The following is a 57,671-nucleotide window of genomic DNA, read 5'->3' on the forward strand; positions in this document are numbered from 1 at the left end:
TTTTTAGTACTTTCCATAGTAGGTTTAGTATCTATATTTGTTTCGGTAAACTATGTAGAAGTTTCTAGTTTTATTAAATCTTATCTAACCGAAGCTCAAATTCAATTTGTAAGAGACTTTGTATCTAATATAACTAACGGCTCAGGCGTAGCCGTATTCGTACAGACAATAACTTCTCAAATAGTAGTAGCTCTAAGCATCTCTACGCTTGCGTATTCGCTTAGGGCTATTACATATTATATTAACTTTGTTTTTAAAAAGGTATCTTATCTTATTTCTATCAAACTCAAATCTATTTCTTCTTTCGTATCTTTAACCAAACGCAATCTTCAATTTAGTCGTTTCAATCAATAAACTTTCTTAATTTAATTTAATCACATCTTTGTATCACAATTAGAATTTACTTGTTAAAGTTCTCTTTTTTGCGTTATGCAAAATTTGACTTAATATAAGTTCTATTTGTCGTTACTTATAAAAAAACACCACTAAGATATCTAAACCATATCTTAGTTAAAAATATAATTTATTTTTAAGGAGGATAAATAATGAAACAAAAAAGGAAAGGCTTTACCCTTGTCGAACTAATTGTAGTAATAGTAATTATTGCAATTCTTGCCGGCGTACTTATTCCTACGTTTGGTATGGTAATAGAGCGAGCTAGGGTTAGCAACGACACAACCAACGTTAAAAATATGAACCAGTATTTGGCTCTTGCTGCGCTTGACTACAAGGTCTCGCACTTCACAGCCGATGAAGTTAAGAATATTTTAATCGAATTTGATTTAAAAGCGGAGCAGAAAGGTAAATCGCTTTGGTATGACAGAGCTAACAACAAAATGGTAATTGACGACGACACTACCACGCTAAATCCGGTGGGCGCAAAAGTAAATGATAGTCATTTTAATGCTTTAAATAATATAAGTTCGGCATACGCCGAACCAGCCCAACCAAAGGCGAAGATTTTGAACTTTCCCTCGGCTCTTGAAGCAGTTGGAAACAATACGGCTTGGTTATATATGGACTCAAATAATAACAAGCCCGTTGGAAAGGCAATTAATACTATTAAAAATTTAATAGAAGAAACTAAAAAAGCCAACAAGAATAGCGTAGGTCGTAGCACTCTGTTAGCTACGTTTAACACTGCCATTGCAACTTTAAATCCTAACGTAAAGGAAGTATTACAAAATTTTTCACCTGCAACAACATTATATATTGCTAGCGATGGCTTCTATTCTTCGATAGAAAACCCAAAAACGGACATTAGCTTGGTTCAGGTATTAAACTTTACAAATGTTGTTTTTATTGATGGATTAAAGACTTTGCCGGTCTCTGATTTTAAGACATATCAGCCTGATATAAAAATAAGAGTTGTAAATCCAATAATTATACCTTGCACAATTTCAAGCTTATCTGTAACAGCTGAAAAACCAGGAACATTTGTAAATTTAACAAATGACACCGTAGTGTCGGCAACCGTACCTAGCGTAATTACTTCTAATACTATTAATCCAAATATTGTAGTCGCTCAACCTAGCGTAAACAACAGTTTTAGAATTCAAGTTATGCTTATGTATCCAGTAAGTGAATCAAAACCCAATGACCCCAGAAAAATTGTTGCGTGTCCGCTAGACGGAACGATTATCTTTGTGCCGGTTGGGTCAAGTTTCTATATTGACATTACAACACAAGAAAGGGGGGCTATGGCAACGTTTAACGTTGATTATATTTCTTTCGGCAAATCCGCCGATGGGACTATTCGCAACGCTAGTGCCATTAGAATTACTTATTTCAACGCAGACGGTACAATATTAGCCTATGGCGAGGTCAATTATATAGAAACAGACGCAGTATTTCCACTCACAAATAAAATGGTTAAATAGTTAACTGTGCAATGGCAAAGTATGCCTGCATAATAAATAAAAATAATAAGGAGAAAAACAATGAAAAAAGTAACAAAATTAACAGCGTTAGTATTACTAATAGTTGTAATGACGTCACTGCTCGCTTCTTGTGGCGCAAGTAAGATTACCAAAGTTGAGCTTGTAACAGCGCCAAAAAGCGCAATTTTAGCCACTGAGAATTTAGGGACAGTAGCGCTTAAATTTACAGTAAAAGACGTAGCAGACCCAGTTAGCGTAACGCTTGACCTTACTGCTGGTCTTCCGGCAACTATCAAGGTTAACGCCCTAACTGTAAACATTACTTACACCGGTTCCGGCGTAGACGGAGCAAACTACAAGAAGGTAGTTGGTAATTATGAGATAATTGCTACATTTAAAGAAGGTAAAGAAATTGGCAAAATTACTTTTAATTATCGTGTAGTTACTGACCCAATCGACGCTAACTTTGCGACAGGCGCTGGTACGCAAACTGACCCATACCAAATAACAACTGCGCAAGAGCTCAACAATCTTAGAAATATGACAGCAGATGCAAATAAAGGTAACTACTACAAGATTATGAATGATATTGACCTTGCTAGCATTGCCAACTGGATACCTATCGGCGAAATTACAACACGTACTGTTGCCGATAAGATTGTAATTGAACCCGTTCCCAACAAAACATTTACCGGCAAGATTGATGGTAATAACAAATCTATTAAGAACCTTACAATTAATTCATCTGTTGATACCGAAGCTGGTTTTATTGGTTTGTTTACTTATCTTGGAGCAGGTAGCGAAATTAAAAACTTATCTTTCGTAAACGCTAACGTAACTGTTACGGGTCACCTTTACACATATTCCGCTATACTTGCCGGTAGCGCATCCAAAACTACTCTTACAAATATCAACATCGTTGGCGGTACGGTTACGGGCGGCAATAGAATAGCCAGTATTGTCTATGCTGTCAGCGGAACAAGCACGTACACGAACTGTGTGTCGTCTGCTACGCTTAACGTACAATGCAATTATAGGACTATCGCAGGCGGACTATTTGGAGAGCTTTGTGGCGAAGATGAAAGAGCTAACGCTAATATTATAGCTCGCACGCCTTCAATCTTTACCCTAACAAATTGCGAATTTAAGGGTCAAATGAACATCAAGGCGCTTAGTGCTCATTCTACATCGTTTAGATGGTTTGGTCAATTATTCGGTGGTACGTCGTATACAGCTGGCGCTCCCACTGGAACAGGCATTGACGTAGTCGTAAATAACTTTAAAGCAAACGGCAAGATTAATGTGCTTAAACACACCTCACTAACTAACGGTATTGACAGTTTGATACCTGTGGGCACGGCCGGCAACTTGTTTATCTATGTTGACACTTATGATGGCATTGCGGTAGACAAACTATTTAACAGCACCACTGATAACAAAGCTTCGGCTGGTAAACTTGGTAGAGTACACTGCAACTGCAAACTTATCATTAATGGCAGCGTAGTCGCTTAGAACATTAATTCTGCTACACAATATTAAACAATAAACTAAAAATATTATTTTAGCAACTACTGACTATAACAAATAACATTACTATTAGTAATTAAGTAAAACTTTACAATGAATTAAAATTATAGCACAAAAACTGAAACACACTTATTAATTTCAAATACTTAAATGGTCTTCTTCAAGACGCCTTCTGTTTGTTAAATACGGCAGAAGGCGTCTTTTTGCTAATTTTATAAAAAATATGAAATTCTATTGTAATTAAAGGCATTAATTGTTATAATAATATAGATTAAACAAATGTTAATCTATTGTTTTGTTTTTTTGCTTAATTAGCAACAAAATAATTAAAAGTAAAACAAATGAGGGAAAAATGAAGTTAAAACCAAATAGAGATTATTCACGGTACGATTACTTGACGATTGCGATTAAGACCGACAAGCCTAACGAAATTTTATCGTGCTATAAAGATTTTTGTTGGGAAGTAATTGAGAGCGCCGACGACGACCAGTTTGACGATATCATTCACGTTTCTTTTCGACGCAAACACAAAATAGCTAACAAGGATAGGTTGCAACTTCTTCAAGTTAATATGGAAACCGCTCTTAATAAATTGGGCAAAATTTGCAAAAACAAACACTCTAAATCGGCTTGGTTAGGTATTCCTTTGGGTATTTGCGATTGCGGACTTGCAATAGGGGGTATTTTGCTCGTGCAATACGCCAAATCGTTATTAGGACTTCTTGGCGGAATTTTTGCCGTTTTGGGTAGCATAGTATTTTTAGCAATTTTGGGCATACAGATAAAAAAACTTTTTAAAACCGAGATTAAAAATTATATTAAGTTTTCGGACGACATCGATAGAGAAATAGCTATTATTTGCCAAGAGGCAAGGCAACTTGTTGGAGAAAAAGTATGAAAAGGGTTACTACGCTAAGGTCAAAGCGGTATGCTTTTAAGGTTCACTCTCGGGATACCAAAACTGTAAAAATTAAAACCGAAAATAATGGTTACGGCGTGTTTAAGACCGTTTTTGTTGTGTTTTTAATAGTTTGGCAACTTGCGAGTTTTCTTTTTTTATATTTTTTATTTTTGGCGGCTTACCGCTGGTACTTGATTATTTCATTTGCGCTTAGCTTAATTGCCTGTATTCACGTGCTTTCTACCGAGAAAAACGGACAGTCCAAGGCAGTTTGGATACTATTTTTAATTATTTGTTTTAGCTTTGCCTATATAATATACATTTTATCGGACGAGCATATCTTTTTTGCTCGTGCAAAAAGACGCTATAATGAAATATACAGCGCAACCGAGAATTTGCGAGGAGAATATGTTGCGCCCATAAACGCAAATACCGCCGTTAAGGAAGACGTTGAGTATTTGCATAATACGGGTTTGTTCATACCATATACCAATACAGATATTGTATATTTTCCTTCGGGCGCTCAACTTTTTGACGACGTTTTAGCTCGACTTGAAAAAGCTGAAAAGTTTATTTTTATGGAGTTTTTTATCATAGCCGACGGCGTTCTTCTTACTCGTTTGCTAGATTGTCTAGCCAAAAAGGCGAAAGAGGGCGTTGACATTCGTATAATTTATGACGATATGGGTAGCCACCGCACAATTCTTAACAGCACAAAAGAGCGAATAAAGAAAGACGGTATAAAAATATTTGCTTTTAACCGCTTAATTCCACGTTTTAACGTTGCCTTAAATTACCGTGACCACCGTAAAATAATAGTAGTAGACGGCAAAACCGCTTATACCGGCGGGTCTAACATCGCCGACGAATATATCAACGAAAAGCAGATGTACGGTTACTGGAAAGATACAGGCGTAAGACTCGACGGAACGGCTGTCGATGGTTTTACCTTAATTTTCTTGCGTCAATGGGAATTTTTAACCAAAACAAAACAAGACTATTTACCTTTTTTAAAACTAAATCAGCCTACTACAAATACTTCGGTAGTTATGCCTTACGCCGACGGACTTGACTATGCTTCGGCTATTGGCAAAAACACGTACTTAAATATAATGGCTTCGGCAAAAGAGAAGTTGTATATTATGAGTCCATATTTTATTCCCGACGACAGCATAATTAATATGCTAGCTAATAAGGCGCTTTCGGGAGTTGACGTGCGTATCATTTTGCCCGGCATACCCGATAAATCTTTGGTATACAGCGTTTCTAGAAATAATGCCGAAAGATTAATCGATAGCGGAGCAAAAATTTATTGTATGAAGAACAGTTTTGTGCATAGCAAACTTGTTTTAAGCGAAAATTCCGTAGTAATAGGTTCAATCAATATTGACTTACGCAGTTTTTACCAACAATTTGAGTCAGCCGTTTACACTAACGATGCCAAAGTTTTGAGTGATGTTTTGCAAGACTTTGACTTAACTTTTGAAGATTGCGAACAAATTACCAACAAAAATACTAAGCGTCGCAACATATTTAATCGCATCAAGGCAGGTATTCTTCAACTGTTTGCGCCATTAATGTAGCAAATTAGATTAACGTAATTGACAAGAAAAAATAAAAGCAAACCAAGTTTGGTTTGCTTTTTTGTATTAAAATTACAGTTAATGGGTGATAGCACGAATAAATACCTTTGGCTTAGAGTACTATGTATGTAATAATATTCTTAGCAAAACTTAGATTGGTTAACTAAATATTATTTAGCTTTGTTTTTCCTTTGGGGCGAAGTGGCAGTCATATTTTTCTAGAATATGACCTTTGCTTAACGCAAGTAAAATTGCAGGCACTAAGATAAGTTGTATTAATATTCCTAGCCAAGTATTTATAAATGCGCTTGTTAGCGAGGCAACAAGTATTGCGACAAATGTTATGTCCGGCGTTATTAGCGATAAGAGTATTACCCTAGCTATTACAAATACAATTCTACCTAGCGTCATAGCGCAAACAAGAGCTAGCAAATAGTTTATTTTTTTAGTTTTGTCTATTTGCGTAAAAATCTCCATAAATATGCCAGAGAATAAACCATAAGCGACAAGCTCAAATACCATTGGCACAAGGGCGTTTGGAAATGGTGGCATACCAAATATTAGAAAAGACATTGTCGGCGTAAGAAGTCCGCAAATTGCGCCCATAAGCCCTCCGCAAATAAGTCCGCATAAAAGCACAGGTATGTGCATTGGCGATAGTAGGGTTGCGGCGTTAGGTATAGCGTGCAGTATTTGTGGCATAAGCACGCCTATTGCAACTAACATAGCAGTCGTAGTCGATAGAAGTATTTTATTTTCTTTAATAAATCTAATTTTCATTTGTTTCCTCATTTTTTGTAGATAGGCTTATCTATTGAAGTATACCATCACTTAACTTATTAGTCAATGTCGAAATTATTTTTTTGTTTAGTATTATTTTTTAGCAATTTATTATTTTTCTTTTTAAGACGTTACAAACTTCATCGATGCTATTTGACAAGATATTTTATAAAAATATGTAACTCAAATGTGAAAACTAGGTTAAACTTAGGTTTTGTTAGGCGTCAAAAGCTAGACATTTAACATAATAAGTATTAATATAATCATTATATGTTACTAGAATACGAACAAATTTTTTGTTAAATAATTAATTAAATTTTGAAGATAACTAAATCAATACTATTATTTAATAGTCTATAATATTAGTAAATATTACTTAAAAGGAATGGCAAAATGCGTAAAAATAAAAAGACTCCGCTTAATGTAAGCGAACAAGACAAAGTTAATAACGGCGATAAGAGCGAACAAAGTAGCGTAGACAGCCAAGTTCAACTAGAAGAACAAAGTAGCGTAGGTAGCCAAGTTCAACTTGAAGAACAAAGTAGCCTAGACAGCCAAACTCAACCAGTTGGCGAAGAAAACAAGAAAAACGACCTCGAAACGCAGTCAATCGGCAAATTGATGTTAAAGCTTACTATTCCCGCCGTAGCCGCTCAAATTATAAATATGCTATATAATATTGTCGACCGTATTTATATCGGGCATATGTCTGTAAACGGCGACCTTGCGCTAACCGGCGTTGGCGTGTGTTTGCCTATAATTATGATTATTTCTGCTTTCGCCGCTCTTGTAAGTATGGGCGGAGCTCCCCGAGCCTCAATGTTTATGGGCAAAGGCGATTATAAATCGGCGCAAAAGACGCTAAGTAATTGTTTTTCGTTGCAAATAGTTGTTTCAGCTGTGCTTACGGTTATTCTTCTAATTTGGAATCGCCCAATTCTTTTAGCTTTTGGCGCAAGCGCAGAAACAATTCAATACGCAAGCGGATATATGTTTATTTACGCAATCGGCACAGTTTTTGTTCAGCTTACTTTGGGTATGAACGCTTTTATTACTGCGCAAGGTTTTGCAAAGATAAGTATGTTAACCGTCGTAGTTGGCGCAGTAGCTAACATTATACTTGATCCAATCTTCATTTATGGCTTTAATATGGGAGTAGAAGGGGCTGCGCTTGCAACAATTATTTCCCAAGCTATTTCTACTGCCTGGATAATATTCTTCCTTGTTGGAAAAAAGACTATTCTTAAATTAAATATTAAAAATATGATACCTACCCCAAAGATAATATTACCTTGTCTTGCGTTAGGACTTGCTCCATTTATTATGCAGGCAAGCGAAAGCATACTTTTTATTTGTTTTAATACTTCGTTATATCAATACGGCGGTAATATCGCTGTCGGCGCAATGACCATTCTAACTAGCGTAATGCAATTTACTATGTTACCGCTACAAGGCTTTTCGCAAGGGGCTCAACCAATCAGCAGTTACAATTTTGGCGCTCGCAATGGCGAAAGAGTTAAAAAGACCTTTTATTTATTGCTAAAAATATGCGTAATCTATTCGACCGTTCTTTGGGCGTTGATTATGCTTTTCCCACAAATGTTTGCAAAAATGTTTACGCCCGTGCCAGAATTAATAGAATACACCAAGTGGGCGCTACGAATTTATATGTCGGTTTCTTGCATTATGGGCATACAAATAGCCTGCCAAATGACTTTTATATCAATAGGCAACGCAACTTCTTCAATTATTGTCGCTTTGGTAAGAAAATTTGCAACGCTAATACCACTTATTTATATTTTACCACAAATAATAACCAACCAAGTAATGGCGGTTTACCTTGCCGAGCCTATCGCCGACGTAATAGCGATTACTTTTACGGTTTGTTTATTTGCCGTTCAATTTAAACGTGCCTTAAAGAAACTTGATATGCCCGAAAAACTTGCAAATTTAGACAACCCAAAAGTTGTTTAAAACAAAAATTTGCTTATTTTAAAAATAAAACTAAGTAAAAATAATTAAATAACTTAATAATCTAAATTACATTACAATTAGTAAGGATAAATTATGGACGAACAAATTATCAAAAATGAAAATACCGAAAATTTAACCGAACTTGCAGGACAAGTTAATCTTGCAGAGTTCTTAGAGTCTATTAAACCGTTTAGAGAAGTTATGATGCATTATGATTGCGCAATGGAGGAAGTTCGTACAAAAATAGTTGTGCTTGACCGAGAATTTGAAACTAAATATAAACGCAACCCTGTTGAAAACATAGTAACTCGTCTTAAAAAGCCAATTAGCATACTTAGAAAGCTAGAATTTCTACATTTGCCAGTAAATATCAATAATATTCAAAATGGTTTACACGATATTGCCGGCGTAAGAATTATTTGTTCATTTGTAAGCGATATATATGAAATTGCCAACCTTTTAACCAAACAAGACGATATAACGCTTATACAAACCAAAGATTACATTAAATCGCCAAAGCCAAATGGTTACCGCAGTTTGCATTTGCTAGTTAGCGTGCCAATTTTTCTTTCTAACGGTAAAATTCCAGTTTGCGTAGAAGTGCAAATTCGTACTGAGGCGATGGATAGTTGGGCAAGCGTCGAACACAAAATAAAATATAAAAAAGACATAGACAACACTCAAATTACCAAAAGATTAAAGTCTTGCGCCGAAAAGATGGCGCACATCGACCAAGAAATGCAAGAAATTAATCAGGTAATTGAAAATTTATCCTCAATATAAGTCAAAGTAACAGTTGTTATTTGAAACTTGTTTTATATAATAAGCTGTAATTACTTTAAGCTTTATTTTTTTAACGCTTCTAGTAGAAGTAAGTAGTTTAAAAACAAACTAAACCTCTCTCTAAGCAAAGATAATAGCTAAGTAAGGTCTAAGCGAAATAGAAAAGCCTTTATAAAATTATATTTATAAAGGCTTTAATTAATTTAGCAAATATTATTAATTGAAATTAATTTATTTTTAACTCAACTTTTTGTTTGTTTTAATGTACTTACCTTTTTTAATTCTTGCGTCGATAGGTTTTATCGCATTATCGGGTATGCCCCAATTAGCGCCCACTCTTTGAGCGCCATAAACTCGATTATCTTTGCATAGTATCGCAATTCTTCGTTGTGAAATTCCCCATTTTTGACTTATTTGTTTTGTTGATAATAACATATTAAAATTCTCCGCCTTCTTTACCGTAAAGTAAAACCATTTTTTGGTCGTTTGTCCAATTAATCGTTAGAGCGTTTACCTTTATCTCAGTTTTTCCGTCCTCGCTAGTGATAGTTAAGTCTTGTGTGTCGCCCTGTTTAATTTTTTCAACTAGACAGGTTTGACAAGGCGAATTTCTACCGCCCCTTAAAGTTTTAAAGCAGAACGAACCCATAATCGCAGAGGGGATTAAGGTCTTCATTTGCATATTTGTATATTCTATCGAATGTGTTCTAGGGTTGACAACGCAAATAAAGTCTGGCAAAACATCTAATATTTGAAGTCGTGTGCTTAAATTTGCAAGAACTACGGCCTCGGTTCTTTTTTTGTATAAGAATACGTCTATAATTTTAGACAAAAATGATAAATCTTCGATTTCTTCTAGCGTCCATACTCTATTTTTAATACAATCGTCAAAACCAATAAATCCGCTTATCTTTCCTTCGTTTATTATTGTGGTTTGTAGGGCGGACTTAATGCCTTGTTTTTCAAATAGTAAACGCATATAGCTAGGCAATCCCAGCGTATCTTTACAATATAATAAACCGTTACTATCAAAACTTTCAAGTATTGAACTGTTTTCAAAACTCATAGGCACATTTTGCATTATTTCTAATTGCGGAGGTATGCCTTTTTCGCACCATTCGTAGGTATTGCTTGTAAAAGTATTGTCTTCGTTATTTTCGTATATAGCCACTCTGCTTACGTGATATTCTTGTCCTATTGCGGCAAGCGCCATATTGATATTGATATTAAAGTCTTTTGAAGAATATAGTAATTCAAATATGCGTTCTTCTATGTTGTGCGACGTCCTTAGGTTGTGCAATTCTTCGTCGTTTGTGCGTTTAGTTTCAATAGAATAACTATCCGCCTCGCTTTCGTCATACAGCACAAACGTATCTTTACCACCTTGCTTTGCTTTATATAAGGCGGCGTCGGCCTTGCGATATAATGAGTCAAAAGATTCTAACTTATCTTCTATTACTATAACGCCCATACTACACGTTATTTTATAGTCGCCTTTTTCGCCCTGATATACTTGTCTAAGCATAGCCGAAGTAGCCGTTACTTTTTTAAGTATATTATTTGACGAAATAGCATCTTTCATAAGTATTGCGTATTCGTCGCCACCAATACGAGCTACGATATCGTCTTTATCAAAGAAATCTTTAAGTTTTGTAGCTACGTCAATTAGCACAAGGTCGCCAAAAGCGTGTCCCAAAGTATCGTTTATGCCCTTAAAATTATCAATGTCCAGAACAATAAGAGCGTATAAGCTATTAGTATTATTTTGCAAGGAGGCATTAGCCATTGTAGAACACGCCATTTTATTATATAAACCTGTCATTTGGTCTATTTGCGTTTTAGTTTCAAGGTAGTCAGCGTGTTTTTTGGTTTCGTCAATATCGCTTATTATACCAACTATTCGCCAAGGACGGTTAAGATTATCTTTGCATAGCGTTAAGTCAAATCTAGCCCAAATAAAGCTATTGTCGCCCCTTCTAATGCGAGCTTGATAACTTGTCGAGCCGGTTTCAAGCAGTTCTTCCATAGTATTGTTTGTAGCTATTAAATAATCGTCTGGGTGAAAGAAATAATGAGTAATTTTATCTATAAATTCGTTATAGGGCAGAGTCGAATAGGCAAGCGTATCGGCAAATATTTTTTCGGCTGAAACGCCAAATATTCTTTCGGCGTTTTCAAAGTGAGTATATATTTGCTTTTTTAAATCAAGTTCGAATAACGCTCCGTTTGACGAATTAATTGCCACCGTAAAACGTTCTTGACTAAGTCTAAGTTCTTCTTCTTGCTGTTTAACTAAGGTTATATCGGTTACAATAGTGTGATTGCGCAATTCTCCGTTATCTTCTACAAGGAAACCGTTGTCCATTACCCAAATAATATCGCCGTTCTTTTTATGTATGCGATAGGGCATTTTATATGTATTGCCAACTTGCAACTGTTTTAAATAGGTATCAAATACTTCTTGCCTATCTTCTTCAAGCATAACGTCTAAATACTTGCCATTAAATAGACTTTGTATATCTTCTAGCGTGTAGCCTGTCATATCGGTAAAACCTTGACTGGCGTAAAGAACGATGGTATTTTCGGGCGTTCTAGCGTGTTCGGTTACAATAACACCGCCGTTAATGTTACTAAGTAGTGATTGATATTTCTCGTTTGCCAGTACAATTTGCCTATTGTGCTTTTTGTAATTTAGCGCAATCCAAGTCAACAATATTAGCCCTGCAACAATTATTTGTAGCACAAGGGTAAGCACAAGGCTAGACATTTGTTTTTCTCGTTGTAACATAAACGAATCTGAGGTAAAACTAAGAGTGTACCAGTTGTTAATAAAGGAGGGCGTGAAGCTAACATATCTTCGGTTGCCATTATATTTGAAGGCAAAGCTTATTGAAGAACCTTTTTTCATAGCGGTTTTAATTTCTTCTAGCGATATATCTTTAAGCGTTGTTTTTGCAAGATAAGTAAATATATTGTTTTCGTCGCACATATTGTCTTCGTGTTGACTTTGCAATATAATATTGCCGTCAAGCGATACAATAAATCCGTAGCTTTCGCTAAAATATATCGTATTAAGTAGCAATTCGCCAGCCTTAGAAACGGGGTACGCTCCGCATAAAACGCCTATTACGGCGTCGTCATTTTTAATAGGAATAGTAATTGTTAGGGTTTTTTGTCCTTCTACAAGCGTGCTATCAAGTTCATTGACATTTTTAAATCCTTGCATAGCTTGTTTAAAATAGTCACGGTGACTAACATTTACCCTGTCGCCTATATTTGAAAAACTGTCTCCGTCCTCGTTGCAAACAATTAATCGAATAAATTCGCATTTATCGACAGCGCTTTGCAATATTATCTTAGTGTCTTGGCTAGACCAGTCAGGGATATCTTTAAGTAGGACGGATACCATTTCCATTATACTAAATTTACTATTAATTTTGTCTAAAAAGGCTTTGTTGTGATGTTGCGATATTTCATTTAATGTTTCATAAGTTTCTGTTGTAGAAGTATCAGTTAACTGTACAGAAAAACCCCACATTATACCAACCATAATCGCAATCATAACTAATGCAAATACCATATTAGCAATTATTCTTTTGCGCTTCATTTACCTAGCTCCTTTGTGATGCCAATTAAATTAATTGTATTCTACCGCCCGAACAAAGTCAAGTATATTTAGGCAATAACATACTGTTTGTCATAAACCCTTGGTATTGTTTTAACATAATTTTAGTTTATAAATTTACATAAAGTGTTGCATTTCTCTATTCAAATGTGATACAATCATAAAATATTGAAATATATCTAATAATTGTTAGCAAATAGGGTGAGATAAATGAAAAATTATTTTTATACAAAAGACCAATCAGCCGTTATAGAATATGAGGATACGGCTTACAATTCCCTAGTTGAAATAGTATTGTCTTTTAGTCAACAATTTGCCGAATTAGGACTAAAAATTGATTGCCAACGCAGTTATTATGATTTTTCGGACGGTACTACTACCCAAGAAAGACCGGAAGAGCAAGCCTATTATGATTTCTCATTCGTTTACAACATCATACCACTTGATAGCGACATAGCCGAGGCGACAAAGGTCGGCAAACTTATAGACAACTTTACTTCGCTTAGTTCCAAACGCAAAGGAAAGTTTTCTATGTTTACGCCCGATTTTATTCAAGAAATCAAGCAAAACGTAGCTACGACTTTGCAAGTCGCTTTAACAAAAATTACCGAATTAGGTTATGACCAATATCTAGCAGATTTTAAGGCAAACGACGAAGTAGAAGTCGCTAGGTTTACGGCAAAATTTAAACGCCTTAAAACCTTACTTATAGCTCTATTTCTTGCGGGAATTGTTGGCTTAGTCGCAATAATTATTTTTGCAACAAAATATTTCGGTTAGTATTTCAAAATGCAATATAAATCGTAATCGTTTATTGTCAATTAACTAAATAAATTTAATTTAGTATACAATAGATTAAAAAGGTTATAATTTTCTATGTAATTAAATTTAAGATTGCTAGCTTAGTTATAATTTTCTACTTGATAAATTGTAACTAATAGCACTTAAAAGATAAATATATCACGAATATATCACGTAATAAACACTAGGCAAACTTAAATTAACTGTAAAATGAATAGAGTAAAAGTTGATTAAATGTCATTATATTTATCATAAAATATCTTATTATATGTAATATATTGCATTTTTCACAGTAAAAGAAGGAAATAAGTTATCTCACGATTATTGACATTTCAAAATATATGGTGTAATATGTATAATAAGGAATAGGGGGGTAAGCGATTTCATACATAAGACAATATAAAAATGGCAAATTTTTTAAAAAGGAAAGAGATATTATGTTAAGTGAACAAAACAAACAAGAACTAACTACAGCTATGGCGGACAACTTGCATATGCTCAGGTCGCATCTCGGTTTAACTCAAGACGAAATTGCAAAAATTATTGGTGTAAGCAGACATACGGTTTTATCTATTGAGAATCAATCCCGTGAAATGTCGTGGAATACATTTTTGTCACTAATTTTGCTTTTCACCAAGAATGAAAGAACAGACAAATTAATGAACATACTGGGCATCTACACTGACGAGTTAAACGACTTCCTTAAATTAAGAGGTAGAGTTAAAGTTAGACAAGGCGCTAAGAACAAGGCAAACTAACAAACTTAATTTAGTCCGCATCAACAGAAAAAGTGTTTAGCCAAGATTATTTTTTGGCTTGACATTGTTTTCTTGCAAAATAGTATTGCTCAAAGCGGTACACTGCCCAGAGCTGACTTTTGGTCAATTACGTATATACCGTTATTGCTTTTTTAAGTAATAACGGTATATTTTTGGTTTTTATACCGACATAACGCCAAAGCTAGGCTTGTTTTTGTTGTTAGTATCAAATTTAATTTGTTATATTGCAGTTTATGCCAGCGTAAAATACATTTTTTGTTTAGCTGATAAATAAATTAACAAATGTATTTATATAATTAAAAAATGATATAGACAAACAGTCGTATCTTTGCTAAAATGAAGTAGAAAATAAAATTAAGGAGATTTAAATGATAGTTAAATTAGTTACAGTTGTTTTTGACGCCGAAAAACTTCTTAACGAGCCGAGAGGAGTATATGCAATAGGCGCAATAAAATCCCTTTTGAAAAAACTTTATACTAATATCATAATTGTGGACTTAGGAATATCAAAATGCGCTATAAAAGTTTTTATAGGCGAAAATGCGCCTTGTAGCAAGGACAAAGAAATTCAATCAGCAATTTTAAAAGAACTTAGCGATACTTGCATTAATACTTCGCCAAAAATTGGCGTGAAAGAAACTACCTTTGTTCCCAAAGAATTCCTTGCCTCAACCGAAAGCCATAAAGACGACAAAGAAAGCGACGATTTCGAAGACGAAGAAGAAGACGAAGAAGACGAAGAAGTTTTAGATGATTTTTTTACCGACGAGAAAACCGAAAAGATAAGTAATCTAGATGAAGTAAAACAAGAAGTTGATAATTTGGTGGGGTGCGAAGAATTTAAATCGCTTGTAAACGAGATTATCTCGGTCGCTCCTCAAATTATCAAATATAAAACAATAAATAGTTTTCTTTCGCAACATTATTTATTTGCAATTAATCAAGGGTGTGGTCTTACAACCTATCTTAAATTATTCGCAAGTTTGCTTAATGCGCTAGATATCTTTAACTGTGATTGCGATACAGTAAAGGAAATAAAACTTCCTTCGCCAAATAAAGATACCGCAAGTCAATTAGTCGACTCAATTTCTTCAATCGAATCTTACGCATATAGCAATAAAATGGTTTGTATAGACATTAGTAATTGGATAAATCAAACCAACAACATACAATTTAAGCAGTTTTTGACCGATTTAAGCAATTTAGAAAAAGTAGTAATTGTCTTTCGCGCGCCTTTTATCGAAGCTGACATTTTAGAGAATATTTCTCGCAGTATTGCGGATATTTTATATATAAAAAATATCTCATTTGCTCCCTTTAATAATGAAGAGCTTAACATTTTTGCAAAACGAGAAATTAAAGCTATGGGTTTTGAAATGGAAGACGACGCCGTTCAAATTTTAAACGAGCGTATTTTTGAAGAAAAAAGCGACGGCAAATTTTACGGCTTTAAGACAGTAAGTAAAGTAATCAACGAAATGATTTACAAGAAGCAATTAAGCAATGTAACTAACAAAAAAGATGACGTTATAATTAAAAAAGAGGATATTCTAACTCTTGCAACTTCAAACGATGGCAATAATTTAAGCGGAGAAGAAATGCTAGGCAAACTTATCGGCATGAAAAAGATTAAAGCCAAAGTTGAAGAAATTGTAACGCAAATAGAATTTTCTTTGCGCAATAAATCGGTAGAATCTCCCTGTATACACATGCGTTTTGTCGGCAATCCCGGTACGGGTAAAACTACCGTCGCAAGAATATTAGGTAAAATTTTGCGAGAAAGGGGAATTTTACGCAACGGCAATTTCTTTGAGTATGCAGGTAGAGATTTTTGCGGTATGTATATAGGCGAAACTGCCCCAAAAACGTCTAGCATTTGTCGAGACGCCTATGGTTCGGTTTTGTTTATCGACGAAGCTTATTCGCTTTATACCGGCGAGAAAGATTCCAGAGATTATGGCAAAGAGGCTTTAACTACGCTTATCGCCGAAATGGAGAATCATCGCAACGACCTTGTTATAATTATGGCTGGATATCAAGAAGAAATGCAGTCTTTATTAAAAGGTAACACCGGGCTAGAAAGTCGTATGCCGTACATAATAGATTTTCCAAATTATTCAAGAGAAGATTTGTTCAATATATTTATGTCTATGGCGGGTAGAAACTTTGAGTACGAAATAGAATTTAAGGAAGTAGCAAAAAAATATTTCGACGCTTTACCCGACGATATTATAAATGCCAAAGAATTTAGCAACGCTCGTTACGCAAGAAACTTATTTGAACGTGTTTGGGGCAAAGCTGTTACAAGGGCGAAATTACAAAAAGAAGAAAAAATGCTTTTAAAGTGTGAAGATTTCAAAAACGCTACTTACGAAAAAGAATTTTCAACTTTAAACGATAAGAAAAAGCGTCCAATAGGGTTTATTTAAACACTAGATAGTTTTTACTATAAACAACTTTACAAATATTTTAACAAAACTATAATTACTATAAACATTGACTTATGAAAATACTATGATAAAATAATTAATGTAATTGTAATTTTTAATCAAACAATAATGGAGGATATAGCAATGGAAGCATCTGTTCAAACACAGAAAAATGCAAGCCAAGTATTTAAAAAATTTTGTAATTATCTAGATAAAAATAAAATTTATTATGACACTGATACGACAAATGATAGATTTAATGTTAGCTTGTCGTATTCGGGCGACGACCTTTCAATGCAGTTTCATATCGAAATTGACGCATCTCGTCAAATAATATACGCTCTTTCGCCGTTACCTTTTATAGTTGAAAATGATGCAAAGAAAAATATAGCTTTATCGCTCTGCGCAATTAACAATGTATTAGCAAGCGGGTCTTTTGACTTTGACCTTAGCTCGGGTCGAATTGTATATAGACTTACTTACGGTATTTTTGATGGTCTAATTTGCGACAACGCATTTGCTTACATTATTAGACTTCTTAACGCTACGGTAGACAAATACAACGACAAATTACTTATGGTATCAAAAGGTGTTCTAAGCGTAGAAGAACTATATAATTTAGTCGTTAACAACTAAACTATTTATTTAAATATTAACTAAAAAAGGAATTTTATGACTGTTGTAATAACGCTTTGTTTGATAGCTATGTTCTGTTTAGTCGTCTTTACGCTTGCTAAACTTATTTTTTCAAATAGAGCTAATAAATTAGCATTTTTAAAAAGTTTTCAGCGTGGTAAATTTGTGATTATTTATATTGTCGCAATTCCGCTGTTTCTCTTAGGCTTAATCTATGATAACTTTTCGGTATTAACGTCAATTTTACTGGCTATTCAATGTGGCGTAGAATTAGTAGTGCTTAAATTTAGTTATGATAGCGTTGTCAACTTAATGCAAGACAATTTGTATTTTTGCGTTGCTATTTATACTTGCTATGTTTTAGCCTTTCTTAACGCAATTATGTTTTCGGTTACTCTCTTTGGACAAAATTTATCAAATTATCTTCGCAAGCAAAAAATTTTTAAATTAAGTAAAAAAGTCTACATTGTAGTTGGTTATAACAAACAAAACCTATCAATTCTTGATTCCGTTGACGGGCAAGCAATTTTATTTGCCGACATGGATCAACATAGTAAAGAAGAGCTTTTTATTATGAAAAAAGCCTATAAAAGTTATAACTACAAAAAAGATATAGGGGAATTAATTAAAAAATCATTTGGAAAATTTACCGATAAATCAATAAATGTTATAGTAAATACTAATGACGACCATTTAAATTTAATTTTAACCAAACAACTTAGCCAATTAATAAACGACTATTTTTTGCAAGTTCAATCGATAGATAATGCAAACGGTCTAAATTGTTATATTTTTGGCGAGCCTGAGAATTCTTCGGCGTTTATTCATTTTGTTGAAAAAACCAAAGGCCGAGTTCATTACGTCAACAAATACAAGCTAATATCTATGAGTTTTGTAGAACAATATCCTTTAACGCAGTTTATGGACGAACAGCAAATTGATTATCAAACGGCAACTATTAAAGAAAATGTTGAAATAAACGTAGCTTTAATAGGTTTTGGAAAGACTAATCAACAACTTTTTTTAACTTCGGTTGCAAATAATCAATTTTTGACTATAAGTCAAAATGAGTTAGTAGACAAACCCGTAAATTACTATATTTACGACAAAGAAAACTCTCAAAATGATAAAAATTTAAATCACACCTATTTTAGATATTCTCACGAATATCCAAGAATTTTGGCTGACAAAGACAACTACTTAGATTTGCCTAGCAAGAGCGCAAATGAAAAATTTGAAGTTTTAGATGTCAACGACCAAGAGTTTTATGCGTCGATATTTAAGAATTTAACTTCAAAGACAAAGCTAGCCTATAATTATTTAATTATAGCTTTTGGTAGCGACCTAGAAAATCTCGATTTAGCAGAAAAAATTACTTCCAAACTTTTCGAATGGGAAATGCTTGCAAATACTAAAATTTTTGTTAAAATACGTGACGATGTTTTAACAAATCAAGTTGTGTTAAAAGAATATGCGGTAAAGGGCGGTTTCTTTACTTTTGGAGCTGAAAATTCGGTAGTTTATAATGTTAATCAAATTGTTAACGAAAAGAAAGAGCTTATGGCAAAAGGCAGGCACCTTAGCTACGCTATTGAAGACAGCAAGAATGACAATATTAATGAAGTAAAAGAAAAAGCTTTAAATAAATGGTATGTCACGTGGAATCAGGCTCAACGAGAGTCAAATATTTACGCTTGTCTATCTATTAAAAGCAAACTTCAATTACTTGGCTTTGACATTGCAGAATTAAATTCTACTAAGCCCGACGCTTCGGTCGAATATATGGCAAATTATAGTTTAAACGACGCTATTGTCTATAACGGAAGGGTGGTAAATGGCAAACAAATTGTCGATTACGGAGATTGTAACTTTGTAAGCGGTACGCCTCGTAACGCTTTGGCAGTTCAAGAGCATCTCCGTTGGAACGCTTATATGCTTTGCTCGGGGTATATTCCCGCAACAATCAGCGATATAGAGTTAGATAATAAGTCCTTACTTTTAGAAAAACGAGTCCACGCAAATTTAACAACTTTTAAAGGCTTGCTTAAATATAGAGAAATTATTTCAGCTGTTCGTAATTGTTCGATTGTCGACGCAGACGTAATTAAATATGATTACCAGTTAATGGACGACATAATTTGGTTACTCAATATTTATGGTTACAAAATTGTTAAAAGGTAAACCTACTTAAATAGTTGTCAAACACAATTACATTATTTGTATTAATTAATAACTTATATTTATTTACATATTTAGTCAAGGCAAACATCGTTGCCTTGATTTTTTTTACTTCTTAACACTATCTTTATACGCTTTGACTTATTCCACATACCGTCTTTATATGGTTTGTAATAAAATAATACTAATAAAAGGTTATGGAGGCAAATATGGAAGAATTAGTAGGACAAAGAGTAAGATTAATTTTTAACGTAACTAGCGGACTTGTCAGTTGCGAAGGAACTATTCTTAGATTTGTTGGCGACTTTGCAGTATTTGACGGAGCGCAAGGTATTGTATATTATTCAACAAAATATATACGCAGTATTACATTACTGCAAAAAGAGGTAGATTAATGAACAAAGACAAAATCATCATAGTAGGGTCTGGCAAGCTTGGTAGTAGGCTAGCTAGCTTACTAAGCGAACAAGGTAGCGAAGTTATTATTTTAGATAAGCAGGAAAGTTCTTTTGCTCGTCTTGACCAATCGTTTAGCGGTTATACGGTTTGTTGCGATGCCTTAGACCAAACAGCCTTAGAAAAAGTAGGCATCAAACAAGCAAAAGAAGTAATAATCGCAACCGAAAGCGACGACACAAATTTGTTACTTTCCCATATCTGTTTTTACATTTACAACGTACCCCGTTTATATGTAAGACTTGCAAACGCCGACAAAGGGCAACTGCTTAACGACACTACAATTAAACCAATCTATCCCTTTTTATTGTCGGTAGAGAAATATTTAGATATTAAAGGAGAAACAATATGAAAATAGTTATCGCCGGCGGTAATCACGAGGCAGATTATATAGTAAAAATGTTTAAACAAGATAATAACAAATTAGTTATTGTCAATCAAGACCAAACTTATTGCGAATATATCTCAAAAAATAATAAGATAGACTGTATTTGTGGCAATCCTTCAAGTAAACGCATACTTGACGAAATTCATATAGAAAATTTCGACTTACTTATAGCTTTAACCGATAATGACGCAACAAACTACTCAATATGTCAAATGGCAAAAAAACTTTATTTGGTAAAAAGATGCGTTTGCACAGTAATTAATCCAAAAAATGTCGAACTTTTTAAAAGTTTAGGCATAGACGGCATAATTTGTTCGACATATCTACTTGCTCAAACCGTAAAAAATCACAGTCAAATAGATAGTCTAATAAAAAGTTTGTCAATAGAGGACGAAAAAATTGCTATTACCGAACTCGAAGTCAAAGCCAATAGCGTATTAGTAGGTAAGACGCTTGCCGAACTTGACTTGCCAACTAATATCAATGTAAGTTGTATTTTTAGAAAACCACAAGTTATTATTCCCAATGGGCAAACAGCGATAAATGGTTATGATAGGCTAGTAATAGTATGCGAGCCTAGCAAAGTAGACGAGGTAACTAGATATGTCAACAACACAACTGTTAGTAAATAAGCCCCAAGTACAAGGCGTAAAAATGCTTATAGGCTATCTCGGTATGTTTATGATACCCGTAGGTATTTTGTGCTTAATACCTTTGCTTATTCTACCGTTTTATCCTAGCGAAGTAATTTACGCTAGAAATTATATAATACCCGGCGTTTCCTCGATATTTATAGGGTTTTTGCTTTTTTTGTTGATTAAGGGCAAGCAACGTGCTCAACTTCAACGCCATCAAGACGCCGTATTAGTTACGGCAATTTGGGCAATTTCTATTTTAATAGGCGCTATTCCAATTATGATGTCGGGGTATAATTTTACGCACGCAGTGTTTGAATCTACTAGCGGTTTTACTACAACCGGACTTTCTATCGTAGACGTAGACAATTCGCCGAAGTTACTTTTGCTTTATCGTAGCTTAACCCATTTTTTTGGGGGCGTAGGTTTTGTCTTAATAGTTTTTTCAATAGTTTCGGACAAATTCGGTATGCAGTTATATTCTAGCGAAGGTCATAGCGATAGACTTATGCCAAATTTACTTAAATCTGCTCGTACAATAATGGCAATTTATTCCGGGTTGATTGCGTTAGGAACGTTAGCTTACTGTTGCTTTGGTATGTCGCTATTTGATGCGGTTAACCATAGTATAGCCAGTCTTTCTACCGGCGGTTTTTCAACTAGGTCTACTAGCCTTGCTTACTATAACAGTGCGCCTATTGAGATTATTACCGTTGTTTTAATGTTTCTAGGCAACGCAAATTTCTTAGTTTTGCTCAATCTTGTGCGTTGCAAAATTAAAAATGTTGTAAAACACAGCGAAACGATATTAGTCTGCATAGTAATGCTGTTATTCTTGCCCATATTAATCTATTCGGCGACAACGTTTACCGATAGTTTTTGGATGGCTGTAAGAGTAGGACTCTTTCAATTTACCACAGCGTTAACCACAACGGGTTTCCAAATGTTACCCGACAATAGCAACTTTTCAGGTTTGCCATTCATTTTTAATGGTGTTATAATATTATGTATGTTAATCGGTGGCGGGGCAGGTAGCACAGCCGGCGGTTTGAAACAAAGTAGAGTAGCTTTGATGTTGAAATCTGTCTACTTTAATTTTCGAGATAAACTTTCTAATAAGAACGTAATTCGCACAAATTTAATTTATCGTGTCGGCGAAAAAGTTGAAGTAAAGAAAGATGATATAGCCGAAAATTATAATTTTATAATGGTGTATTTATTAATATTTGCATTAGGCACTATCATATTCTCGGCATACGGCAACAATTTAACCGACAGTATGTTTGAGGTTGCTTCTTCGTTAGGTACGGTTGGCATTTCGGCGGGTTTGACTGCGCCGACAGCTCCGCCTTTGCTTCACTGGGTATCGACTACTTGTATGTTTATAGGTAGACTAGAAATATTTGTGGTATTTGTGGCAATTTCTCGTATGTTTACTAGAAAGAAATAATTTAAATAGTAATATAACTCACTAATAACTAACAACCAAGCGATTGAGATACTTATTTGTTTTTCAATCGCTTAACACAAACAATTCTTATATGAAAAAAGAAATAATCAAAAATAGTTTAATTGACTTACTAATTTTAGTACTTGCAACTTTGTTGGCTTATGCTTTTGACCAAAGCAATATTCGCCGAGAGAATATTTTGCTTATATATGTTCTAGCAGTCTTGCTTATACTTATTATTTCAAAAAAAGCGGTTTATGGCATAGTTTCAGGCATTTTTTGCGTAGTGCTATTTAACTTTTTATTTACCGAACCGCTTTACAGCTTTTTAATTGACGACCCAAATTATATTATTTCGCTTGCGATTTTTCTTGTAGTAGCCGTTGTTATTTCAACTCTAACGACTTCTTTACAAAAGCAAATAGAAATTAGCGCCGAAAACACTAAACGCATAGATTTGCTTTATCAAGTTAGCAAAAAATTACTTCTGTGTAAGGGTATTGAGAGCATCGCTCAACTAGAAGAATCAATACTAAGCGATTATCTTAAACGAGAAGTTTCAATTATGATAGGCAATGGCAACGAAAAATTTACCGTCGGCAATTTTTTAGATTTTACCGAAAACGCTCCTCAAATTGACTACGCTATTGCGTACAACTTAATTTGTGGTAAAAATATGCCTAAATTTAGTCAATGCGAATACGTTCTTTTCCCAATATCTACAAAGACCGGTATTTTTGGAGTAATTGCCGTAAATTGCGCTAAATCTAGTTTGACTAATACTCAAAAAGAGTTTGTCGAAACAAATATCGCCCACGCTGTAACCGCTCTTGAACGGGAACAGTTTGCCGAAATTAGCAAGAATGCTAAGGTCGAAGCCGAAAATGAGAAATTCCGTTCAACCTTATTGCGTTCTATCTCGCACGATATCAAGACGCCCTTAACCAGCCTTTCGCTAGGCTCGGGTTTTTTACTCGACAATTTTGAAACGGCAGACGACGCTATAAAAAAGAGCTTTTTAACCGATATTAATACCGAAACAGAAAGGTTGAACGAATTTGTAGATAATCTTTTGTCAATGACTAGGCTTGACGATAATAAATTGTGCATAGATAAGAAGAATGAGATTGTCGACGAAATTTTAAGTGAAATTTGCCAAAGAATGAGCAAGCGACTTTTACAACACAACTTAATTTTGCGTCCAAACGACCAAATAATGTATGTTTACGCCGACAGCAAACTTCTTATGCAAGTGCTTACAAATTTAATTGATAATGTAATTAAACACACTCCAAGCGGTAGCGATATTGAGCTAAGTTACTATAAACAAGACCAAAGCATAGTATTTGAAGTTGCCGATAACGGCGGTGGTTTTAAACAAGATTTTGCCGACTTATTTCAAGACTTCGCTTCAATTTGTAATACAAAACAAGATAAGGGTAGGGGGCAAGGGTTAGGACTATCAATTTGCAAGTCCATTGTAAATGCGCACGGCGGTACAATTTCGGCATTTAATAATGGCAAAGGCGCGACTGTAAAGTTTAACATACCTAGCAAGGAGTAAGATATGAAAATTCTTATAATCGAAGACGATAAAGTTATAAATAAATTTTTAACCGCTTCGCTCAAAGCTAATAACTACGAGGTTATTAGCGCAGATTGCGGGTTGTTAGGAATTTCTTTATTTTTAACCAATAATCCTCAACTTATTCTACTTGATATGGGTTTACCCGATATTGACGGGCTAGAAGTAGTCAAACAAATAAGGGCTAAGTCGGCAGTTGCAATTATTATTGTGTCGGTAAGAAATAAAGAAAAAGAGAAAGTCGAAGCCCTAGACGCAGGCGCTGACGACTTTGTTACCAAACCTTTCAACATCAACGAGCTTTTAGCTCGTGTAAGGGTAGCTCTACGTAAATTTACTCCACCCGAGCAAAACAACGAATTTGTTCTTAAAGATTTATTTGTCGACAAAGATAAACGCAAAGTGTATGTAAATAGCGTAGAGGTCCATCTTACGCCCATAGAATACAAGATGCTTATTCTTTTAATTGACAATCAAGGCAAAGTTTTGACTCATAGTTATATTCAAGCGCAAGTTTGGGGCTACGCTGTTAGCGACGATTACCAATCGCTACGTGTCTTTATGGCTAGCATAAGACGGAAATTGCGTGATAATTCAACACTGCCTAAATATATTACTACCGAGGTAGGCGTAGGCTATCGTTTGCTCGAAGAATAATTCCTTTTAGCCATAATTATTTTATATTTTTAAGTAAACTTTTATATTATTTTTTTAGACAAAATGTAATATTTATTTTTCATACATTATGTTATTTCTAATGCTAAAAGTAGCAAAAGAAAGGTTTATTTTAGTTCATTTTATTTCAAAAATAAGCAACGTTTTAGCCATAATTTGTTATTAATTTAATTTAAAAAATAAAAAAATAAAGTGTTGATATATTGTTGACATTGCGCTAATACGACCATATAATAGGCACAAAAACGAATAGTAGGAAGATAATATGAACGAAACAGAAATTAGAAATTACTTGTCTACGCTTACAGTCGGTATTTGCTACAATGTTAAAAAACACGTTGATACAAGCACGATTGACGCCGAAGCCGAATACGACAATATCACAACTGTCGAAGCAATTAAACATTCGCTGGAATTATGCGGGTGCGCAGTTGAGCTGTTTGAAGAAGACGGCGCAATTTTAGACAAACTTAAAGAGTCGCATATCGACATAGTCTTTAACATTGCCGAAGGTCACGGCGGTAGGGGTAGAGAAGCGCAAGTTCCGGCAATTTTAAATCTATATGGTATTTCTTATACTGGTTCGGACGAAACAACGCTTTGCGTTGCGCTTGACAAAGCCTTGACTAAACGTGTGCTTTGCACGTATCATATTAAAACTCCAAAGTATTTTTACGCAAGTAAAGATAAGCCAATTAAGGCTACGGGGTTAACCTTTCCGGTTATTTTAAAGCCTAACGCCGAAGGTTCAAGCAAAGGTATTTCGGAAGTAAGCGTAGTAAATAACCACAAGCAGTTAGTCGAAGTAGTTAAGCATTTGTTTAATTCTTACCACCAAGACGTTTTGATTGAAGAATATATCGAAGGCAGAGAGTTTACCGTAGGTTTGCTCGGCAACGGTAAAGACGTTACTGTTTTTGAGCCTATGGAAATAAAATTTAATAAACCTACCCAAGATAGTTATTGCGTATATAGTTATACCGTTAAACAAATTTATGAGCAATACGTTCAATATGTTTGTCCGCCCGAATTGACAGAACAGCAGAGCAAAAAAATTAAGCAAACGGCAAAGAATATCTTTAATATTTTGGGTTGCAACGACTTCGCAAGAGTTGACTTTCGTATGGCAAACGACGGAACGTTACATTTTATTGAAATTAATCCTCTACCGGGTCTTGCCCCTAATTATAGTGACTTTCCAATGCTTGCAAACTTTTGTGGAGTAGATTACGACACTTTAATTTATAGAATTCTTACTACGGCTTTAAAGCGTTTAGGTAAGATAGGTTGACTCAAATCACGCTTTAATCGACAATTCTAAGCAAGTAGCGACTAATTTAATTATATTTTTACTAATAAACATAGTTTATCTATGTTTATTTTTCTATCAAGCGCAATGTATTGAAAATATCCTAGTTGTATGTTAAAATATTACAAACAACATTTTACTAAGGAGACGTATGAAAAGTCGATTAAATTTTTTATCAATATTTTTAAAATTAGCCGTCATTATTTTAGGCTTTGTCGGCATTTGTTCGCCAAGTATTAGCGACCAATTTATGTCAACTTCCAAATTATTCTATTTTACCATTCAAAGCAACATTTTTATTATGGCAATTTGTTTGGTTTTTTTAATTTTTGAAATATTAAGAATTTTTTTTCATAGGGCAGTAGCTATTCCTAACTGGCTTAGAGCCATAAAGTTTGTTTGCACGGTAGCTATCACCCTTACCTTTTTGGTTTTTACTTGTTTGCTTATGCCCTCGCTAATAAACGCCGGAATGGCAGATTATCTAATAAGACCGGCAAACTTATGCTGTCACAACTTAGTGCCAATACTAGCTCTTGTAGATTTTTTAGTTTTTGACCACGTTTACATATCTAAGAAATTTTCCTTTTTGCAAGGGGTAATTTTACCGCTAATATATTTACCGTTTATACTTATTTGTTCAGTTTCTGGCATAGACTTTGGAAATGGCGCTATCGTGCCATACTTTTTCCTTGATTACGTCACTAACGGTTGGTTCAAAATAGGCGATGGAAAGTTAGGTGTATTTTACTGGATAATTATACTTGTAATTATAGTAATAGGGCTAGCCTATTTATTGATGTTACTTAAAAATAGAATTGCTTTAAAAGTTAGTGTAGCCTCGACAAAAAAAGATTAGGTTTTTAGTTTATAAAATGTAATATAACAAATAATTATTATTAAGGAGAGAAAATTTAATGGAAGAAAAAACAGTTAAAAGTCAAAAACCTCACAAGGAGAAAAAAGAAAAGGTAAACAAGCCTTCAAAAATTAAAGGTTTCTTTAATGACTTTAAGAAATTTATAACAAAGGGCAACATAGTCGACTTAGCCGTAGCCGTAGTTGTCGGCGGAGCTTTTGGAAAAATTGTATCTAGTTTGGTTAGCGATATAATAATGCCCCTTGTAGGCGCTTTAATCGGTAGGGCTTCGGTTGCCGATTTAAAGTGGGTGTTAATAGCCGCAACGGCTGAAAAAGCCGAAGTCGCCATACTCTATGGACATTTTTTGCAAATGGTAATTGACTTTTTGATTATTTCGTTCTTTATCTTCCTTGCCTTACGGTTATTAGTTAAAGCAAAAGAAATTGGCGTTAAAGTCAACGAAAAAGTTGTAACCTTAATTAAAGAAGAAAAAAATACTAATCACGAAATTGAAGAAATTGCAAAAGCCGAGTTAGTAGAGGAAGCAAAAGCCGAATTAGTCGAAACAGCAAAAGAACAAGTAAAAGACCAGCTCTTAGACGAAGTTAAAAAGGAGCAAGACCAAGCCGAATTAGTAGAAGTTACTCAAACCGAGCCGATAACGCTAGAAGAAAATATACCCGCAAAGCCCCAACAAACCTATGATTTATTAGTCGAAATACGAGATTTATTAAAGGCAAAACAAAGCTAATTGGTAATTAACCTGACCTGTTATGTTAAATTTTAAAATTTATTTTAGTTTTTTAAAACACTGCTTAAAAGTGGCGAAAATATTTATATCGCCACTTTTTTGTTTGGTTTTGCCGTACATTTTTACTATAAATTATCGGTAGTCTTCTTAATTTTATAAATATTTTATTTATTGACTTAAACAACTTAATGTGATAAAATATAAATTATGAAAGATGAGATTGACAAGTTACTTAATAATGTAAGGATAGCTAGTCAAGGTAGGGCAATCACAATAATACCTGCGACTAAGATGCAAACAGTTTCAACAATTTCTAGTTTGTCTAGCTATGGTTTTAATACATTCGGCGAGAATCGTGCGCAAGAGTTGCTTGATAAATTTGGCAAAGTCGACGTTAAGTGGCAATTTATAGGCAGTTTACAAACAAATAAAGTCAAATATATTATAGATAAAGTCGATTTAATTCAATCGGTTGATAGTATTCGTCTTGCTAGCGAAATAGATAAGCAAAGCAAGCGTATAGACAAAATTATGCCAATACTAATTGAAGTCAATATCGGCGAAGAAGAGCAAAAGAGCGGAATTTTATTAGAACAGCTTGACGAATTGATTAACTATGTCTTACAACTTGCTAATGTCAACTTAGTTGGACTTATGACTGTTATGCCAATAGGCGCTTCTCGTCAACTTTATCTTGATATGGCTAGTTTATTTAACTCGATTAGGGCAAGACTTCATAAAGCTGATTTTACCGTACTTTCTATGGGTATGAGCGACGACTATGTCCAAGCAATAGAATGCGGTTCTACTATGGTACGCATAGGTCGAGCTATATTTGGCGAAAGAAATTATAACAAATAGTATCAGTCGCCATATAGTAATCATTTATTTAACAAGTATTTTGGCAATATAATTTAATTTTAGGTAAATTTATCTTTGCCTTTAAGGGGGAAAGTATAACACAATGAACAAACTATCAAAAACAAGGCTAATCATACTTACTATTTCTATAATAGTAGTTGGCATTTTAATAGACCAAATAACTAAATATATTTTTCATAGCCTTTATTTAAAGGGTAGTTTGCCTATCTACTTTTTTGGCAAAGTTGGCTTTACCTTTGTCGAGAATTTTGGCGGAGCGTGGAGCATATTTTCTAACTGGGAGCATAAAAACATTATTTTCTTTATTCTAACTATTTTAGGTATACCATTTTTTGCGGTAATGCTTTATTTAGCTCGAAAGAAGAGCCTTATAGGTATTATAGGTTTTTGTGGCGCAATTAGTGGTACGTTAGGCAACGCTATTGATAGACTCTTTCGTTCCAAAGAAATTTTTTACACAGGCGGAGTAAGAGATTTTATTTCTGTCGGCAGTTGGTTTCCGGTTTTTAACGTTGCTGATATGTTACTTGTTTGCGGTGTAATTTGCGTTGTGCTTGCGTTGTTTTTCTTTGACGACGATTGCTTATTTGCCAATTTCTTCAAAAAACACAAGGCTAAATTAGATGAAAATAATAATAAATAATGAAAATAACGGTCAACGTATTGATGTTGCGTTAGCAAATTTACTTTCTTATAGCCGTTCTAGGACGGCGAAAATAATTGCCGAAGGATTAGTTACGGTTAATGGTTTGACCGTAGACAAGTCAAGTAAGAGCGTTAAAGAGGGCGATTGTGTTGTCTATGCCGAACCCGAACCGCAAGAGCTAGGTTTACTCAAACAAGATATACCAATAGAGGTTATTTTTCAAGACGAATATTTAGCGGTTATAAACAAGCAACAAGGGCTTACCGTTCACCCAACAATTAGCAATAAGTCTAATACTTTGGTAAACGCTCTATTATTTAACTTTGACGATTTAAGCGGTATTAACGGCGTTATGCGTCCGGGAATAGTTCATAGATTAGATAAAGATACTAGCGGATTAATGCTAGTCGCTAAGTGCGACAAAGCTCACGTCGACCTAGCAAAACAAATACAAACCAAACAATGCATAAGAATATACCAAGCCATAGTCGAAGGCGTGATTAAGGACGATAGCGGTACGGTTGACAAACCAATAGGTCGTAGCCAAACAGACAGGAAAAAAATGGCGATTGACATTAACGGCAGGCAAGCGATTACCGATTACACCGTGCTTGAAAGATTTGACAAAAACACTCTTGTTAAGTTTCAACTAAGAACGGGACGCACGCACCAAATAAGAGTGCATACCAAATTTTTAGGTCACCCGATTGTTGGCGACAAAACTTATGGCTTTAAAAATCAGCGGTTTAGCCTTGCGGGGCAGTTGCTTCACTCTTGTTACATAGAGTTTACCCACCCGATAACTAAGCAAAGACTAAGTTTTGCTTCGCCTCTACCAACATATTTTGAGAGGGTTTTGAATATTTTAAGGAAGGAGAGTAGACAATGAAGAATTTTTTTAGTCTAACCCAACTTGATAGAATGCAAATTAAACAGGTAGTAGAAATTGCCGGTCAAATGCGTCGTACCTTAAATAGTAAAAACAAAAAACTTCCATATTTATCGGGCAGATATTTTGCTCAACTTACGCAAAAACATAATCTTTTAAATACAGCCTATCAACTTGCCTATAATTACTTAGGCGGTGACACCGTTGTTACAACGAGTACGGGTGACTTTTGTCAAGAAGCTCAACAAGTTTGCGCAAGCGGAGTAAGTTTACTTGGATTAAGTCACGATAATTACGCCATAATCGAGCAAGTCGCCTCGTCGTGTTCTTGTCAATTACTCAATATGGGTACTAAATTTACTAACCCGATTAAAGCGCTGTCAATTCTCACTACAATCGCCGACAAATGTGACCGCATAGGCAATCTCAACGTAATAACGTTAGGTTACGCAGATTTAAGTTTTATTGCCGAACTTTCTTACGCTTTTAAACTTTTTGATACCAACTTTTTTGCCTATTTGCCTACAAATGACACCGAATTTACTCAAAAATCTAATATAATTGTTTTAAATTCTGCTCAAAGCGCATTTGAAGGAGCGGACGCAATTATTGATTTAGGCGTTCAATATTCTAGTCAACTTGATTATTATGGAAACAAACTAGGTATTCCCAAAAGTCTTATCGGCAAAGCTCGTGTAGACGCTCCATTATTTTTTAATCGCAACTATGTAGATAACAATAACTTAGTAGAATATCCTTTTAACGTAGTCGACAAAGAAAGCAACAACTTTATTAGCGTAATTATGGCGGTGTTTTATTTATTTTTTAAAGTATAGCTCTTGCGGAATTTTTTTTAAAGGTTTAACATCAATTTAGATATCTAAGCTTATAATTTAGTCTTTTGCCTCTAACAGTTAGTTAGAGACAATTTTTATGTATTTTTATGCCTTTCTTGCTATAAAATTCTTAATTTTGTCAATAATTTTGAGTAGTAATTTTGCGGAGAAAAAAGTTGTTAAATGATAGAAAAAGTTTTGCCCTAATTGCTTTTGGCATAGGCGTAGGTTTAATAAACGGTTTTTTAGGCGGAGGGGCGGGAGCGCTTGCCGTCTTTGGACTAATGCTTGTTATGAAACAAGATATCAAGCAAGCTCACGCAACGGCTTTGCTTGTAGTGCTTCCAGTTACGATATTTTCGGCGATTACTTATATTTTTACTAATAATTTTAACTTTTCGGTCACTCTATTTGTGACTATTGGCGTAACGTTAGGCGGTATTGTAGGCGCTTTACTGTTAAATAAAATGTCAAATTCCGCCGTTAGATATATTTTTGCGGTTTTGCTTGTCATTTCGGGTTTAAAGATGTTGTTTGAGTGGTAAAAATGATTATTTTATATATTTTTTTTGGGTTTTTATCGGGGTTACTTGGCGGTATGGGTATGGGCGGTGGTACGCTATTAATTCCCTTGCTCAGTTTTTTAGATATCAATCAACGAGTTATACAATCGGTTAGTTTGACAAGTTTTATTCCTATGGCGCTAGTATCGCTTGGCATTCATTCTCAATGCGGTCTTATTAAATTAGAGCGAATCGAATATTTAATAATACCTTCGATAATAGCCGGAGTATTAGGAGCTTTGCTTGCAAATTTAGCTCCCGAAAAATTGCTAAGAATATGTTACGGAATATTTTTGTTAGTTTTTGGCGTTGCCGAATTTATTAAAGTAGCCAAAAACGTTAACTAAATGACTATTAAATTACCATTTTAAAATAATATAGAATTTATTGAAATATTCGCTAAAATTTATTTATAAATAGTCAAAATAAAATCACGGTTGATATTTACATTTGTATTAAATTGTGGTAGCATTACTGTATGATTTTACTAGGAGGGCTAATTTGAAAAGCAAGGTATTTAATTTTCATAAGGGCGCGCACCCAGCAGATAAAAAGTCGCTTACGCAAGATGTATCAACGCAAACTCTTGCAAAACAAAGCGACTATTTTATAGCTATGTCGCAACATATTGGGGCAAGCGCAAAACCTATTGTCGAAGTAGGTCAGCAAGTTTCACAGGGGCAATTAATAGGCGAAAAAATAGGTAAAGTTTCGGCGAATATTTTTTCTTCTGTTTCGGGCGTGGTAAAAGAGATAATAAACAAGAAAAACATTAGCGGTAACATAGTTACTTATATCCACATAGCCACAGACGATACTAACGACGTAGTTAAACTTCCGCCACTTACCACCTTTGATAAATCTAGCATACTTACTCGAATTGAAGAAGCCGGCATAGTTGGACTAGGTGGCGCAGGCTTTCCAACTGCGGTTAAATTAAACCCAAACAAACCGGTTGACACGCTTATTATAAATGCCGCCGAATGCGAGCCATACTTAAATTGCGATAACAGACTACTTCAAGAAAATACGCAAGAAGTGTTGCAAGGCATAGAATTAATAGCAACCGCTTTGCAGGTTGACAATGTTATTATCGGTATTGAAAGCAATAAGCAAGTGGCGTATGAAATGCTTAAAGATTGCAAATATAACGTAAAACAATTAAGGACAATTTATCCGCAAGGCGCAGAAAAAGTTCTTATTTATTCGCTTACGGGTAGGCGTGTGCCGAATAAAGGCGGACTGCCTATGGACGTTGGCGTTGTGGTTGACAACGTTGCTACGGCTTACGCTGTTTATGACGCTTGCATTAATGGCAACCCTTTGTACAAGCGAATTATTACCGTCTCGGGCGAAGGCGTTACCAATCCTAAAAATTTATGGGTAAGTAACGGCGCAAGCCATAAGGATATATTTGACTTTTGTGGCGGGCTTACCGAAGATGCGATTAGACTTATTTCAGGCGGACCTCTTATGGGCTTACCGCTTGAAGATTTGTCCGGATACACTACTAAGGCAGAGTCTGGGCTACTAGCCTTGACCAAGAAACAAATTAGTTTGTTAGAGCCTACGCCTTGTTTAAACTGCGGTCGTTGCGCAGACGCTTGTCCAATGAATCTTATGCCAATGTATATAGACTTCTATACTCTTGCAAACGATACTGCAAATGCGGTTAAGTTTGGCGCATTAGATTGCATAGAATGTGGTTGTTGTTCTTACGTTTGTCCTGCTAAACGTTGGATAGTGCAGAGTGCAAGACTTACCAAAAAAAGAGTAAGGGAGGCAAAGAAATAGTGGAAAAACTAATTTACGGTGGGTCGCCTCATATAAGGTCGCCAAAAAATACCAAACAAATTATGATAGAAGTTTGTATAGCTCTTTTGCCCGCTACGGTTATGGGTTGCGTATTCTTTGGAATAAACGCTATTTTAATAATACTTACCTCTATTGTAAGCAGTCTTGTAAGCGAATTAGTGTTTAGACTGTGTCAAAGAGTTCCTTTTAAACAAATTTTAAGCGAATTTGACTTTACTAGCCTTGTTACAGGCTTACTTATAGGGCTTAATATGCCGGCTATGGTGTTTACTAGCAGTTGGTATATTCCAGTAATAGCTAGCGTATTTGCAATAGTCATTGTCAAAATGTTGTTTGGCGGAACGGGACGAAATTTAGTCAACCCTGCTATTGCAGGTAGAATTATGGTTATTATGTCATTTGCAAAACAAATGAACTATTATCCGTTGCCTAACATCACTAGTCTTGCAGGTAGCGTAGATATCGTAAGCGGAGCAACTCCACTTACTGTTTTGCTCAACAATCCTGCCGGCAGTCAAGGCATATTTAATATGAATTTAAGTTTTTGGGATTTGCTACTAGGTAGCGGAGTTCAAGGCGTAATCGGCGAAACGTGTAGACTTGCGCTTATTATCGGCGGTATTTATTTAGTATTACGTGGGATTATTAATTTTAGATGGCCTCTTGTATACATTGTAGTTACCGGTCTTATGACAGTCGCTCTAAAAGGTTTTAATATTCTTTGGTTTTTGCCCTCAATACTTTCGGGCGGACTAATGTTAGGCGCAATTTTTATGGCAAATGACTATGTAACTACGCCCAATACTCGCATAGGCAATTATGTTTACTTTATCTTTTTAGGCGTAATTACGGCTACGTTACGTGTTGTAACCACAATAGAAACCGTTTCTTTTGCAATCTTGCTAGGCAATTTAATTGTTCCGCTAATTGATAAATTTATTGTGCCTAAACCTTTTGGAAGTAGAAAGGAGGTAGCAAAATGAAGACGCAAGTAAATCAATCGGTAAAAGCAATAATTGTAATTACTCTTGTAGCCTTTATTTGCGTGGGGTTACTTGCAGTTTTAAATGATTTATTGTATGTTCCGCCGGATATGTCTTTATTTGAAGTTGCATATAAGGCCGAATATGTTCCTATCGAAGTTGATAAAAATATAAAAACAACGGCTGGCAAAGTTATAGCTTGCGCAGAGGGAACAACAAGCGAAGGTAAAGTTATGGGACTATATATCGAAGGCAAGAAGTCTGGCAAAACCGAGAGCTTTGTTATTCTAATTGTTATTGATATGACAAGTAACAACATAGTCGGCGTTTACCTAAAATACGATGGTAGCACAGGCGGTTATGCTTTTGACAAAACTCTGCTCAATAATATGATAGGCAAAACCATTACAAGCCCGACAGTATTTAACAATTCTACCGATATAATACAAGCCGGCGTTACAAGTTCTCCGCTTGCGGCTAGAAATTGTTTTATTGTAGCGGCGGAATATTATTGCGCTAAGATAGCGGCGGGGGTGAAATAATGAAAATTAAGGAACTTGCTTTAAATGGCTTAGTTAGACAAAATCCGGGATTTAAATTACTTCTCGGGCTATGTTCTATACTTGCTCTTTCGGACAAAGCAATCAATGGTTTAGGTATGGGTTTATCGGTTACTTTTGTATTAATTTGTAGCAATACCTTTATCTCGCTACTTAGAAACGTCATACCTAGCAAGGTAAGAATACCCGTATTTGTCTTAATTATTGCGACGTTTGTAACCGTAGTTAAGATGGTTTTAGTATACTTTGCAAGTAAATCTGCCGTAGTAAATAGCATTTATGAGGCTATGGGTATTTATATTCCTTTAATTGTCGTCAACTGTGTCATTCTTGCCCGAGCCGAAGCCTATGCGTCGCATAATAGCGTTGGCGCATCGGCGCTTGACGGATTGTTTATGGGACTAGGTTATATGCTTGCGCTTACGTTTATTGGAATTGTTAGAGAATTGATTGGCTCTGGCAGTTTCTTTGGAATAAAACTTTGGAATTTTGGCATTGAATTTTTTGTTACGCCGGCAGGAGCTTTCTTAACCTATGGTTTGCTTATAGCGTTATTTAATTTTGTCTACTCAAAAATTGAGCGTAACACAAAGCTTAAACTTGCAAGGCAGGCTTACGATAATGTGGAGGTAGAGTTATGATAGAAATATTAATCGCAGGCTTATTTATCCACAATTATATTACCGTACAATTTTTAGGTATTTGTCCTTTTTTAGGAATGTCAAAAAAAGTAGATACTGCGCTAGGTATGGGCATAGCCGTCACCTTTGTTATGGTAATAACTTCTTTAATTACTTATCCGTTATTTAGATATGTCCTTACGCCTTTAAATATCGAATATTTAGAGATAATTGTATTTATTTTTGTAATTGCGGCAATCGTACAGATTATTGAGATGGTTTTGCGTAAAATGTCGCCCACGTTATATAAATCTATGGGTGTTTATTTACCATTAATTACCACAAACTGTTGTATTTTAGGCGTTGCCGAACTCAACTTAATTAGCGATTTAGTTACAAACGTATTTACGGCTTGTTTAAACGGCTTGTTTAGCGGGCTTGGCTTTACTTTGGCTATATTAATTCTTGCCGGACTAAGAGAAAAATTAGATAGATTGCCCATCAACAAAAACTTTAAAGGTTTTTCTATCTCAATGATAACGGCTTGTTTTATGGCTATGGCATTTTATGTATTTAAGTTTGTGGCGTAGGAGAAGATATGAATTTTTTATTTGTGACAATAGATTGGGTTAAAGTTTTAATAAGCGTTGGGATAATGGTAGGCATAGCCTTATTGATGGGCGTAGTTATAGTAATAGTCAGCAAGTTCTTTGAAATTAAAGGCGACTCTAAGGTAGAAGAAGTTAAAAGCAAGCTGTCAGGCGCAAATTGCGGTTCGTGCGGTTTTGCAGGTTGCGAAGAATTTGCCAAGGCCTTAGTCGAAGGCAAGGTCAATATAAATGATTGTAAAGCCACAAGCAAAGAAAATAAAATAGAAATATCTAATTTACTCGGCGTTGCTTTTTCGGGCGAAGAAGACACTATGGCGATAGTGACTTGCGGAGGGGGAATTAACTGTCAAGACAAATACGAATATCAAGGGTATGGCGATTGCATAAGCGCTCAGTTACTTGCAAATGGTAGAAAGGCTTGTCAATCGGGGTGTTTAGGTAGCGGTTCTTGCGTTGAAGTATGCCCCGAAGACGCTATTGAAATAAAAAACGGAGTAGCCCACGTTAACCCCGACCTATGTATAGGTTGTGGGGCGTGTATTAACGAGTGTCCAAAAAAGATTATCAAGCGTATTCCACGTTCGGCAGTAGTCTATGTCAAGTGCGCAAATCAAAATAGAGGCAAAGACGTAGCTAGCGTTTGTACGGCTGGCTGTATTTCTTGCGGACTATGTCAAAAGAATTGTCCGTCGGGAGCTATTCATATAGAGAATAACGTTCCTATCATAGATTACAGCAAATGCGTGGCTTGTAAAAAGTGTATTAACGTTTGTCCTCGCAAAGTTATCAAATTAGTTAGAGAATAGCAAAAAATAAGTAAAAATAAACAAGGTTTTTTTTCAAAAGGTATGTACATTACTGTTTTTGTGTGTTAAAATTGAAATAATATGGGGCAAGTTTGCAACATGGGCAAATTTTAAGCATTTTTAAATACGGTAGAGAGGATTTTACATAATAATGGAAAGAATAGCATTAATCGATTTAGGCTCAAATACCACAAGACTTACTATTTATGACGTTTACGACGGCGGTTATTTTGCCGTAGTAAACGAAGCGCAAGAAAAAGCTAAACTTGGGGAAATTGAGAAAGAAGGTAACCTTAAACAAACAAGAATTTTGCAGGCAATCGCAATAATTAAGTCCTTCAAAAAGATTTGTTTAGCATATAAGGTCGATAAAACCATAGCTATCGCTACGGCGGCAGTTCGTTGCGCAAAGAACCAAAAAGCCTTTTTAAACGATGTTTTTTCGGCAACAGGCGTTAAATTTAAAGTATTAAGCGAAGAAGAAGAGGCTATGCACGACTATCACGGCGTAGTCAATAGCATAGAAATACCAAAAGGCGTTATTTTTGAGATCGGTGGCGGTAGCATAAAACTAATTCAATACAATAGACGTACCGTTGTTCAAAAAATGGTACTTAACTTTGGCGCAGTAACGCTTAGAGATATGTTTTTTAACTCTAATTCTACGCCCGAAGAGTCGTGTGACAAGATTGAAGATTACGTTAGCGAACAACTAAATAATATAGATTGGCTCAAAAATTTAGAGCCCGAATATAAGCTTATTGGCGTTGGCGGTTCGATTAGGTCGCTTGCAAGAATTGCTCGTAAGATTAAACGTTATCCGCTAGAAATGGTGCATAACTATCATATCGATTACCCGGATTTTGAATATATTTACAATATGATTAGACCATTCGACCTAGAAAAAGCAAGCAAAATAAAAGGGCTTGGGCAATCAAGAGCCGACGTTTTCCCTTGCGCTATGGCGGCGCTTAAATCTTTAATGAAGATATGCAACTTTGACCAAATCGCTTGTTGCAGTTGTGGCATTAGAGACGGTATTATGTTTAATTACGCTTGCCCTAGCACGCTAGACAAACCTATCGTAGATATAGTCGGTTACAGTTTGCACTCTAAGATTAGACAATGGAATTTAAACAATACTCACGCCGAACAAACCTTTAACCTTTGCGTACAGTTATTTAAACAACTAAGAGTGTTACACAAATTTCCACGTTATTATGTAAGAGTTTTAAGAGTAGCTAGTATGCTTTACGAGGCAGGCAGAGCAATTAAATTTTACGATTACGCTAAACATACGGCGTATATGATACTTAAATCTAATTTATATGGCGTTCCTCACCAAGATATTGCCTTAGCGGCGTATATTTGTGATATTTACACCAAAGAAGACAACGCAAGTAGCGACTGGCAACGTTTTAGTTCTATATTAACTCCCGAAGATTTTGATGCGGCAAAGAAACTTGCGGTAATTCTTCAACTTGCAGTAGCTTTTGACTCGTCTTTATCTAACGCAGTAACCGAAATAAATTGTGACGTTTTAGGCGATAGCGTCATAATGAAGACCGAGATAGAGGGCGACGCTAGTATTGAAATTAAAGAAGCTACCAAGATGGCGATAGAATTTAAGAAAGTATTCAAAAAGAACTTAGAAATATTATAAATAGCATTTAAATAATATTTTAGTAGCTTTTAGATGCGAATTTAAGCAAATTTGCGTAGACCTTAAACACAAATGAAAGACAAAACAATCAATTTTAGATTTTTAAGCCCCTTTTATTTAAGGGGCTTTACTTTTTGTTCTTTTTCAATTATAATATAAATATGAAAGAAATTATTTTAGCTTCCACTTCGCCTAGAAGAAAAGAAATTCTTAAAGAAATTGTAACTAATTTTACCGTGCAAAGCAAAAATGTAGTAGAGATTAGTCACAAGACAATTCCGCAAGAAGTTGTCGTAGAACTTGCGACTATTAAAGCAAGGGCGACTTATGAGCTTAACAAAAATGCGATTGTAATTGGAGCGGATACTCTGGTCGAAATAAACGGGGAAATTTTTGGCAAACCCCATAGCATAAATCAAGCCAAAGAAATGTTACAGGCTCTATCTAATCAAACCCACAATGTGTTTACGGGGATATGCGTTATTTGCAATGACCGAGAAAATGTCTACGCCGAGTGTTCGAAAGTTACTTTTTACAAGCTTACTGACAAACAAATCGAAGACTATATAGCGACGTCTTCGCCTTTTGATAAGGCTGGGGCTTATGGAATACAAGACAGCGGTTTTGTCAAACAAATTACAGGCAGTTACTCTAATGTTCTAGGGCTACCCAAAGAAAGTTTAAGCTTACTATTATCAAGTTTACAGGAGGAAAATAAATGAGTAATAATATTATAATTGACTTAGGCGGTAAATTTTTACGTGGACTTAGTTTAAAGAACGGTTATATTGTCAAAGATTTAAACTTAGTAGCCGTAGATAACGTCAGTAAGCAAGTAAAATATTCAGGAGCTCTTGCTCAAAAGATGGCGAACAATAGTTTATCAAGCCTTTCGCTTATTACGCCTATTATAGATGGAATAATAGTAGATAATGTTAGCGCAAAATTTATGCTACAAAATTTTTTGGCAAAGTTACTTAACACTACGACGTTTTCAAGAATAGTTGCAAATTGCGTTGCGCCTTGCGGACTTAATAGCAAAGATAAATCAAATATAGAGGGCGTTTTAATTTCCTTAGGCGTTAAACAGGTTAAGTTTTTGCTTGCGCCACTTGCGGACGCAAAATATATTTTTAGAGAATTTGGCATAAACTACGGCATAATTTGTAACATTGGGCAAGATATAGCCGATATTTCTACTGTTGAAAATGATAAATTAGTCAACGGTTGCACATTATCCTATGGCGGGAAAAATATCGACCAAAAAATTGTCGACTTTATAGTGGACAAATACAGCGTAAAGATTACGCTTGACGAAGCCGAACAATTTAAGTGTCAATGCGCAAGTTTGTATCCTAACGACAATTCTATGCTAACTGTCGAAGGGATAAATATCCTTAAAGGAGTTAGCGAACAAATTAACTTATCGTCAAGAGAGATGTACAATATGTTAGTTGACACTATGGACAAATACATACAAGTAGTTAACAGTTTAATGGCGACCCTACCGCTTGCGATAGCCACTGGCATTAAAAGAGAGGGGCTTTTTCTTTGCGGTGGATTAAGTTCTCTTACCGGCATAGATAAACACTTCTATCAAGCCCTTAATATGAATGTTCGCATACCATTTTCAGCCGATGACAGCGTTATTAGAGGCGCTGAAATGATAATTAGAGGTAATAGGTAATATGAAAATAGCGTTGATTGCCCACGACAAAAAGAAAGAAGATATGATTAATCTTGCAAAAGAGTATTTGCAAACGCTTAAAAAGCACACTTTATACGCAACGGGTACTACGGGTAAGCTTATAATCGAGCAAACCGGTCTAGAAGTTGTACGTATGAAAAGCGGACCGCTTGGAGGCGACCAACAAATAGGTAGTATGGTTGCCGATAGTTTGCTTGATTTTGTAATTTTTTTAAGAGACCCTTTAACGGCTCAACCTCACGAACCAGACGTAACCGCTTTGCTTAGACTTTGCGACGTCAAATCAATTCCGCTTGCTACAAATATTTCTAGCGCAAGAATAATGTTAGAACATATTGACAAGTTGTAATATTTTATTTAATTTAATAAGCAAAATTTACCTTCTATAAAATATAATTTATAGAAGGTTTTTTATGCGATATTTGTCTAATTTTGTTAATCTAATCAATGTTGTTTTGTTGGGTATATAATACAAACAAAATATTTTTGGTTTAGGTGTATATGAGAGTTATTGCTTTGACAAGTGGAAAAGGCGGAGTTGGTAAAACAACAATCACCGCAAATCTTGCTCGTAGTCTTGCAAAACTAGGCAATAGGGTAGTTATCGTCGATATGGATACAAGTCTAGCCAACCTTGATTTGTTGATGGTTGGCGAAGAACCGATATTATTCGATATAATAGATTGCATTAATCATAGATGTCGTGTAAAACAGGCTTTAATTCAAGATAAAATTGAGCCTTCGCTATATTTTTTACCTTGTCTTGCAAAGGGATATGAAAGCAACATTAGTCTTGCCGATTTAAAAGAATTAATTGACAATATTTCAACTTTTGCTAATTATGTTTTGCTTGATTGTCCGGCGGGGGTAGAACAATCTTTTTCTCGTGCGCTTTCGGTATGCGAAGAGGCTATTATTATATGTACTCCGCATTTGTTTAGTATTAAAGATAGCAATCGAGTTTTGTTACTACTTGGCGGTTACGCTATAAGACAAAAATACATACTTGTCAATCGTGTTAGAGCCGACTTAGTCGCAAAGAATAAAATGCTTAGCCCTATTGAAATTTTTTCTTTACTCTCGGCTACTCCGCTAGGTATTATACCCGAATTAGACGAACTATTATTAAGCGTTCCAAAACTAAGCGCATATACAACCAATGTTTTTGATATTATAGCCGACAACTTACACAATAGTAAGAAAAATTTATTAGATTTTAATAGGAGAAGACCTTGAAAGATTACGCAAGAGCAAAGAAAATTCTTTGTAACGACAACTGTTTTACTAACAGTTTAGAAGTATTTGAAGCCGATTTAAAGGAATTTGTAAAAAATTACTTTGAGATTAGCGGACTAGACACTTCGCTTGTCTTTAAAAGTAATGGATTTATACTCAATATTGTATTAGATGTTAAAAAAGGTAAAAACTTTAATATTGTAACTTAAATTTTGTTATATCTCATTAGTATTTTTCATATAGTATTTTTGTAACAAGACAATATAGGAGGATACTATTATGGAATATGAGGGTATAAATAATGTTTCTAGCGATTGTGTTGAAAGCGACTGGTTAGATATTACATACACCCAAAGAAATTATCTTAAAGAAGAGGAAAAGCTAAGCTCATACTCGCCACCGCCTAAACGCAAAAAAATTAAAGTGGGAAACATCGTGAAATATGCGGTAGCCGTAGTTTTTTTGCTAGTAGCGCTAGCCGGAATGTTGTTTGTAAAGACCGAAAACGGTGTTTTTCAAACGGCAAGACTAACTTATACTTCAAGTTTACTACAAGACTTAGACTTTCTGTCTATTGATAAGCCCGATAATATAGTAAAACTTCCTGCGACGGCGTCAATCGACAAAGTTTTACCCGATGGCACGGTGATACTAAAAGGCGGAAAAGTTGCAACTTGTCTTGCAAAGGGTAAGGTTATTGAAGTAAAGCCAAATTCTGTAACTATAAAAGTAGATGAAAAAACGCTTATGGTATATTCAAATTTAAGCAAAGTAGTAGTTAAACAAGGGCAAGAACTTGAACAGTTTGACTGTATCGGCAAATATGAACAAACTACGGGCGTAAGCGTAATCTACAATGGCGAAGCCGTAACCGAAGTTGTTGGCGATACATACTCATTTAGTTGGGAAAGTTAGGTTTAAAATTTGTAGTAACGCCGAGCTTTGTATTACTGCTTGCCTTAGCGATATTTTTAGGTAGATTTTTAATACTGCTTGGATACATTATTAGTGTGCTAGCTCACGAGCTTGCGCACTATTTTGTGGCAAGAAAATACTATTATAGGTGTAATAGTATAGTATTATCGGCATTTGGAGCAGTCCTATATGGTGATTTTGAAGAAGCTGTTGACAAGCCTCAGGTAATAATCGCCTTAGCCGGTCCGTTTATCAATTTTGTTTTTGTTGTTATAGGCGTAACTTTTTGGTATTTATACCCTCAAACTTACGTTTACACTCTTGAATTTGTTTACGCTAACTTATTTATTGGCGCAAGCAATATGCTACCGGTGTTTCCGCTTGACGGCGGAAAAGTTTTACTTGGGTTAATTTCAAAAAAATATGGATATAAGAAAAGTTTACAAGTAGTAAAAGTTCTTGGCGTTGTGGTAGCATCTTTACTGTTTGTAATATTTTTAGTAGGGATAATATTTAATAAAAATTTGTTTTCGCTTGGTTTATTCGCTATATTTTTGTTGATGTCAGCCTTTCCCATTAAAAAGCAAATATATGAAAAATTGCCGATATTTAACATTGATAGAGGACTTAGACGAGGCGTAGAAGAAAAAACTCTAATTGTTTATCCTTGCGTTACCCTTGATATGATAAAGAAGCGTTTTGAAGGCAATTATTTATATAGAGTAATAGTTGTAAACAGCAAGGGCGAAAAACTTATTGAGTATGGGTTTGCTCAATTACAAAATATATATTTGTTGCCCGACAGCTTAACGCTTGAAGAAGTAATAAAAAAAGACCTAGTTAAATTGTAAATTAATAAAAATTTTATGCAAAAATATTTCCTTTGTATACCTTTACAAAAGAAATATTTTTGCTTATATTTTTAAGGGTAAAGTTTTAGCTAATTTAGTTTTTACAAGTAATATTTCATACTTTCGACCACGCTTTCTTCGTAACCAAGCAAATCTTTAATCATTGAATTGACTTTTTCGCTTATGTCGTTAGTGTGGTGGAGCAATCTACCTAAGTCGATAACGCCGTTTGTAGTGCCTAGAATAATTATTTTTGCTACGCTTGTAATTGAATTATCCGCCATCAATTTCATATTTAGGTTAAACTTCGCCATATTTCTAGCCGCTTTAAGTTCGTCTTTTAATATGCAGTTGAAGGTGTTTGCTTGAATTTGAGCATTGCGGGCAAAGTCTTCGTATTTATTGACTTGCTTACGCAAAAGGTCGGCTAATTCCATATTACTTACTTTTTTTACAATAAACTCCGTAGTATCTTTTGCCATAAGAGCGTTAGAATAAACTGCCGATAAAATTTTAATGTTGTTGACATTTTTAACGCTATCTAGGCAAGGCGCATTTTGCCAGTCTTTTTTGCTCTTTGACGCAGTTTTTGAAGTAGACTCATTTTCTTTTGGATTAGCGTTTTCTTGCATTTTTGTTCTCCTTTTTTTCTTTATCTTGCTCGTGCGGAAGAAACTCATAATTTCTACAAGTTTCAGGGTGCATCACGTATTCTTTATTGTTTTGTTTACTTTTTGTCATATTAACAATTCCTCCCTTTCTCTATATTATTATTGCCCGAAGCGAGTTTTTTAATACAAATTGTTTGACAAAGTAGATGTTTTATGATAAATTATGCAAGACCGCATAAAAAGGGCAAATAAGTATAACTAAGGTTATCGCCCTAATTTAGCGAGATTGGAAGGGGGAGGTAAAATTATGTACGCAATCGTAAAAACAGGTGGCAAACAATACAAGGTTACCAAAGATTTAATTTTTTCAACTGAATTACTAGATGTTAAAGTTGGGTCAGTAGTCGAACTACCTGCAATTATGTATGTTGATGACAACAAAGTTCTTATTGGTCTTGATTGTAATCGTGTAGCCGTAAACGCAGAAGTTGTAGAGCACGGCAAGGGAGAGAAGATTAACATCTTCACTTACAAAGCTAAGAAGAATGTTCATCACAGACAAGGACACAGACAACCATACACAAAACTTAAAGTAACTAATATTTCTGTCAAATAATATGACAAATATAACAATCAACAAGGTAAATGGCAATATTGTAAAGGTGGTATGCGTTGGTCATACCGGATACGCTCAAAGCGGACAAGACATTGTTTGCGCAGGCATATCGACATTAGTGCAAACGGCGTTACTGGGCATACTTAATGTAGCCTGCGTAAATGTAGATTATACTATACGTGCCGACGACGGCTTGTTAGAATTTACAATCGACAACAATCCCGACCACGCTTTAAACGAGGCTGAGATGCACGACTGTCAAATTATCCTTAAAACTATGCTTTGCGGATTGTCAGACTTTAATACCGAGTACTCGGATTATATGAATTTGGAGGTAATTGAATAATGTTTATAATACTTCAATTGTTTGCCCACAAGAAAGGTGGCGGTAGTTCAAGAAACGGAAGAGATAGTAATGCGCAAAGACTGGGCGCAAAAAGAGCTGACGGACAATTTGTCAACGCCGGTAATATTCTCGTACGTCAAAGAGGCACTAAGGTTCACCCCGGCAACAACGTTGGTATAGGCAAAGACGATACTTTATTTGCTCTTGTAAGCGGTGTAGTTAAATTTGAGCCTAAGGGTAAAGCAAAAAAACAAGTTAGCGTTTATCCTAACTAATAACTTAACAATTTTTGGGCTGTTTGTTCAGCCCTTTTTTGTTAAATAAAAAAATAAAATGATACAAATACTTAAAGATAAAATAATAATTAACAGTCTAAATTTTGTCGCCAAAGATATCTTTGAATGCGGACAAATATTTAGATATAAAAAGATTTCTAGCGGATACATTTGTTATTCGCTTGATAAATCGGCAATTATTGAAGAAATTGAAGGCAAAACTATAATTTCTTGCAAAGATGTCGACTATTTTTATAAATATTTTGACCTAGATACCGATTATAATGTAATTACAAACAAATTATCCAAAGATATGTTTATGGCAAAAGCGGTAGACTTTGGACGAGGCATAAGAATACTTAGGCAAGACTTATTTGAAACTATTATTAGTTTTATTATTTCGGCAAACAATAATATTTCTCGCATACAAAAAATTATTGAGAATATTTGTAAAGCATTTGGAAGCGTCACCGAATTTGGCTACGCTTTTCCAACTCAAAAGCAACTACTTAAAGCTACGGCAAGTGATTTTAAGGAGTTAGGTTGCGGTTATAGAGCCGAATATTTATTTAAAACTTTGCGTTTAATTGACGACCAATTTGAGCGTGAACTTAAAATTTTGCCAACCGAACTTGCCCGAAAAAAATTGCTCAATTTAGTAGGCGTAGGAAATAAAGTTGCAGATTGCATACTCTTATTTGGACTGGGCCGCCTAAACACTTTTCCTTGCGATGTGTGGATAAAAAAAGTTTATCACGAATATTTTGAACAAGGACATAAAGACAATCAAATTTCAAACTTTTTTGTAAATTATTTTGGCGAATTGTCGGGATACGCTCAACAATATCTTTTTTATTTTCAAAGAAGCGGCGAATTTTTTCAAAAAGTATAGACAAATTATCATAAGTGTTGTAAAATACAATTAATGTAACTGAGGAGGCAAATACAAATGTTAGAAGATAGAAAGATTGCGCTATTTATCGACGTTGATAATCTAGGCATAAGCGAGACCGAATATAATAACGCTTTAACACAACTAGATAAGCTAGGCGATATTTTATACGGCAAAGCCTATGGTGTTTCGGACAAGAAACATAAAGCTATTATTGATTCCGTACTTGCGAGAGGTTTCGATATGTGTAGCGTTATGCGTATCAAAAAGAGAGGCGCTAAGGTATTTGACAATCGTATTATTGTCGATTGCTTAGCCGAAGTATTGCAAAACAACAATATTGACACAGTAGCAATTCTTGCCGCTCCGGCAGACTCAATATCGTTATACAGCAAATTAAAAAGTTTCAATATATCAATAATTGCCCTTGATAACAACGACGAAGAGAATGGCTCTTTTGTCAATATGTTCTTAGATATGGGCATTGTCGAGCATATTAAGCCGGTTAAAAAGGCCGTTAAAGTTCCTTTTAAGGCAAAACCCGTTGAAGTTAAGCCGATTGAGCAAGTTAAACCAATAGTTGAAGAGCCAATCAAAGAAGTTAAGCCGATTGAGCAAGTTAAACCAATAGTCGAAGAGCCAATCAAAGAAGTTAAACAAGAGCAACCGCCTAAACAAGTTGAAGAAGACGAGGCGACTGCAAATTTAATAAACGCTATCAACAGCATTTTAAAGAGCGCTCCGCAAGAAGAAGCTCAGCCCGAATTAAAAGAAGCTCCTAAACAACAAACCAAAAAAGTTGAAGCTCCTGCGCAACAACCCGAACAAATTGTTGACGAGCCTATCGTAGTAGCCGACACAAAACCGCAAGCAAATTATATTCCTAGCGACGAATTGCAAGTTCTTAAAGAGCTTGAAGATTTTAAGAGCGCTCAAAAGAGTATTAGTGGCGAAGACGCCGAATTGCTTGACACCATTCGCCGTTTAATCGACGAGAACCACAAAAAAGATTAATCTACATATAGTTTAATCGGCAAAAGTCAATTAATATTAAATTTAATCAATTATTCTATAAGTCCGTTTTTTTAAGCGGACTTTTTATTTTTTACAATTTTGCCTTATCTATTTAATTTTAAGTACAATTTTAAAAAAAGCATCTTCTTTTTTTGAAAAATAAGTAAAAGTGCAAAAGGAATGACAGACAAGCATAAACTATACAAGAGGTGGGGAAAATGTCGCTTTATAATTGTTTAAAAGATATTTTAGGGCAAGAAATAGTGTCGATTGCTAAATTTAGATATGAAGTTTTTTGCAACTATGCGGTAGAAGTCGAGGGGCATTGCGGATTAAAACAGTTATGCGAGAGCAAAATTGCCCTTAAACTGCCTCAAAATAAAACTTTTATAGTTGTTGGACGAAAGTTAGTAATCGTAGAATTGTCTAAGCGTTACGCTTTAATTAAAGGCATAGATATAGAGGTGAGCATTGTTTAATACTATTATTACAGTTGAGGGGCTAAATGCTGAAAATCTTGTTAATAATCTGTCTAGAAGTTACAAATTATCTATAATTAAGCGAACTAGAAAAGTTTTTGACATTGTCGTAGCCCACAAAGACAGTAAAAAGTTAGTTGCTTATTTGAAGAATAAGTGCTATAATATTATAAATATTAAGCAAATAGGCATAGTTAACCTATGGTATAAAGTTAAGTCCCATATAGCCTTAACCATTTGTTTAATTTTGTTAATTGTGTCTATGCTTGTATGCAACAACTTATGTTTAGACATACATATTAAATATAACGGTAAAGAGCAAGAAGTAAAGTATTATCTCAACGAATACGGCATTAAATACGGTAGCAATCTTGCTAGCCTTAGTATCGACAAACTTGAAAATTTTCTTTGCAATAAATTAAATTGCGCTTACGCCGTAGTAAGCGTGCGTGGCAGTAGACTAAGCGTGCAAATTGTTGACAAAACAACGCTTGACAAGCCAACTGATTTTAACAAAAGTTTTGATATAATTGCGACTCATAGTGGCGTAATTACCCGTATAGTAGTGCTAAGCGGTACGGCGCAAGTTAAGGTGGGCGACAAGGTTAGCAAGGGGCAAACGCTAATTAAAGGGCTTAGAACGTATGCTGACGGCACACAAGAACCAATTCGAGCCGTAGGTAGCGTTTACGCAGACGTTGCTGTTTGGTCTAAGGCGGAATATTCTCCTACTCAAATAATCTACAACCCAACTAATAAATTTTTTACAAGAACACATCTAAAAATAGGCGACAAAATAGCGTTTAGTAAGCGTAAAAATCCATATACATATAGCAAACAAGAAGAAACAACGTACAGTTTGTTTCCTTTTAATATAGTAGTCATAAGACAAATAATATACGAGCTTGCTCCCCAAACTATAAGCGTAACGCTTGAAGAAGTCAAAGACGAACTTATGAAAAAAGCCTACGAACAAGCAGTTAGTCAAATTGATTATCAAATAATTAACACCGAATACATAATTGATAATAGCGGGGTTACCGCTTATATTTACGGAAATATACAAATAAATAAGGATAACACTATTGAAAGTAACAGCAAAGATTAACACGCCTAGCCTTGATATTTTAATAAAAGTTTTTGGCGCATTTGATGAAAATATACAGGCTATTTGTTCGGCGTTTTCCATAGAAGTAACCATACAAGAAGGCGAATATTATTTTTTAGGCGAGCAAACCAATATTGACCAAGCTAACAAAGTAATCGACAAATTAATTATATTTGCAAGTCAAGGCGACAATCTAGATATAGGGCAAGTCAACTATATTTGTTCTTGCGCAAAAGACGGCAAACTTGACAATATAGTCGAATTGCTTAGCGACGTAGTTACGGTTACCAATAGGGGCAAACCTATTAAATGTAAGACCGTAGGACAGAAAAAATACGTTAGCGAGATTAATAAAAAAACTATAACAATAGCCATAGGCCCTGCGGGGACAGGCAAGACTTACTTAGCCGTAGCGCTTGCCGTAGTCGCTTTTCGTTCTAGACAAGTAGATAAAATTATTCTTACTCGTCCGGCGGTTGAAGCTGGCGAAAAGTTAGGCTTTTTACCGGGCGACCTACAAGAAAAAGTTAATCCTTATTTGCGTCCGCTGTACGACGCTTTGCAAGAGATGTTAGGAATTGAAACATTTCGTAAAATGATTGAAAAAGGTTCAATCGAGATTGCGCCCCTTGCATATATGAGAGGCCGTACGTTAAGTAACGCTTTTATAATATTAGACGAAGCTCAAAACGCTACTAACGAACAAATTAAAATGTTTCTCACTAGACTAGGGGAGAATAGCAAAATGGTAATTAACGGCGACTTAACCCAAACAGATTTGCCCGATGGCAAGGCAAGCGGGTTAAAGACCGCTTCGCATATTCTTAGAGATTTACCCGAAATAGCGATTATAAATTTAACAGAAAAGGACGTTGTCCGCCATCCGCTTGTACAACTTATAGTTAAAGCGTATGAAACGGCAGAGAAAGGAAGAAAGAATGACTGATAAAAACAAACAAAAGAATATCTGGATAAGTTTAGCTATATTGTTTGCCGCCTACGTTGTCATATTCTTATTAGTATGGTTGTTTAATATAAGCCAATTTAAAGGCGAGAACGTAACGCAAAAGTCAATTACTTACGCCGGATTGCTAATAATGACTTTTTTAGGTATGGCGTATTACTCGTTGATGTCAAGTAAAAAAGTGCTTATGCAAATTCGCAAATGCGGAGCTTTGGCGGTAACTATGGTGCTTAGCTATGCGATTATGGAAATATTTGCCGAACTGCTTAACTTGTACTACTTAATACCATATTCCATTTGCGCCTTGCTTGGAGCTACATTAATAGACTCTCGTACTTCATTTTTTGCAAATATAAATTTAGTTGTAATTTTCTTTGCAAGTTTACTGCTATTTGGCGAGGTTAACTCGGCGGACTTATATTTTGTTTTATTTGCAGGGTTATTTTCTAGCATATTGTCAGCTTATTCTACAACGCCAAATATGATAAGAACTAAATACATACTAATTGGTCTAGTTCTTGGCATAAGTTCGACTTTGTTTGCTCTAACTACTTATTTGATGTTTAACGTCGTATTTGTCGCTAAGCAATTTTTTATCAACGTTGGCACAGCGTTTACAAGCGGATTTTTTACTATAATGTTGCTATTTTTGTTTATGCCATTACTTGAAAAAATATTTGGACTTGTTACAAACTTTAAGCTCAATGAGCTTACTTCAACTAATCAACCATTGTTAAAGAGGTTGTTGACCGAAGCTCCGGGTACATTTAACCACAGTTTAACCGTAAGCAACTATGTCGAGGCGTGCGCATCGGCTATTGGCGCAAACCCCATTGTAGCTAGGGCGGTTGCATATTTTCACGACGTGGGCAAACTTAAAAATCCCTTATATTTTGTTGAAAACCAATCGGGAGTAAATCCTCACGACGAGCTTACGCCGGAAGCAAGCGTGCTTGCAATTAAGAAACACGTTTTGTACGGTTATACTTTGGCAAAAGAATATGACCTTCCGCAAGAAATCTGTCAGGGAATACTCGAACATCACGGCACAATGCCAATAAAGTACTTTTATCTTAAAGCCAAAAAACTTACCGACGGCGAATTGCCTTACGACAGTTACAGTTACGAAGGTCCTAAGCCTAGCACAAAAATATCGGCAATTCTTATGATATGCGATGCTTGCGAAGCTGCGCTTAGAGCGTCGGGCGACAAAAATAACGCTAGTTTGATTGTCAACAAAGTTGTGCAAGAAAGAATGGAATTTGAACAGTTTAATGAATGTGATATATCAATGCAAGAAATTGAAATTGTAAAGTCTACAATTTTAACTACCTATTTAGGGTTTAAGCATAAAAGAATTGCTTATCCCGACGTCAAAATGTAATATGAAAATATTTTTTACTAATGCAACGCTTTGCGAAAAATTATCAATAACAAGAACGATAAAATTTGCAAATAGTTATTTAAAACAAACAAATAAGCTTGAAATGACGGTTAACTTTGTGTCAAGCATACAAATAGCCGAGCTTAATCAACAATTTAGACAGATAAACTCAACTACCGACGTGCTGTCTTTTCCAACACTTGACGCACAAACTAAAACAATAACCTTTGAAGATTATCCAAGCGACATTAATTTTAAGACCGGCAACATTATTATAGGCGAGATTTTTATAAATAGAGAACGGGGTAAAGAACAAGCCATAGAATACGCCCACAGTTACAAAAGAGAGTTAAATTTCCTTGCTCTGCACGGGTATCTGCACCTACTAGGTTACGACCACTTAGAAGAAACGCAACGGCAAATAATGGAAGAACTTCAACGACAAATTTTACAACGGTTAAATATAAACCGATAAGGAAAAAATGATTAAAAAAACAGGTTTTATAGCAATTATTGGCAATCCAAACGCAGGCAAATCAACTTTGCTCAATAGTTTAATACAACAGAAAGTATCTATCGTAAGTCCTAAGCCACAAACAACTCGCAATACTGTTACTGGCATATATACCGAGGGCGACTATCAAATGATTTTTGTAGATACTCCGGGTACGATTAAACCTCGCAACAAATTAGGCGAATATATGGCAAAAAGCATAGATAAAGCTGTTATAGGCGTCGATTGCATTTTGCTTGTAATCGACGGACACGACGGTATTGACAACAGCGAATTAGATTTAGTTGAGAAGTATGGCGACAAAGGCGTTCCTCTTGTAGTAGTAGTATCCAAAACCGATATATCTCAGCCCAACACTCTTATGCCCGAGTTAGCTAGACTTAACGAATATCCTTATATTAGTCAGGTTTTTGCCGTATCGGCAAGAAAGAATAAAAACATAGATTTGCTTAGAGAAGAGCTTAAAAAGTATCTTCCCGAAGGCGAGTTTAACTATGGCGAGGACGAAGTCACCGACAAATCTTTACGTTATATGGTTTGCGAGCAAATTAGAGAGAAAATTTTGCTTGTACTTAACTATGAAGTTCCTCACGGTATCGGCGTAATGCTAAACAAAATGGAATTTGACACAGTAAGACAAATTTGGGATATTGACGCAAACATTATTGTTGAAAAGCAGTCACATAAACCTATTCTTTTAGGCAAAGGCGGAGAAATGATTAAACAAATAGCCACTCACGCAAGAATTTCTATGGAAAAATTGCTTGAAGGCAGAGTTAATCTTCAACTATGGATAAAAGTTAAACCCGATTGGCGAGATAGCGAATATCTTGTTAGCGAGATAGGTTACAATAAAAAAGACTTATAAATTATAAAATATATCTTAGCATATTAAATAAAAATTTTAGCAAATTAAATTAAGATATTAACCACAGCTTTTACGCATAAGTCCTATTAGTTATTTTCATACTAACAAAAAGGGGGCAATTATGAGCGTTAAACAATTAGCTTGGGAAATGTTTGAACAAACTGGCAATATAGCTTATTATAATTTATACAAGAGATTAGAGAACAATGAATGGAACAAAAAATTAAAGCCATAGTATTAAAAAGCGTAGATTATCAAGAAAATGATAAGCTACTCTTGCTTTATTCGGGCGAATTAGGTAAATTTACGGCAATTATTAAAGGCGTTAAAAAACCTAATGCTCAACTAAAATACGCTAGCGAACAATTTTGTTTTGGCGAGTATCAATTTGCTCAAAAAAATAGTCATTACGTAGTAATTGGCTGTAATTGCATAGAAAGTTTCTATTGTTTAAGAAACGATATCGAAAAATACTATTCGGCTTGCGTCCTTCTTGACACAATAGCTACGCTTGAACAAGAAGAAAGCAACCCACAATTATTTGTTCTATTACTTAAATATTTACAAAAGCTTGTCGAAAGTCAAGCGTCGCCTAAGCTATTAGCTCTAAAATTTATACTTACATATTTAGCTAGTCAAGGGTATGGTATGCAATTTGACCGTTGCAGTTTATGCAAAACTACAAGTTTTGAAAAATTATATTTAGACCTTGAAGCCGGAGGTATTACTTGCATGGCTTGTCGAAGTAATAGCGCCCTTGCGCTACCGGCTACTACTTTATCTTGTTTGAGATTGACTGCCGATATGCCATTAGACTCGATTTCTAATTTAAAATTTAAGCCGTCTTATATAAACGATTGTCTTTTAACGCTGTATCAATATATTTCACATAGTTTATTTAAGATAAAAAGTCTACAAGAATTGTTAACTATCTAAATTATTATAAAATTTGATAGAAATTTGTTTGTCTATTTTGCTTTTTTAAGGTAAAATAGCTATTGTCAACACAAAGAAAATTTAGGAGGAAGTATGGTAAAGTACGTTTATTTATTTAGTCAAGGTAACGGCAAGATGCGAGAGTTACTTGGTGGCAAAGGGGCTAACTTAGCCGAGATGATTAATCTTGGTCTACCTGTACCCGATGGTTTTACAATTACAACAGAGGCTTGTAATAAGTATTACGAGTGTGGAAAAGCTCTACCACAAGAAATTACAGAGCAAGTATTTGAAGCCTTAGACATAACTGAAAAGAAATTAGGCAAGAAATTGGGTGATTTGGTTAATCCATTATTAGTATCTGTTCGTTCGGGCGCAAGAGCTTCTATGCCCGGTATGATGGACACTATATTAAATCTTGGTTTAAATGACCAAACAGTAGAAGTTATCGCAAAGCTTACAAACAATCCACGTTTTGCTTATGACAGCTACCGTAGATTTATACAAATGTTTAGCGACGTTGTTATGGAAGTTGAAAAAGCTAAGTATGAGAAACTTTTAACTAACGCTAAAAAAGCAAAAGGCGTTAAATTTGATACTGATTTAGACGCTGACGATTTAAAGGCGCTTGTAGTTGAATTTAAAGCGTTATACAAAAAAGAGCTTGGACAAGACTTTCCGCAAGACCCCAAAGAACAACTTATGTCGGCAGTTCTAGCTGTTTTCCGTTCTTGGAACAATCCTAGGGCGATTTATTACAGAAGAATGAACGATATTCCCGGTAGCTGGGGTACGGCTGTTAGCGTTCAATCAATGGTTTATGGCAATATGGGCAATGACTCAGGCACTGGCGTTGCGTTCACACGTAACCCTGCAACCGGCGAAAAAGTTCTTTTCGGCGAATATTTAATGAATGCGCAGGGCGAGGACGTAGTAGCGGGTATTCGTACGCCACAACCTATATCTCATTTACAAGACCAAAACGTAGAAGTTTATAATCAATTTGTAAAGATTTGTTCAATTCTTGAAGACCACTATAAAGATATGCAAGATATGGAATTTACCATCGAAAGAGGCAAACTATATATGCTTCAAACTCGTAATGGTAAGAGAACGGCTGCCGCCGCTTTAAAAATTGCCGTTGATATGCTTAAAGAAGGCAGAATTGACGAAAAAGAAGCTTTGCTTAGACTTGAACCTCGTTCTCTCGACGCTTTACTTCATAATCAATTTGACCAAAAGGCTTTAAGTAAAGTTACTCCTATCGCTAATGGTTTGCCAGCTTCTCCCGGAGCTGCTTGCGGAGCGGTTTACACCGACTCAAAAAGAGCTATCGCCGCTGTTGAAAAGAACCACAAAGCAAAGGTTATTATTGTTAGACTCGAAACTTCGCCCGAAGACATTGAGGGTATGGCAGTTTCGCAAGGTATATTAACTGCTCGTGGCGGAATGACTTCGCACGCAGCCGTTGTAGCTCGTGGTATGGGTACTTGTTGCGTAGCTGGTTGTTCGCAACTCAATATCGAACACGGCGCAGACCACTTTTATATCGGCGAAGAAAAATTTGTAGAAGGCGACATCATATCTCTTGACGGCTCGACAGGTAACGTTTATAAGGGCGCTATGCCCACAGTCGAACCTCTAATTAGCGGTGACTTTGGTTATATTATGGGCTTAGCCGATAAATATCGTACTTTAAAAGTAAGAACAAACGCCGACAATCCAAAAGATAGCGCAGTTGCTGTTAAATTTGGCGCAGAAGGTATCGGTCTATGCCGTACCGAGCATATGTTCTTTGGCGACGATAGAATACAACCTATGAGAGAAATGATTGTTTCTGACACCGTTCTTGGTAGAGAAAAGGCTCTTGCTAAATTATTACGTTTCCAAAGAGCAGACTTTGAAGGCATATTTAGAGTAATGCAAGATAGACCGGTTACTATTCGTTTCTTAGACCCGCCACTTCACGAATTTTTACCCACTAAGGAAGAAGATATTAAGAAGATTTCTAGCGACATCGGCATTACAGTCGAGAAATTAAAGACAATTATTGCTTCTTTGCACGAATTTAACCCAATGCTTGGGCATCGTGGTTGCCGTTTATCAATTACCTATCCTGAAATTGCTCAAATGCAAACAAGAGCGGTTATTGAAGCTGCCATTAATATAAGAAAAGAAGGCGTAAATGTTATACCTGAAATTATGATTCCTCTTGTAGGCGAAGTTAAAGAATTAGAATATGTTAAAGCCGTTGTAGACCAAACAGCTCAACAAGTAATGAAAGAGAATAATGTTTCCTTTAAATACTATGTTGGCACAATGATTGAAGTTCCTCGTGCAGCGTTAATCTCTGGCGAAATTGCAAAAGTTGCAGAGTTTTTCAGCTTTGGCACAAACGACTTAACTCAAATGACCTATGGTTTTTCTCGTGACGACGCTGGCAAATTCCTACCTTACTACTATGAAAAGAAAATTTTCGAAAGCGACCCATTCGCTCGTATTGACCAAATCGGCGTTGGCAGACTTATGAAATTATCAGTAGAAGAGGGTAGACAATCTCGCAAAGATTTAAAGACCGGCATTTGTGGCGAACACGGCGGAGACCCAAGTTCGGTAGAATTTTGTCACAGAATTGGGCTAAATTATGTATCCTGCTCTCCGTATAGAGTACCTATTGCCCGTCTTGCCGCAGCCCAAGCAGCAATCAAAGACCTTAAATAAATTTACAATTATTTTAAAAGCCACTTGTAAATCAAGTGGCTTTTTGTTTTTTATAGGTTTTTAGTATATTTATGCAAATATATCAAAAATTTTTAATTAAATAGAGGAAAATTAAGAATTATATAGAATTAGTAATTGTGGAGGAAGAAATGTCAAATAAACAAGAATGGACAAATTTTATAGACGAACTGAAAAGTAAGAATGATATTGTCGACGTTATTTCTTCTTACACCGTCACTACTCAAAAGGGGCGAGCATTTTGGGCTCTCTGCCCTTTTCACGGTGAAAAAACATCTTCATTTGCAATCAACAAAGAAGGGCAGTATTACAAATGTTTTGGGTGCGGGGTGTCAGGCGACGTTATTAAATTTGTTCAAGACATAGAGGGCTGTACCTTTATGGAAGCAGTAGAAATATTAGCTAAACGTGTAAATATGCCTGTGCCTGTTTCTCAGCAAAACGACGACGCAGTCGCAAAAAAACACAAATTAAGACAAACTTGTTATGATGTTTGTTTAGCGTCGGCAAGGCATTATCACGACAACCTAGTAGGCAATCAAGGCAAATTAGCTAGGGAATATCTCATAAGCAGAGGTATAAATTCACTGACAACGAATGTTTTTGGATTAGGCTATTCCTTAGGATTTGACCAGTTACCTAGTTACTTAGCCAGTCAAAACATAAGCTACATAGACGCTGTTAATGCAGGGGTGATTGCAAAAGGGCGAAATGATACATATTATGATTGTCTTTATAATCGTTTAATCGTTCCTTTAATCAATATTTCGGGCGACGTTATAGGGTTTGGCGGTAGAACGCTCGGTAGCGACAAAACCATAGCGAAATATAAAAATACGCAGGACACTTTGGCGCACGAAAAAAACAAAAATTTATTCGGTATTAATCTTGTCAAAAAAAATAAGCCGGTAGGCAGACTTAATAGCATTATTGTGCTTGAAGGTTATATGGACGTAATATCGCTATATCAATGCGGTATTACTAATGCGGTAGCCAGTATGGGTACTTCGCTTACAAAAGAACAGGCTAAACTTCTTAAACGTTTGACCGATAACGTATATATCTGTTATGACGGCGATTCGGCAGGGCAAAGCGCAACCATAAGAGGCCTAGATATTCTCAAAGACGCCGGCGTTGAAGTTAGAGTTATTAGTTTGCCAAATAAGCTTGACCCCGACGAATTTGTTAGAAAAGAAGGCGTAGAGCAATTTAAACTTCTTGTTGACAAGGCTTTACCTTTAATCGATTACAAATTGAAGGTTTTGCAAGATATTTATCCAATTAATTCGCCAAATATTGTAAAACAGCAAGAGGCAAAACGCAAATTTTTAGCGTCGGCGATAAGTATAGTTAA

60 protein-coding genes (1 of these 60 running past the window's edge) are annotated in these 57,671 nt (G+C 35.3%); 55 read left to right on the forward strand and 5 right to left on the reverse strand.

Annotation, left to right across the window (positions count from 1 at the left end; all coding sequences use genetic code 11):
• From RR062_00005 to cls, 5 genes are all read left to right on the forward strand, one after another.
• On the forward strand, positions 1–354 hold a 354-nt coding region (locus RR062_00005), incomplete at its 5' end, for a hypothetical protein (protein MEG2026109.1).
• Between the two features lie 191 nt (positions 355–545).
• A complete protein-coding gene (locus RR062_00010) occupies positions 546–1,880 on the forward strand; it encodes a prepilin-type N-terminal cleavage/methylation domain-containing protein (protein MEG2026110.1) in 1,335 nt (444 codons plus the stop codon).
• Positions 1,881–1,940: 60 nt separating this feature from the next.
• The gene (locus RR062_00015; GenBank protein ID MEG2026111.1) at positions 1,941–3,392 is read left to right on the forward strand and encodes a hypothetical protein; all 1,452 of its coding nucleotides are present in this window, start codon (positions 1,941–1,943) and stop codon (positions 3,390–3,392) included.
• 367 nt (positions 3,393–3,759) lie between these two features.
• On the forward strand, positions 3,760–4,305 hold the full coding sequence (locus RR062_00020) for a hypothetical protein (protein ID MEG2026112.1): 546 nt from the start codon (positions 3,760–3,762) through the stop codon (positions 4,303–4,305).
• Positions 4,302–5,891: a cardiolipin synthase gene (gene cls / locus RR062_00025; GenBank protein ID MEG2026113.1), complete on the forward strand. Its 1,590-nt coding sequence runs from the start codon at positions 4,302–4,304 to the stop codon at positions 5,889–5,891. The genes RR062_00020 and cls overlap by 4 nt, the downstream gene beginning before the upstream one ends.
• Before the next feature lie 174 nt (positions 5,892–6,065).
• Here the strand turns inward: cls and RR062_00030 are convergent, their stop codons facing one another.
• Complete coding sequence (locus RR062_00030; protein ID MEG2026114.1) at positions 6,066–6,671, reverse strand: ECF transporter S component; 606 nt, start codon at positions 6,669–6,671, stop codon at positions 6,066–6,068.
• A 621-nt stretch (positions 6,672–7,292) separates the two neighbouring features.
• On the opposite strand from RR062_00030, the gene RR062_00035 reads away from it, so the two are divergent.
• Entirely contained in the window at positions 7,293–8,645 is a 1,353-nt protein-coding gene (locus RR062_00035; GenBank protein ID MEG2026115.1) for an MATE family efflux transporter, read from the forward strand.
• Positions 8,646–8,738: 93 nt separating this feature from the next.
• Positions 8,739–9,428 (forward strand): GTP pyrophosphokinase family protein, encoded by a 690-nt coding sequence (locus tag RR062_00040; GenBank protein ID MEG2026116.1) that lies wholly within the window; start codon positions 8,739–8,741, stop codon positions 9,426–9,428.
• Positions 9,429–9,665: 237 nt separating this feature from the next.
• Here the strand turns inward: RR062_00040 and RR062_00045 are convergent, their stop codons facing one another.
• Together RR062_00045 and RR062_00050 are read right to left on the reverse strand one after the other, a co-directional pair.
• Positions 9,666–9,863, reverse strand: a complete 198-nt coding sequence (locus RR062_00045) for a DNA-binding protein (protein ID MEG2026117.1) — start codon at positions 9,861–9,863, stop codon at positions 9,666–9,668.
• Position 9,864: 1 nt separating this feature from the next.
• Positions 9,865–13,035, reverse strand: a complete 3,171-nt coding sequence (locus tag RR062_00050; GenBank protein ID MEG2026118.1) for a diguanylate cyclase — start codon at positions 13,033–13,035, stop codon at positions 9,865–9,867.
• 228 nt (positions 13,036–13,263) lie between these two features.
• Between RR062_00050 and RR062_00055 the strand changes: the two genes are divergently transcribed.
• From RR062_00055 to RR062_00220, 34 genes are all read left to right on the forward strand, one after another.
• Positions 13,264–13,833: a hypothetical protein gene (locus tag RR062_00055; GenBank protein ID MEG2026119.1), complete on the forward strand. Its 570-nt coding sequence runs from the start codon at positions 13,264–13,266 to the stop codon at positions 13,831–13,833.
• Positions 13,834–14,291: 458 nt separating this feature from the next.
• Complete coding sequence (locus RR062_00060) at positions 14,292–14,612, forward strand: helix-turn-helix domain-containing protein (protein ID MEG2026120.1); 321 nt, start codon at positions 14,292–14,294, stop codon at positions 14,610–14,612.
• A gap of 389 nt (positions 14,613–15,001) precedes the next feature.
• On the forward strand, positions 15,002–17,062 hold the full coding sequence (locus RR062_00065; GenBank protein ID MEG2026121.1) for an AAA family ATPase: 2,061 nt from the start codon (positions 15,002–15,004) through the stop codon (positions 17,060–17,062).
• Positions 17,063–17,206: 144 nt separating this feature from the next.
• Positions 17,207–17,698, forward strand: coding sequence for a hypothetical protein (locus tag RR062_00070; GenBank protein MEG2026122.1), 492 nt, complete (start codon positions 17,207–17,209; stop codon positions 17,696–17,698).
• Between the two features lie 36 nt (positions 17,699–17,734).
• Positions 17,735–19,879, forward strand: a complete 2,145-nt coding sequence (locus RR062_00075; GenBank protein MEG2026123.1) for a hypothetical protein — start codon at positions 17,735–17,737, stop codon at positions 19,877–19,879.
• Between the two features lie 206 nt (positions 19,880–20,085).
• Complete coding sequence (locus RR062_00080) at positions 20,086–20,271, forward strand: hypothetical protein (GenBank protein ID MEG2026124.1); 186 nt, start codon at positions 20,086–20,088, stop codon at positions 20,269–20,271.
• Positions 20,271–20,684, forward strand: a complete 414-nt coding sequence (locus RR062_00085; protein MEG2026125.1) for an NAD-binding protein — start codon at positions 20,271–20,273, stop codon at positions 20,682–20,684. The genes RR062_00080 and RR062_00085 overlap by 1 nt, the downstream gene beginning before the upstream one ends.
• Positions 20,681–21,352: an NAD-binding protein gene (locus tag RR062_00090; GenBank protein MEG2026126.1), complete on the forward strand. Its 672-nt coding sequence runs from the start codon at positions 20,681–20,683 to the stop codon at positions 21,350–21,352. The genes RR062_00085 and RR062_00090 overlap by 4 nt, the downstream gene beginning before the upstream one ends.
• Positions 21,324–22,805, forward strand: coding sequence for a TrkH family potassium uptake protein (locus RR062_00095; protein ID MEG2026127.1), 1,482 nt, complete (start codon positions 21,324–21,326; stop codon positions 22,803–22,805). Before RR062_00090 ends, RR062_00095 begins: the two co-directional genes overlap by 29 nt.
• Positions 22,806–22,896: 91 nt before the next feature.
• A complete protein-coding gene (locus RR062_00100; protein ID MEG2026128.1) occupies positions 22,897–24,369 on the forward strand; it encodes a DUF4118 domain-containing protein in 1,473 nt (490 codons plus the stop codon).
• A 3-nt stretch (positions 24,370–24,372) separates the two neighbouring features.
• On the forward strand, positions 24,373–25,047 hold the full coding sequence (locus tag RR062_00105; protein ID MEG2026129.1) for a response regulator transcription factor: 675 nt from the start codon (positions 24,373–24,375) through the stop codon (positions 25,045–25,047).
• Between the two features lie 283 nt (positions 25,048–25,330).
• A complete protein-coding gene (locus tag RR062_00110; GenBank protein MEG2026130.1) occupies positions 25,331–26,356 on the forward strand; it encodes an ATP-grasp domain-containing protein in 1,026 nt (341 codons plus the stop codon).
• Between the two features lie 169 nt (positions 26,357–26,525).
• Positions 26,526–27,233, forward strand: a complete 708-nt coding sequence (locus RR062_00115; GenBank protein ID MEG2026131.1) for a hypothetical protein — start codon at positions 26,526–26,528, stop codon at positions 27,231–27,233.
• A 58-nt stretch (positions 27,234–27,291) separates the two neighbouring features.
• Positions 27,292–27,987: a large conductance mechanosensitive channel protein MscL gene (mscL, locus tag RR062_00120; GenBank protein ID MEG2026132.1), complete on the forward strand. Its 696-nt coding sequence runs from the start codon at positions 27,292–27,294 to the stop codon at positions 27,985–27,987.
• Positions 27,988–28,194: 207 nt separating this feature from the next.
• Positions 28,195–28,848 carry a YggS family pyridoxal phosphate-dependent enzyme gene (locus RR062_00125; protein MEG2026133.1) on the forward strand — a complete coding sequence of 218 codons (654 nt, stop codon included), beginning with the start codon at positions 28,195–28,197 and terminating at the stop codon, positions 28,846–28,848.
• A 103-nt stretch (positions 28,849–28,951) separates the two neighbouring features.
• On the forward strand, positions 28,952–29,512 hold the full coding sequence (locus RR062_00130) for a signal peptidase II (GenBank protein ID MEG2026134.1): 561 nt from the start codon (positions 28,952–28,954) through the stop codon (positions 29,510–29,512).
• On the forward strand, positions 29,493–30,404 hold the full coding sequence (locus RR062_00135; protein ID MEG2026135.1) for an RluA family pseudouridine synthase: 912 nt from the start codon (positions 29,493–29,495) through the stop codon (positions 30,402–30,404). The genes RR062_00130 and RR062_00135 overlap by 20 nt, the downstream gene beginning before the upstream one ends.
• The gene (locus RR062_00140) at positions 30,401–31,240 is read left to right on the forward strand and encodes a hypothetical protein (protein MEG2026136.1); all 840 of its coding nucleotides are present in this window, start codon (positions 30,401–30,403) and stop codon (positions 31,238–31,240) included. Before RR062_00135 ends, RR062_00140 begins: the two co-directional genes overlap by 4 nt.
• A gap of 176 nt (positions 31,241–31,416) precedes the next feature.
• The gene (locus tag RR062_00145) at positions 31,417–31,785 is read left to right on the forward strand and encodes a sulfite exporter TauE/SafE family protein (GenBank protein ID MEG2026137.1); all 369 of its coding nucleotides are present in this window, start codon (positions 31,417–31,419) and stop codon (positions 31,783–31,785) included.
• 2 nt (positions 31,786–31,787) lie between these two features.
• Entirely contained in the window at positions 31,788–32,150 is a 363-nt protein-coding gene (locus RR062_00150; protein MEG2026138.1) for a TSUP family transporter, read from the forward strand.
• A gap of 154 nt (positions 32,151–32,304) precedes the next feature.
• On the forward strand, positions 32,305–33,597 hold the full coding sequence (rsxC, locus tag RR062_00155; protein ID MEG2026139.1) for an electron transport complex subunit RsxC: 1,293 nt from the start codon (positions 32,305–32,307) through the stop codon (positions 33,595–33,597).
• Positions 33,597–34,601 (forward strand): RnfABCDGE type electron transport complex subunit D, encoded by a 1,005-nt coding sequence (locus tag RR062_00160; GenBank protein MEG2026140.1) that lies wholly within the window; start codon positions 33,597–33,599, stop codon positions 34,599–34,601. Before rsxC ends, RR062_00160 begins: the two co-directional genes overlap by 1 nt.
• Entirely contained in the window at positions 34,598–35,143 is a 546-nt protein-coding gene (locus tag RR062_00165) for a hypothetical protein (GenBank protein MEG2026141.1), read from the forward strand. The genes RR062_00160 and RR062_00165 overlap by 4 nt, the downstream gene beginning before the upstream one ends.
• Entirely contained in the window at positions 35,143–35,802 is a 660-nt protein-coding gene (locus RR062_00170; protein ID MEG2026142.1) for an electron transport complex subunit E, read from the forward strand. Before RR062_00165 ends, RR062_00170 begins: the two co-directional genes overlap by 1 nt.
• Positions 35,799–36,371 carry an Rnf-Nqr domain containing protein gene (locus RR062_00175; GenBank protein MEG2026143.1) on the forward strand — a complete coding sequence of 191 codons (573 nt, stop codon included), beginning with the start codon at positions 35,799–35,801 and terminating at the stop codon, positions 36,369–36,371. Before RR062_00170 ends, RR062_00175 begins: the two co-directional genes overlap by 4 nt.
• Positions 36,372–36,379: 8 nt before the next feature.
• Positions 36,380–37,198 carry an RnfABCDGE type electron transport complex subunit B gene (locus RR062_00180; GenBank protein ID MEG2026144.1) on the forward strand — a complete coding sequence of 273 codons (819 nt, stop codon included), beginning with the start codon at positions 36,380–36,382 and terminating at the stop codon, positions 37,196–37,198.
• A gap of 151 nt (positions 37,199–37,349) precedes the next feature.
• Positions 37,350–38,861, forward strand: coding sequence for a Ppx/GppA phosphatase family protein (locus RR062_00185; protein ID MEG2026145.1), 1,512 nt, complete (start codon positions 37,350–37,352; stop codon positions 38,859–38,861).
• A 161-nt stretch (positions 38,862–39,022) separates the two neighbouring features.
• Positions 39,023–39,583: a Maf family protein gene (locus RR062_00190; protein MEG2026146.1), complete on the forward strand. Its 561-nt coding sequence runs from the start codon at positions 39,023–39,025 to the stop codon at positions 39,581–39,583.
• A complete protein-coding gene (locus tag RR062_00195) occupies positions 39,580–40,548 on the forward strand; it encodes a rod shape-determining protein (protein MEG2026147.1) in 969 nt (322 codons plus the stop codon). The genes RR062_00190 and RR062_00195 overlap by 4 nt, the downstream gene beginning before the upstream one ends.
• 1 nt (position 40,549) lies before the next feature.
• A complete protein-coding gene (locus RR062_00200; protein MEG2026148.1) occupies positions 40,550–40,918 on the forward strand; it encodes a methylglyoxal synthase in 369 nt (122 codons plus the stop codon).
• A 152-nt stretch (positions 40,919–41,070) separates the two neighbouring features.
• Positions 41,071–41,805, forward strand: coding sequence for an AAA family ATPase (locus tag RR062_00205; GenBank protein MEG2026149.1), 735 nt, complete (start codon positions 41,071–41,073; stop codon positions 41,803–41,805).
• On the forward strand, positions 41,802–42,014 hold the full coding sequence (locus RR062_00210; protein MEG2026150.1) for a hypothetical protein: 213 nt from the start codon (positions 41,802–41,804) through the stop codon (positions 42,012–42,014). The genes RR062_00205 and RR062_00210 overlap by 4 nt, the downstream gene beginning before the upstream one ends.
• Before the next feature lie 70 nt (positions 42,015–42,084).
• Complete coding sequence (locus tag RR062_00215) at positions 42,085–42,720, forward strand: hypothetical protein (protein ID MEG2026151.1); 636 nt, start codon at positions 42,085–42,087, stop codon at positions 42,718–42,720.
• Positions 42,708–43,571, forward strand: coding sequence for a site-2 protease family protein (locus tag RR062_00220; protein ID MEG2026152.1), 864 nt, complete (start codon positions 42,708–42,710; stop codon positions 43,569–43,571). Before RR062_00215 ends, RR062_00220 begins: the two co-directional genes overlap by 13 nt.
• 101 nt (positions 43,572–43,672) lie before the next feature.
• On the opposite strand, the gene RR062_00225 is transcribed toward RR062_00220, so the two are convergent.
• On the reverse strand, positions 43,673–44,203 hold the full coding sequence (locus tag RR062_00225) for a hypothetical protein (protein MEG2026153.1): 531 nt from the start codon (positions 44,201–44,203) through the stop codon (positions 43,673–43,675).
• Complete coding sequence (locus RR062_00230; GenBank protein ID MEG2026154.1) at positions 44,187–44,312, reverse strand: hypothetical protein; 126 nt, start codon at positions 44,310–44,312, stop codon at positions 44,187–44,189. Before RR062_00230 ends, RR062_00225 begins: the two co-directional genes overlap by 17 nt.
• A gap of 177 nt (positions 44,313–44,489) precedes the next feature.
• Here RR062_00230 and rplU point away from each other — a divergent pair, with 177 nt between their 5' ends.
• From rplU to dnaG, 14 genes are all read left to right on the forward strand, one after another.
• Positions 44,490–44,798 carry a 50S ribosomal protein L21 gene (gene rplU, locus RR062_00235; GenBank protein ID MEG2026155.1) on the forward strand — a complete coding sequence of 103 codons (309 nt, stop codon included), beginning with the start codon at positions 44,490–44,492 and terminating at the stop codon, positions 44,796–44,798.
• A 1-nt stretch (position 44,799) separates the two neighbouring features.
• A complete protein-coding gene (locus RR062_00240; protein ID MEG2026156.1) occupies positions 44,800–45,144 on the forward strand; it encodes a ribosomal-processing cysteine protease Prp in 345 nt (114 codons plus the stop codon).
• A complete protein-coding gene (rpmA, locus tag RR062_00245; protein ID MEG2026157.1) occupies positions 45,141–45,419 on the forward strand; it encodes a 50S ribosomal protein L27 in 279 nt (92 codons plus the stop codon). Before RR062_00240 ends, rpmA begins: the two co-directional genes overlap by 4 nt.
• 58 nt (positions 45,420–45,477) lie before the next feature.
• On the forward strand, positions 45,478–46,311 hold the full coding sequence (locus RR062_00250; protein MEG2026158.1) for a DNA glycosylase: 834 nt from the start codon (positions 45,478–45,480) through the stop codon (positions 46,309–46,311).
• 57 nt (positions 46,312–46,368) lie between these two features.
• On the forward strand, positions 46,369–47,325 hold the full coding sequence (locus RR062_00255; protein ID MEG2026159.1) for an NYN domain-containing protein: 957 nt from the start codon (positions 46,369–46,371) through the stop codon (positions 47,323–47,325).
• Positions 47,326–47,543: 218 nt separating this feature from the next.
• Positions 47,544–47,804, forward strand: coding sequence for a hypothetical protein (locus RR062_00260; protein MEG2026160.1), 261 nt, complete (start codon positions 47,544–47,546; stop codon positions 47,802–47,804).
• Complete coding sequence (locus tag RR062_00265) at positions 47,797–48,912, forward strand: sporulation protein YqfD (GenBank protein ID MEG2026161.1); 1,116 nt, start codon at positions 47,797–47,799, stop codon at positions 48,910–48,912. The genes RR062_00260 and RR062_00265 overlap by 8 nt, the downstream gene beginning before the upstream one ends.
• Entirely contained in the window at positions 48,890–49,858 is a 969-nt protein-coding gene (locus tag RR062_00270; protein ID MEG2026162.1) for a PhoH family protein, read from the forward strand. The genes RR062_00265 and RR062_00270 overlap by 23 nt, the downstream gene beginning before the upstream one ends.
• Positions 49,851–51,260, forward strand: a complete 1,410-nt coding sequence (locus RR062_00275; GenBank protein ID MEG2026163.1) for an HDIG domain-containing protein — start codon at positions 49,851–49,853, stop codon at positions 51,258–51,260. Before RR062_00270 ends, RR062_00275 begins: the two co-directional genes overlap by 8 nt.
• Before the next feature lies 1 nt (position 51,261).
• Positions 51,262–51,735, forward strand: a complete 474-nt coding sequence (gene ybeY, locus RR062_00280) for an rRNA maturation RNase YbeY (GenBank protein MEG2026164.1) — start codon at positions 51,262–51,264, stop codon at positions 51,733–51,735.
• 7 nt (positions 51,736–51,742) lie between these two features.
• Entirely contained in the window at positions 51,743–52,642 is a 900-nt protein-coding gene (gene era / locus RR062_00285) for a GTPase Era (protein MEG2026165.1), read from the forward strand.
• Between the two features lie 210 nt (positions 52,643–52,852).
• Positions 52,853–53,578 carry a DNA repair protein RecO gene (gene recO, locus RR062_00290; protein MEG2026166.1) on the forward strand — a complete coding sequence of 242 codons (726 nt, stop codon included), beginning with the start codon at positions 52,853–52,855 and terminating at the stop codon, positions 53,576–53,578.
• A 93-nt stretch (positions 53,579–53,671) separates the two neighbouring features.
• On the forward strand, positions 53,672–56,299 hold the full coding sequence (ppdK, locus tag RR062_00295; protein MEG2026167.1) for a pyruvate, phosphate dikinase: 2,628 nt from the start codon (positions 53,672–53,674) through the stop codon (positions 56,297–56,299).
• Positions 56,300–56,448: 149 nt separating this feature from the next.
• Positions 56,449–57,671 carry the 5' portion of a DNA primase gene (gene dnaG / locus RR062_00300; GenBank protein ID MEG2026168.1) on the forward strand. 568 nt of this gene lie beyond the right edge of the window, so the window shows 1,223 of its 1,791 coding nt (coding positions 1–1,223); it begins with the start codon at positions 56,449–56,451; the stop codon falls past the right edge of the window.

The organism is Clostridia bacterium, from assembly GCA_036654455.1.
Lineage (GTDB): Bacteria > Bacillota > Clostridia > Christensenellales > CAG-314 > JAVVRZ01.

Bases quoted from the DNA above. Each gene is read 5' to 3' on its own strand.
- RR062_00180 (MEG2026144.1), top strand. From the start codon at position 36,380: ATGAATTTTTTATTTGTGACAATAGATTGGGTTAAAGTTTTAATAAGC.
- RR062_00125 (MEG2026133.1), top strand. From the start codon at position 28,195: ATGAAAGATGAGATTGACAAGTTACTTAATAATGTAAGGATAGCTAGT.
- RR062_00170 (MEG2026142.1), top strand. From the start codon at position 35,143: ATGAAAATTAAGGAACTTGCTTTAAATGGCTTAGTTAGACAAAATCCG.
- era (MEG2026165.1), top strand. From the start codon at position 51,743: ATGATTAAAAAAACAGGTTTTATAGCAATTATTGGCAATCCAAACGCA.
- ppdK (MEG2026167.1), top strand. From the start codon at position 53,672: ATGGTAAAGTACGTTTATTTATTTAGTCAAGGTAACGGCAAGATGCGA.
- RR062_00090 (MEG2026126.1), top strand. From the start codon at position 20,681: ATGAAAATAGTTATCGCCGGCGGTAATCACGAGGCAGATTATATAGTA.
- RR062_00070 (MEG2026122.1), top strand. From the start codon at position 17,207: ATGGAAGCATCTGTTCAAACACAGAAAAATGCAAGCCAAGTATTTAAA.
- RR062_00010 (MEG2026110.1), top strand. From the start codon at position 546: ATGAAACAAAAAAGGAAAGGCTTTACCCTTGTCGAACTAATTGTAGTA.
- RR062_00185 (MEG2026145.1), top strand. From the start codon at position 37,350: ATGGAAAGAATAGCATTAATCGATTTAGGCTCAAATACCACAAGACTT.
- RR062_00190 (MEG2026146.1), top strand. From the start codon at position 39,023: ATGAAAGAAATTATTTTAGCTTCCACTTCGCCTAGAAGAAAAGAAATT.
- RR062_00195 (MEG2026147.1), top strand. From the start codon at position 39,580: ATGAGTAATAATATTATAATTGACTTAGGCGGTAAATTTTTACGTGGA.
- RR062_00150 (MEG2026138.1), top strand. From the start codon at position 31,788: ATGATTATTTTATATATTTTTTTTGGGTTTTTATCGGGGTTACTTGGC.
- RR062_00030 (MEG2026114.1), bottom strand. From the start codon at position 6,671: ATGAAAATTAGATTTATTAAAGAAAATAAAATACTTCTATCGACTACG.
- RR062_00275 (MEG2026163.1), top strand. From the start codon at position 49,851: ATGACTGATAAAAACAAACAAAAGAATATCTGGATAAGTTTAGCTATA.
- RR062_00110 (MEG2026130.1), top strand. From the start codon at position 25,331: ATGAACGAAACAGAAATTAGAAATTACTTGTCTACGCTTACAGTCGGT.
- RR062_00080 (MEG2026124.1), top strand. From the start codon at position 20,086: ATGGAAGAATTAGTAGGACAAAGAGTAAGATTAATTTTTAACGTAACT.
- cls (MEG2026113.1), top strand. From the start codon at position 4,302: ATGAAAAGGGTTACTACGCTAAGGTCAAAGCGGTATGCTTTTAAGGTT.
- RR062_00165 (MEG2026141.1), top strand. From the start codon at position 34,598: ATGAAGACGCAAGTAAATCAATCGGTAAAAGCAATAATTGTAATTACT.
- RR062_00020 (MEG2026112.1), top strand. From the start codon at position 3,760: ATGAAGTTAAAACCAAATAGAGATTATTCACGGTACGATTACTTGACG.
- RR062_00200 (MEG2026148.1), top strand. From the start codon at position 40,550: ATGAAAATAGCGTTGATTGCCCACGACAAAAAGAAAGAAGATATGATT.
- RR062_00035 (MEG2026115.1), top strand. From the start codon at position 7,293: ATGTTAAAGCTTACTATTCCCGCCGTAGCCGCTCAAATTATAAATATG.
- RR062_00250 (MEG2026158.1), top strand. From the start codon at position 45,478: ATGATACAAATACTTAAAGATAAAATAATAATTAACAGTCTAAATTTT.
- RR062_00040 (MEG2026116.1), top strand. From the start codon at position 8,739: ATGGACGAACAAATTATCAAAAATGAAAATACCGAAAATTTAACCGAA.
- RR062_00205 (MEG2026149.1), top strand. From the start codon at position 41,071: ATGAGAGTTATTGCTTTGACAAGTGGAAAAGGCGGAGTTGGTAAAACA.
- RR062_00015 (MEG2026111.1), top strand. From the start codon at position 1,941: ATGAAAAAAGTAACAAAATTAACAGCGTTAGTATTACTAATAGTTGTA.
- RR062_00100 (MEG2026128.1), top strand. From the start codon at position 22,897: ATGAAAAAAGAAATAATCAAAAATAGTTTAATTGACTTACTAATTTTA.
- RR062_00135 (MEG2026135.1), top strand. From the start codon at position 29,493: ATGAAAATAATAATAAATAATGAAAATAACGGTCAACGTATTGATGTT.
- recO (MEG2026166.1), top strand. From the start codon at position 52,853: ATGGAACAAAAAATTAAAGCCATAGTATTAAAAAGCGTAGATTATCAA.
- RR062_00175 (MEG2026143.1), top strand. From the start codon at position 35,799: ATGATAGAAATATTAATCGCAGGCTTATTTATCCACAATTATATTACC.
- RR062_00225 (MEG2026153.1), bottom strand. From the start codon at position 44,203: ATGCAAGAAAACGCTAATCCAAAAGAAAATGAGTCTACTTCAAAAACT.
- RR062_00085 (MEG2026125.1), top strand. From the start codon at position 20,271: ATGAACAAAGACAAAATCATCATAGTAGGGTCTGGCAAGCTTGGTAGT.
- RR062_00240 (MEG2026156.1), top strand. From the start codon at position 44,800: ATGACAAATATAACAATCAACAAGGTAAATGGCAATATTGTAAAGGTG.
- RR062_00130 (MEG2026134.1), top strand. From the start codon at position 28,952: ATGAACAAACTATCAAAAACAAGGCTAATCATACTTACTATTTCTATA.
- ybeY (MEG2026164.1), top strand. From the start codon at position 51,262: ATGAAAATATTTTTTACTAATGCAACGCTTTGCGAAAAATTATCAATA.
- RR062_00105 (MEG2026129.1), top strand. From the start codon at position 24,373: ATGAAAATTCTTATAATCGAAGACGATAAAGTTATAAATAAATTTTTA.
- RR062_00230 (MEG2026154.1), bottom strand. From the start codon at position 44,312: ATGACAAAAAGTAAACAAAACAATAAAGAATACGTGATGCACCCTGAA.
- RR062_00255 (MEG2026159.1), top strand. From the start codon at position 46,369: ATGTTAGAAGATAGAAAGATTGCGCTATTTATCGACGTTGATAATCTA.
- RR062_00065 (MEG2026121.1), top strand. From the start codon at position 15,002: ATGATAGTTAAATTAGTTACAGTTGTTTTTGACGCCGAAAAACTTCTT.
- RR062_00140 (MEG2026136.1), top strand. From the start codon at position 30,401: ATGAAGAATTTTTTTAGTCTAACCCAACTTGATAGAATGCAAATTAAA.
- RR062_00260 (MEG2026160.1), top strand. From the start codon at position 47,544: ATGTCGCTTTATAATTGTTTAAAAGATATTTTAGGGCAAGAAATAGTG.
- RR062_00215 (MEG2026151.1), top strand. From the start codon at position 42,085: ATGGAATATGAGGGTATAAATAATGTTTCTAGCGATTGTGTTGAAAGC.
- mscL (MEG2026132.1), top strand. From the start codon at position 27,292: ATGGAAGAAAAAACAGTTAAAAGTCAAAAACCTCACAAGGAGAAAAAA.
- RR062_00075 (MEG2026123.1), top strand. From the start codon at position 17,735: ATGACTGTTGTAATAACGCTTTGTTTGATAGCTATGTTCTGTTTAGTC.
- RR062_00045 (MEG2026117.1), bottom strand. From the start codon at position 9,863: ATGTTATTATCAACAAAACAAATAAGTCAAAAATGGGGAATTTCACAA.
- RR062_00050 (MEG2026118.1), bottom strand. From the start codon at position 13,035: ATGAAGCGCAAAAGAATAATTGCTAATATGGTATTTGCATTAGTTATG.
- RR062_00115 (MEG2026131.1), top strand. From the start codon at position 26,526: ATGAAAAGTCGATTAAATTTTTTATCAATATTTTTAAAATTAGCCGTC.
- RR062_00095 (MEG2026127.1), top strand. From the start codon at position 21,324: ATGTCAACAACACAACTGTTAGTAAATAAGCCCCAAGTACAAGGCGTA.
- RR062_00055 (MEG2026119.1), top strand. From the start codon at position 13,264: ATGAAAAATTATTTTTATACAAAAGACCAATCAGCCGTTATAGAATAT.
- RR062_00060 (MEG2026120.1), top strand. From the start codon at position 14,292: ATGTTAAGTGAACAAAACAAACAAGAACTAACTACAGCTATGGCGGAC.
- rplU (MEG2026155.1), top strand. From the start codon at position 44,490: ATGTACGCAATCGTAAAAACAGGTGGCAAACAATACAAGGTTACCAAA.